The organism is Flavobacterium fluviatile (assembly GCF_010645065.1).
GTDB lineage: Bacteria > Bacteroidota > Bacteroidia > Flavobacteriales > Flavobacteriaceae > Flavobacterium > Flavobacterium fluviatile.
The window spans coordinates 115,343-173,013 of sequence record NZ_JAADZW010000008.1 but is presented as its reverse complement, the minus strand read 5'-3'; the positions used below and the strand labels follow the sequence as shown (position 1 = coordinate 173,013).

General features: G+C 34.4%; 56 protein-coding genes (2 of these 56 running past the window's edge). 19 read left to right on the top strand and 37 right to left on the bottom strand.

The window, feature by feature from the left end; translation table 11 throughout:
* Positions 1-1,692 carry the 3' portion of a GAF domain-containing protein gene (locus GXM17_RS11000; RefSeq protein ID WP_163399385.1) on the top strand. It extends 678 nt beyond the left edge of the window, so 1,692 of the gene's 2,370 nt are visible here — the last part of the coding sequence; its start codon lies off the left edge, out of view; its stop codon occupies positions 1,690-1,692.
* Positions 1,693-1,698: 6 nt separating this feature from the next.
* Here the strand turns inward: GXM17_RS11000 and GXM17_RS10995 are convergent, their stop codons facing one another.
* Entirely contained in the window at positions 1,699-2,877 is a 1,179-nt protein-coding gene (locus GXM17_RS10995) for a Pycsar system effector family protein (RefSeq protein ID WP_163399384.1), read from the bottom strand.
* 26 nt (positions 2,878-2,903) lie between these two features.
* Here GXM17_RS10995 and GXM17_RS10990 point away from each other — a divergent pair, with 26 nt between their 5' ends.
* Complete coding sequence (locus GXM17_RS10990; protein WP_163399383.1) at positions 2,904-6,638, top strand: metallophosphoesterase; 3,735 nt, start codon at positions 2,904-2,906, stop codon at positions 6,636-6,638.
* Between the two features lies 1 nt (position 6,639).
* Here the strand turns inward: GXM17_RS10990 and GXM17_RS10985 are convergent, their stop codons facing one another.
* On the bottom strand, positions 6,640-7,500 hold the full coding sequence (locus GXM17_RS10985) for an SdiA-regulated/phytase-like domain-containing protein (RefSeq protein WP_163399382.1): 861 nt from the start codon (positions 7,498-7,500) through the stop codon (positions 6,640-6,642).
* Between the two features lie 9 nt (positions 7,501-7,509).
* Entirely contained in the window at positions 7,510-8,562 is a 1,053-nt protein-coding gene (locus tag GXM17_RS10980) for a hypothetical protein (protein WP_163399381.1), read from the bottom strand.
* Between the two features lie 96 nt (positions 8,563-8,658).
* Between GXM17_RS10980 and GXM17_RS10975 the strand changes: the two genes are divergently transcribed.
* The 3 genes from GXM17_RS10975 (at position 8,659) to GXM17_RS10965 (ending at position 15,055) form a co-directional block, all read left to right on the top strand.
* Positions 8,659-9,561 carry an ABC transporter ATP-binding protein gene (locus tag GXM17_RS10975; RefSeq protein WP_163399380.1) on the top strand — a complete coding sequence of 301 codons (903 nt, stop codon included), beginning with the start codon at positions 8,659-8,661 and terminating at the stop codon, positions 9,559-9,561.
* A 10-nt stretch (positions 9,562-9,571) separates the two neighbouring features.
* Positions 9,572-10,408, top strand: a complete 837-nt coding sequence (locus tag GXM17_RS10970; protein ID WP_163399379.1) for an ABC transporter permease — start codon at positions 9,572-9,574, stop codon at positions 10,406-10,408.
* Positions 10,409-10,528: 120 nt separating this feature from the next.
* Positions 10,529-15,055, top strand: coding sequence for a T9SS type B sorting domain-containing protein (locus GXM17_RS10965; protein ID WP_163399378.1), 4,527 nt, complete (start codon positions 10,529-10,531; stop codon positions 15,053-15,055).
* 109 nt (positions 15,056-15,164) lie between these two features.
* Here GXM17_RS10965 and typA read toward each other — a convergent pair whose 3' ends face one another.
* A complete protein-coding gene (gene typA / locus GXM17_RS10960; protein WP_163399377.1) occupies positions 15,165-16,961 on the bottom strand; it encodes a translational GTPase TypA in 1,797 nt (598 codons plus the stop codon).
* 167 nt (positions 16,962-17,128) lie between these two features.
* Here typA and GXM17_RS10955 point away from each other — a divergent pair, with 167 nt between their 5' ends.
* Together GXM17_RS10955 and GXM17_RS10950 are read left to right on the top strand one after the other, a co-directional pair.
* On the top strand, positions 17,129-18,838 hold the full coding sequence (locus GXM17_RS10955) for a PAS domain-containing sensor histidine kinase (RefSeq protein WP_163399376.1): 1,710 nt from the start codon (positions 17,129-17,131) through the stop codon (positions 18,836-18,838).
* A gap of 3 nt (positions 18,839-18,841) precedes the next feature.
* Positions 18,842-19,249 (top strand): response regulator, encoded by a 408-nt coding sequence (locus tag GXM17_RS10950; protein ID WP_163399375.1) that lies wholly within the window; start codon positions 18,842-18,844, stop codon positions 19,247-19,249.
* A 65-nt stretch (positions 19,250-19,314) separates the two neighbouring features.
* On the opposite strand, the gene GXM17_RS10945 is transcribed toward GXM17_RS10950, so the two are convergent.
* The 9 genes from GXM17_RS10945 to GXM17_RS10905 form a co-directional block, all read right to left on the bottom strand.
* Positions 19,315-20,373 carry a nucleoid-associated protein gene (locus GXM17_RS10945; RefSeq protein WP_163399374.1) on the bottom strand — a complete coding sequence of 353 codons (1,059 nt, stop codon included), beginning with the start codon at positions 20,371-20,373 and terminating at the stop codon, positions 19,315-19,317.
* Positions 20,374-20,415: 42 nt separating this feature from the next.
* On the bottom strand, positions 20,416-20,778 hold the full coding sequence (locus GXM17_RS10940; RefSeq protein WP_163399373.1) for a four helix bundle protein: 363 nt from the start codon (positions 20,776-20,778) through the stop codon (positions 20,416-20,418).
* Positions 20,779-20,890: 112 nt separating this feature from the next.
* Entirely contained in the window at positions 20,891-21,433 is a 543-nt protein-coding gene (locus GXM17_RS10935; protein WP_163399372.1) for a plasmid pRiA4b ORF-3 family protein, read from the bottom strand.
* A 190-nt stretch (positions 21,434-21,623) separates the two neighbouring features.
* Entirely contained in the window at positions 21,624-22,223 is a 600-nt protein-coding gene (locus GXM17_RS10930) for an HPP family protein (RefSeq protein WP_163399371.1), read from the bottom strand.
* Positions 22,224-22,335: 112 nt separating this feature from the next.
* Positions 22,336-23,613 carry a chloride channel protein gene (locus GXM17_RS10925; protein WP_163399370.1) on the bottom strand — a complete coding sequence of 426 codons (1,278 nt, stop codon included), beginning with the start codon at positions 23,611-23,613 and terminating at the stop codon, positions 22,336-22,338.
* A 182-nt stretch (positions 23,614-23,795) separates the two neighbouring features.
* Positions 23,796-24,185, bottom strand: a complete 390-nt coding sequence (gene gloA2, locus GXM17_RS10920; RefSeq protein ID WP_163399369.1) for an SMU1112c/YaeR family gloxylase I-like metalloprotein — start codon at positions 24,183-24,185, stop codon at positions 23,796-23,798.
* Complete coding sequence (locus GXM17_RS10915; RefSeq protein ID WP_163399368.1) at positions 24,185-24,760, bottom strand: sugar O-acetyltransferase; 576 nt, start codon at positions 24,758-24,760, stop codon at positions 24,185-24,187. Before GXM17_RS10915 ends, gloA2 begins: the two co-directional genes overlap by 1 nt.
* Positions 24,761-24,763: 3 nt before the next feature.
* Positions 24,764-25,222 (bottom strand): YciI family protein, encoded by a 459-nt coding sequence (locus tag GXM17_RS10910; RefSeq protein ID WP_163399367.1) that lies wholly within the window; start codon positions 25,220-25,222, stop codon positions 24,764-24,766.
* Positions 25,223-25,226: 4 nt separating this feature from the next.
* Positions 25,227-25,688, bottom strand: coding sequence for a DinB family protein (locus tag GXM17_RS10905; RefSeq protein WP_244307379.1), 462 nt, complete (start codon positions 25,686-25,688; stop codon positions 25,227-25,229).
* 139 nt (positions 25,689-25,827) lie between these two features.
* On the opposite strand from GXM17_RS10905, the gene GXM17_RS10900 reads away from it, so the two are divergent.
* The 8 genes from GXM17_RS10900 to GXM17_RS10865 all read left to right on the top strand — a co-directional run bounded on the left by GXM17_RS10900 (position 25,828) and on the right by GXM17_RS10865 (position 32,459).
* The gene (locus tag GXM17_RS10900) at positions 25,828-27,993 is read left to right on the top strand and encodes a TonB-dependent receptor (protein ID WP_163399366.1); all 2,166 of its coding nucleotides are present in this window, start codon (positions 25,828-25,830) and stop codon (positions 27,991-27,993) included.
* A gap of 201 nt (positions 27,994-28,194) precedes the next feature.
* On the top strand, positions 28,195-28,602 hold the full coding sequence (locus GXM17_RS10895) for a DUF2141 domain-containing protein (protein WP_163399365.1): 408 nt from the start codon (positions 28,195-28,197) through the stop codon (positions 28,600-28,602).
* A 30-nt stretch (positions 28,603-28,632) separates the two neighbouring features.
* The gene (locus tag GXM17_RS10890) at positions 28,633-29,256 is read left to right on the top strand and encodes a hypothetical protein (protein ID WP_163399364.1); all 624 of its coding nucleotides are present in this window, start codon (positions 28,633-28,635) and stop codon (positions 29,254-29,256) included.
* 23 nt (positions 29,257-29,279) lie between these two features.
* Positions 29,280-30,638: a 2TM domain-containing protein gene (locus tag GXM17_RS10885; protein ID WP_163399363.1), complete on the top strand. Its 1,359-nt coding sequence runs from the start codon at positions 29,280-29,282 to the stop codon at positions 30,636-30,638.
* 2 nt (positions 30,639-30,640) lie between these two features.
* The gene (locus GXM17_RS10880) at positions 30,641-30,943 is read left to right on the top strand and encodes a 2TM domain-containing protein (protein ID WP_163399362.1); all 303 of its coding nucleotides are present in this window, start codon (positions 30,641-30,643) and stop codon (positions 30,941-30,943) included.
* Complete coding sequence (locus GXM17_RS10875) at positions 30,934-31,251, top strand: 2TM domain-containing protein (protein WP_163399361.1); 318 nt, start codon at positions 30,934-30,936, stop codon at positions 31,249-31,251. The genes GXM17_RS10880 and GXM17_RS10875 overlap by 10 nt, the downstream gene beginning before the upstream one ends.
* Before the next feature lie 18 nt (positions 31,252-31,269).
* Positions 31,270-31,638 (top strand): 2TM domain-containing protein, encoded by a 369-nt coding sequence (locus GXM17_RS10870; protein WP_163399360.1) that lies wholly within the window; start codon positions 31,270-31,272, stop codon positions 31,636-31,638.
* Between the two features lie 53 nt (positions 31,639-31,691).
* A complete protein-coding gene (locus tag GXM17_RS10865; RefSeq protein WP_163399359.1) occupies positions 31,692-32,459 on the top strand; it encodes a LytR/AlgR family response regulator transcription factor in 768 nt (255 codons plus the stop codon).
* Positions 32,460-32,804: 345 nt separating this feature from the next.
* On the opposite strand, the gene GXM17_RS10860 is transcribed toward GXM17_RS10865, so the two are convergent.
* The 3 genes from GXM17_RS10860 to GXM17_RS10850 form a co-directional block, all read right to left on the bottom strand.
* Positions 32,805-33,830, bottom strand: coding sequence for a COX15/CtaA family protein (locus GXM17_RS10860; protein ID WP_163399358.1), 1,026 nt, complete (start codon positions 33,828-33,830; stop codon positions 32,805-32,807).
* A 14-nt stretch (positions 33,831-33,844) separates the two neighbouring features.
* Positions 33,845-35,266: a CCA tRNA nucleotidyltransferase gene (locus GXM17_RS10855; protein ID WP_163399357.1), complete on the bottom strand. Its 1,422-nt coding sequence runs from the start codon at positions 35,264-35,266 to the stop codon at positions 33,845-33,847.
* A 68-nt stretch (positions 35,267-35,334) separates the two neighbouring features.
* The gene (locus tag GXM17_RS10850) at positions 35,335-35,454 is read right to left on the bottom strand and encodes a GxxExxY protein (protein ID WP_163399356.1); all 120 of its coding nucleotides are present in this window, start codon (positions 35,452-35,454) and stop codon (positions 35,335-35,337) included.
* A 456-nt stretch (positions 35,455-35,910) separates the two neighbouring features.
* Here GXM17_RS10850 and yaaA point away from each other — a divergent pair, with 456 nt between their 5' ends.
* The 4 genes from yaaA (at position 35,911) to GXM17_RS10830 (ending at position 39,159) form a co-directional block, all read left to right on the top strand.
* Complete coding sequence (gene yaaA, locus GXM17_RS10845) at positions 35,911-36,669, top strand: peroxide stress protein YaaA (RefSeq protein WP_163399355.1); 759 nt, start codon at positions 35,911-35,913, stop codon at positions 36,667-36,669.
* A 411-nt stretch (positions 36,670-37,080) separates the two neighbouring features.
* On the top strand, positions 37,081-37,665 hold the full coding sequence (locus tag GXM17_RS10840; RefSeq protein ID WP_163399354.1) for a Crp/Fnr family transcriptional regulator: 585 nt from the start codon (positions 37,081-37,083) through the stop codon (positions 37,663-37,665).
* A 104-nt stretch (positions 37,666-37,769) separates the two neighbouring features.
* Entirely contained in the window at positions 37,770-38,318 is a 549-nt protein-coding gene (locus GXM17_RS10835; protein ID WP_163399353.1) for a carboxymuconolactone decarboxylase family protein, read from the top strand.
* 16 nt (positions 38,319-38,334) lie between these two features.
* Positions 38,335-39,159: an oxidoreductase gene (locus tag GXM17_RS10830; RefSeq protein WP_244307378.1), complete on the top strand. Its 825-nt coding sequence runs from the start codon at positions 38,335-38,337 to the stop codon at positions 39,157-39,159.
* Positions 39,160-39,425: 266 nt separating this feature from the next.
* Here the strand turns inward: GXM17_RS10830 and GXM17_RS10825 are convergent, their stop codons facing one another.
* The 21 genes from GXM17_RS10825 to GXM17_RS10725 form a co-directional block, all read right to left on the bottom strand.
* Positions 39,426-41,015: a DHA2 family efflux MFS transporter permease subunit gene (locus tag GXM17_RS10825; RefSeq protein ID WP_163399352.1), complete on the bottom strand. Its 1,590-nt coding sequence runs from the start codon at positions 41,013-41,015 to the stop codon at positions 39,426-39,428.
* A 5-nt stretch (positions 41,016-41,020) separates the two neighbouring features.
* Entirely contained in the window at positions 41,021-42,100 is a 1,080-nt protein-coding gene (locus tag GXM17_RS10820; RefSeq protein ID WP_163399351.1) for an HlyD family secretion protein, read from the bottom strand.
* Between the two features lie 12 nt (positions 42,101-42,112).
* Positions 42,113-43,435: a TolC family protein gene (locus GXM17_RS10815; RefSeq protein WP_163399350.1), complete on the bottom strand. Its 1,323-nt coding sequence runs from the start codon at positions 43,433-43,435 to the stop codon at positions 42,113-42,115.
* Positions 43,425-44,054: a TetR/AcrR family transcriptional regulator gene (locus GXM17_RS10810; protein WP_163399349.1), complete on the bottom strand. Its 630-nt coding sequence runs from the start codon at positions 44,052-44,054 to the stop codon at positions 43,425-43,427. Before GXM17_RS10810 ends, GXM17_RS10815 begins: the two co-directional genes overlap by 11 nt.
* Before the next feature lie 295 nt (positions 44,055-44,349).
* Entirely contained in the window at positions 44,350-44,652 is a 303-nt protein-coding gene (locus GXM17_RS10805) for a lipocalin family protein (protein ID WP_163399348.1), read from the bottom strand.
* Positions 44,653-44,715: 63 nt separating this feature from the next.
* Positions 44,716-45,477 (bottom strand): tryptophan synthase subunit alpha, encoded by a 762-nt coding sequence (trpA, locus tag GXM17_RS10800; protein ID WP_163399347.1) that lies wholly within the window; start codon positions 45,475-45,477, stop codon positions 44,716-44,718.
* 121 nt (positions 45,478-45,598) lie between these two features.
* A complete protein-coding gene (locus GXM17_RS10795) occupies positions 45,599-45,916 on the bottom strand; it encodes a gamma-glutamylcyclotransferase family protein (protein WP_163399346.1) in 318 nt (105 codons plus the stop codon).
* 131 nt (positions 45,917-46,047) lie between these two features.
* Complete coding sequence (gene trpB / locus GXM17_RS10790) at positions 46,048-47,229, bottom strand: tryptophan synthase subunit beta (RefSeq protein WP_163399345.1); 1,182 nt, start codon at positions 47,227-47,229, stop codon at positions 46,048-46,050.
* Between the two features lie 11 nt (positions 47,230-47,240).
* Positions 47,241-47,873 (bottom strand): phosphoribosylanthranilate isomerase, encoded by a 633-nt coding sequence (locus tag GXM17_RS10785; RefSeq protein WP_163399344.1) that lies wholly within the window; start codon positions 47,871-47,873, stop codon positions 47,241-47,243.
* A 163-nt stretch (positions 47,874-48,036) separates the two neighbouring features.
* The gene (gene trpC, locus GXM17_RS10780) at positions 48,037-48,816 is read right to left on the bottom strand and encodes an indole-3-glycerol phosphate synthase TrpC (protein ID WP_163399343.1); all 780 of its coding nucleotides are present in this window, start codon (positions 48,814-48,816) and stop codon (positions 48,037-48,039) included.
* Positions 48,817-48,903: 87 nt separating this feature from the next.
* A complete protein-coding gene (gene trpD, locus GXM17_RS10775; RefSeq protein ID WP_163399342.1) occupies positions 48,904-49,896 on the bottom strand; it encodes an anthranilate phosphoribosyltransferase in 993 nt (330 codons plus the stop codon).
* A gap of 80 nt (positions 49,897-49,976) precedes the next feature.
* The gene (locus tag GXM17_RS10770) at positions 49,977-50,384 is read right to left on the bottom strand and encodes a GNAT family N-acetyltransferase (RefSeq protein WP_163399341.1); all 408 of its coding nucleotides are present in this window, start codon (positions 50,382-50,384) and stop codon (positions 49,977-49,979) included.
* Between the two features lie 85 nt (positions 50,385-50,469).
* On the bottom strand, positions 50,470-51,036 hold the full coding sequence (locus tag GXM17_RS10765; protein WP_163399340.1) for an anthranilate synthase component II: 567 nt from the start codon (positions 51,034-51,036) through the stop codon (positions 50,470-50,472).
* Positions 51,037-51,123: 87 nt separating this feature from the next.
* The gene (locus GXM17_RS10760; protein WP_163399339.1) at positions 51,124-51,564 is read right to left on the bottom strand and encodes a hypothetical protein; all 441 of its coding nucleotides are present in this window, start codon (positions 51,562-51,564) and stop codon (positions 51,124-51,126) included.
* Positions 51,565-51,569: 5 nt separating this feature from the next.
* Positions 51,570-51,959 carry a tautomerase family protein gene (locus GXM17_RS10755; protein ID WP_163399338.1) on the bottom strand — a complete coding sequence of 130 codons (390 nt, stop codon included), beginning with the start codon at positions 51,957-51,959 and terminating at the stop codon, positions 51,570-51,572.
* A 3-nt stretch (positions 51,960-51,962) separates the two neighbouring features.
* On the bottom strand, positions 51,963-53,363 hold the full coding sequence (locus GXM17_RS10750; protein WP_163399337.1) for an anthranilate synthase component I family protein: 1,401 nt from the start codon (positions 53,361-53,363) through the stop codon (positions 51,963-51,965).
* A gap of 535 nt (positions 53,364-53,898) precedes the next feature.
* The gene (locus tag GXM17_RS10745; protein WP_163399336.1) at positions 53,899-55,176 is read right to left on the bottom strand and encodes a hypothetical protein; all 1,278 of its coding nucleotides are present in this window, start codon (positions 55,174-55,176) and stop codon (positions 53,899-53,901) included.
* A gap of 206 nt (positions 55,177-55,382) precedes the next feature.
* Positions 55,383-55,949, bottom strand: coding sequence for a YceI family protein (locus GXM17_RS10740; protein WP_163399335.1), 567 nt, complete (start codon positions 55,947-55,949; stop codon positions 55,383-55,385).
* Positions 55,950-55,982: 33 nt separating this feature from the next.
* Positions 55,983-56,615: an NAD(P)H-dependent oxidoreductase gene (locus GXM17_RS10735; protein WP_163399334.1), complete on the bottom strand. Its 633-nt coding sequence runs from the start codon at positions 56,613-56,615 to the stop codon at positions 55,983-55,985.
* Positions 56,616-56,619: 4 nt separating this feature from the next.
* Complete coding sequence (locus GXM17_RS10730) at positions 56,620-57,081, bottom strand: MarR family winged helix-turn-helix transcriptional regulator (RefSeq protein ID WP_163399333.1); 462 nt, start codon at positions 57,079-57,081, stop codon at positions 56,620-56,622.
* A 311-nt stretch (positions 57,082-57,392) separates the two neighbouring features.
* Positions 57,393-57,671, bottom strand: partial view of a glycerol-3-phosphate dehydrogenase/oxidase gene (locus GXM17_RS10725; protein ID WP_163399332.1) — the end only. It continues 1,299 nt past the right edge of the window; only the last 279 of its 1,578 coding nucleotides appear in the window; its start codon lies off the right edge, out of view — the gene reads right to left on this strand; its stop codon occupies positions 57,393-57,395.

Genomic DNA, 57,671 nt, shown 5'->3' with positions numbered 1-57,671 from the left:
GAAAATGCAATTTCCAACTTAAAAAGTAATTTATTAAAACCGGATGATACAATTACGCCAACTGAAATTATTGAATCGATTTTTATATCGTTATTTAAAATCCCGGGTTTAAGATTCGGTTTTATAATTTACAGCCCTGACGAGGAAAAATTCAACAGACCAATCAAGTTTGATTCCCAAATGCATAGTTTTTTGCTTTTGGACAATCAGGAAGTAGATTGTAAAAATGCCTTATTTGGATGTTCTTTTGAAAACTTGTTAGAAAAAAAGGAACCTTTTGTAATTTCGAACGCTGAAAAATTTTCTCAGAAACCTGGAAATGAAAGGCTTGGTCAGCATTTGCTTAGGCAGAATATAGGAAGCTGTATCTTTGCTCCAATCATTAAAGATGATCATTTTTTAGGGATATTAGAAATCGTATCTCAAAATCCAAGAGAGTTAAACAGTATAAATGCAACAAAACTTGAGTTGATTTTGCCTTACTTAACAGATACAATCGATCGTTATAATACTGATATGCAGCATCAGATAGAAGCTATCATTCAGCGTGAATATACTACGATTCACCCTAGCGTTTACTGGAAATTTAAAAAAGAGTCTCAGAATTATTTTCAAAACATAAATCATTCTAAAGATTATATTTTTAAAGAAATTGTTTTTAAAGATGTGTTTCCATTATACGGACAAATTGATATTAAAGGTTCATCTGAACATCGAAATGATACAGTAAAAAAAGACTTAAAAAACCAGTTAAATGCTCTTTTGGAAATTTTCGAAAATCAGTCTGATGCTAATTTGATGCTGTTGGAGCAGCGAAAGTTCGAGTTACAGTCGATGCTTCAGGAACTTGAACTCCCTTTGAAAGCTGATACGGAGCAACATGTTCAGCATTATATTGAAGAAGAAATTCATCCTATTCTTAAAAATACAAAAGACACTGCCAAAAGCGAAAAATTAGAAAAATTGTATTTTGAGAGTCTAGATGAAAAATCAGGCTTGTTTTATCATGAAAGAAAGAAATTTGATAATGCAATGTCTATTATTAATAAAAAACTGGCCACTATTTTAGATAAAAAGCAAATTGAAGCACAGCAAATTTATCCGCATTATTATGAACGTTTTAAAACGGATGGCGTAGAGCATAATTTATATATTGGCACTTCTATTACTCCTTCACAGCCTTTTGATATGATGTATCTTCATAATTTACGTTTGTGGCAATTGCAGACTTTATGCGAAATGGAATTAGAGCATCATCAGCTTAAAGCTTCTTTGCCATACGAATTAGATGTAACTTCACTGATTTTAGTGTTTAGTTCTCCTCTTTCAATTCGTTTTAGGATGGATGAAAAACGTTTTGATGTTGATGGAACCTATAACGCACGCTATGAAGTGGTAAAAAAACGAATTGACAAGTCAAATATCAAAGGGACAAACGACAGAATCACAGAAAAAGAAAAAATCACAATTGTATATACACAAAACAGCGAAGAAACGGAATATTTGAAATATATTAAATATCTGCAACACAAAAAAATACTGGAACCTGCCGTTGAACAATTTGAAGTTGAAGATTTGCAAGGTGTTTCGGGATTGCGGGCTATTCGTGTAAAAGTTATTAATAATATCGAGAATCAGATTTCTCAAAAAATCACGTATCAGGACCTATTGGATGAACTTAAATTGAAATAAGAACTTTTAAATTGATTTGAATGCGATTACAAAAGCAATTACTGTAATGATAATTCCAGTCATAAAAAAGTTATAGGCAATTCGGAGTAAATTATATTTTCGCTGCAAAACCAAACCTAAATAATATAAATCTTTTATCATTGTAGAATATAAATAATCGCGGTCTTTCAGCATTTCATTCATTGCCCAGTCATATTCGTGTAAGGGCATTTTATAAAAATTTCCAAAAAACATTAAATTTACTTTTTTGGCTTCAACATCCTCGCGAGTGAAAAAGCCTGAAGTTACTTTAGGCCGGGTCGATAAAATGGCGAAAATAATGGTAATTACGCTCGATATCAGCATTATAAAGGTAGGGAGTACCAAATGGGCATTTTTTGGACTGTCTAATTTTGGAATAATAGAAGAGAGTGCAATTGAAATAATAATAGCATTTACTGACAATAAAATATTGGCTTTGCTGTCTGCAATTCCGCTTAAACGTGTGTGATTGCCTAATGTAACACGAAATAAGGTGTCAACACCACGATCTGTTTTTTCTGATTTTTCCTTTTTTTTGTTTTCGTCTTCAACCGCAGCAGCACTTTTTATTTCCTGTTTGCTGATTTTTTTCTGAATTCTGACCAGGTTTTTTTCTTTTAAAGGCTGCCATTTTTTTTGAGCATAATCCGTATAAAAGCGGTGTTTTGTCATTAAAAATTTGAAGTTTTCTGTCGCCCATTCCAAATTAGAGAAATCAACAATGCCAGTATTTTTTAATTCAAGGCGCAATAACTCGCAGGTACTAACATATTCTGGGCTGATAATATGAATAAAATCAGCGTCTTTGATTATCTTTTCAAGGTGATTTTTTGGGATGTATTCTTTGGCTGTAGCCGAAATCAAATCTCCTACTTTTTTTATGAATTCATCGGATTGATTTCTTTCTTTTAAAAATCCGGAAGCAATTTTTACACTTTCAGTTTCATGGTTTTCATATCCGCTGATATATCCGGTATCATGAAACCAGGCGGCAATTAAAAGTAATTCTCTGTCACCAGAATCCACATTTTCTTTTTCACAAAGCTCTTTAGTTGCATTAACCACACTTTGAGTATGATTAAAATTGTGGTAAGAATATAAAGCAGATAGTTTATCTTTGAGTAAATTAGTAACAAAATCTTCGGATTGTTCTATTAGGTTCATAGAGAATATTTTTATACCACTAAATTATGAAATTGTTTCTGGATAATCATTTTAATGTCAGGATTAAAAACCAAATTGTATCATTTTTACTTTTGTGTTTAATATCATCATGTGCAACGCGTCATGCACAGTTTGGAAAAAATGTAAGCGCTAACGAAAACGAAAACGCAACTGATACCATAAAAATTGCACATACTTTTTATTTAGTTGGTGATGCAGGAAATGCTGACGAAGAAAAAGCCCAGCAAACACTTGAATTATTGCATAATAAATTAAAAAAATCAAATAAAAGAGCTACATTATTGTTTTTAGGAGATAATATTTATCCTAAAGGTTTTCCTTCTACCAAAAAGACGACAGAAGTAAAACTTGCAGAAACTAAACTGACCAATCAGCTCAAACTCACTAAAGGTTTTAAAGGAAAAACCATTTTTATTCCGGGAAACCACGATTGGTATAATGGTACAAAAGGACTTGAGCTTCAGGCTGATTTTGTAACGAAATATTTAAATGATAAAAAAACTTTTTTGCCAATAAAAAATTGCCCCATTGAAGAGGTAAAAATGGATAGTATTACTTCTTTGGTTACGATCGACAGCCAGTGGTTTTTAGAAGACTGGAACGATCATCCTACTATAAATGATAATTGTGACATCAAAACCAGGGAAGACTTTTTCGACGAACTTGAAAATGTTTTGAATAAAAATCAGGAAAAGACGATTGTTCTGGCTATGCATCATCCTTTGATGAGTAATGGTACGCATGGCGGGCAATTTTCATTAGAAAAACAATTGTTTCCTTTAGAGAATAAAATTCCGCTTCCTGTTATTGGTTCTATTATTAATTTAATTCGAAAAACGTCAGGCATTAGCCCGCAGGATCTTCAGAATAAGCAATATACTATTCTGTCTAAAAGAATAAAGGCCCTTGTTCAGGGGCAAAAAAATATCATTGTGGTTTCCGGCCATGATCATAATCTGCAGTTTATCAATAATGAGAATATCAATCAGATTATTAGCGGTGCCGGCTCTAAATCAGAAGCTGCAAGAGCAATAAACCCTAACGATTTCTCTTATGGCGGCAATGGTTATGCGACCTTGACTTTGTTTAAAAGCGGAGATGCAAAAGTGGCTTTTTTTGGGAATGAAAATAATAAAGAAAAACTGCTTTTTGAACGGGAAATTATAAAAGCGAAAGAACTTAACTGGGTAAAAAAATCTTCTAATGATTTTCCTAAAACGATTACTTCCTCAATTTACTCTGAAGAGATGACCAGAAAAAGTTTAGTGCATAAATTTCTTTTTGGGAAACATTATCGTAAATATTACAGTCTTCCAATAGAAGCGAGAACTGCAACTCTGGACACACTCAAAGGAGGTTTGAAACCGGTTAGGGAAGGTGGAGGACATCAGTCGGTATCATTGAGAATGGTCGATTCGAAAAAAAGGGAATATGTGATGAGAGCCTTAAAAAAGAGTGCTACACAGTTTCTTCAGTCTGTTGCGTTTAAGGATCAATATGTGGTAACAGATTTTCAGGATACTTATGCTGAGGATTTTCTACTCGATTTTTATACTACCGCACATCCGTACACACCTTTTTCAATTGGAAATATGGCTGATAAATTAGGATTGGCGCATTCTAATCCGGTTTTGTATTACATTCCGAAGCAAAATGGTTTAAAAGAATTTAATTCAAATTTTGGGGACGCACTGTATATGGTCGAAGAACGTGCGGCAGATAATCATAAAGATGCCCGTAGTTTTGGAAAACCTAACGATATTATCAGTACTGAGGATATGATGCAAAACCTTCATAAGGATGAAAAGTATAGTGTGGACGAAAAAGAATACATGAAAGCCCGTTTGTTTGATATGCTTATCGGTGATTGGGACAGGCATCAGGATCAATGGCGCTGGGGGGAATATAAGGAAGGAGATAAAATCGTGTACAGACCTATTCCGCGTGACCGTGACCAGGCTTTTACAAAATTTGACGGTGCCTTACTTTCTTTATTAATGAATATTCCGGCATTACGGCATATGCGAAGCTTTAAAGATAAAATTGATAATGTAAAATGGCTTAACAGGGAACCTTATCCGTTGGATTTGGCTTTTGTACGGATAGCAAATAAAAATGACTGGATTGCGCAGGCAAAATATATTCAGGAGCATCTTTCTGATGCTGATATTGACAACGCCTTTAAAAACCTGCCCAAAGAAGTTCAGGACGAAACTATTGAAGATATAAAGCGAAAACTAAAGAGCAGAAAAAAAGAACTTCAGAAATATGCAGCAGTTTATTCTGATGTTCTTTCACGTACAGTAATGGTGGCAGGAACAGATAAAAAGGACAAATTTGTTATAAGTCATATTTCTAAAAATAACCTTGAACTAAAAGTGTACCGTCTTAAAAAAGACAGTGAAGAATTGCAATATACTAAAGTTTATAATGATGAAACGACTAAAAATCTTTGGATTTACGGTTTAGATGATGACGATGTTTATGAGGTTACCGGAAAATACAATTCAAAAATTTTAATTCGTTTAATTGGAGGCCAGAACAATGATTTGTATGCAATTGATAATGGAAAAAGAGTAAAAATTTATGATTTTAAATCAAAAGACAATACTTATAATCTTGATAAAAAAGCACAAAAAGTACTTACAGATGATTACGATGTAAACTTATATAATTTTGAAAAGCCAAAATACAATGTTATTGCAGGTTTGCCAACTGCCGGCTTTAATCCAGATGATGGTGTGAAACTGGGTATAAATCTTAATTATACAGTTAATAATTTTAAGCAAAATCCCTACACTCAAAGGCATGTTTTAAACAGCTTCTATTATTTTGCTACTGGTGGTTTTGAATTAGATTATACGTCTCATTTTCCGGGATTGTTAGGGAACTGGGTTATTGATGTCGAGGCAAAATATACTTCTCCAAATTTTGCAATTAATTATTTTGGTTATGGAAATGAGACAGTGAATGACGATAAGGATTTAGGAATGGACTATAATCGTGTCCGTATCCGGAAATTAAGAGTGGCTCCTGCTATCAGACACGTTGGACGTTACGGAAGTGAGGTCAGTTTTCAGCCTGTTTTTGAAAAAATGAAGGTTGAGGATACAGAAGGACGTTATATTGGTATCCCGGGAATTGTAAGTCCTGACGTTTTTGAAGGTCAGCAATTTGCCGGAGCGACCATAAAATATAGTTTTAAAAATGCTGACTTTAAATCGAAACCTTCTTTAGGGATAGGTTTCATGATAGCAGGCAGCTGGCTGGCAAATCTGGATAATTCCAAACAAAACTTCCCTACTATTGAAAGTAATTTAAGCTTTGTGCATAAAATCGATTCACATGGCAAATTGGTTTTTGCCACTTTGTTTAAAACAAAAGCGATTTTAAATAATAATTACGAATTTTATCAGGGTGTAACCTTAGGAGGAGACAAGGATTTACGCGGATACAGAACTGAAAGGTTTTTAGGGAATGCTTCTTACTCGCAAAGTACAGATTTACGTTTAAGTCTTGGAAAAATTCGCAAAACAATTGCTCCTTTGACCTACGGAATTTTAGCAGGATTTGATTATGGCCGTATTTGGCTCGATGGTGAAGATTCAAAAAAATGGCATAATGATTTTGGCGGAGGAATCTGGCTTAACGGTATAAATCTCATTACAGCCAGAGTTTCCTATTTCAAATCACCGGATGAAAGAGGAAGGGTGGTTGTAGGAGCTGCTTATAGTTTTTAGGCTATTGTAATTTAAATTCATACACATTACCGCCAATATTATTTGTTTTTTCATCAGTAATTAATAAAGTGTCGTCGTCTTTAAAAACTATTGCTTCTTTTTGGGAAAAATGATTTAGGGCAATTTCAGTTTGAGAACCGTTGTTGAAAGAATCGTCTTTGAAATCTTTGAATAAAACAATTTTATCATGACTTAAGAGTGCTGCTTTTTTTCCATCCGGACTAATTGTAGCGCTTGTTATAGCACAATGATTATAATTGCTGCAGGTTTTAAATTCCCCTATTTTAACCGCTTTTTGAGTTCCGGGTGCATTTAATATTTTGTAGATAAAAGCAGTTCCGTCAAAGCCTTTGCTTCGGTTTTTAGTAAAGAGATAGAAGTAGTTCTGGTATTCAAAAAAGCCTTCAACATCATAGAATAATTCTTTTTTCTTAGGTGGAAATTCTGTCTGCTCAGGATACGAAAAAGAAACTTTATATTCAGAAACAGCTCTTTCTTTATTTAATTCACCTTTAGATACTTTATAAATACACAAATCCTGACGTTTGTTGTCATTATTGCCAAAGTCCCCAATGTAGATATTTCCTTTCTTATCCCTTGTAATGTCTTCCCAATCTGCATTTTGTGCGTTGGTAATTGTGATAGTTTTGTCTAATTTCCCTTCTGAATTTATAGCGTAAATTTCATTTTTATTTCCGCTGTCTTCCAAAGTGTAAATCAAATTGGTCTCAGGAAAATAAGTAATTCCTGAAACCTCCTTAAGCTTTTTCGGCAAAGCATACAGTGTTTTTAAATCACTGTCTGATTGCTGTTGGCAAGCCAGTAAAACCAGAGAAGTGGCTATTATGAAAGACTTTTTCATAGATAAATTTTAAATCAAATTCGTGTTTTTAAAATTACGGGTAATGAATTCAAAAGCAGCATGCATAATATGTCCCATTGATTTGGCATTTTTAAATTTCATGTCATTAGTATAACGGTACAATTCCATTTTTAGCTGATTCAAATGTCCCTCAGTAGATATGGTGTCGTGGCACATTATATTTAAAAGCTTTTTAATTCTGTTTTCGGCAGAGTGAATACGTTTTGCCAGAATGGCACGCTCTTCATCTTTGTATTGAAAAATAGAACGTTCTTCAAGTTTTTCCTTAATCAGTTTGATCATTGGATAATTTTCCTTGAAAAACTGAGGACGATACACTTTAAAATTACCCTCATAACATTGCTGGTCAAAATCTATCGGACGGATTTTATATACTACCTGGTCAAAATCATGGATTGGCACAATTACATAGTTATAAGCACGCATATCCCCTAAAAGCCTGATCATGCAGCGTTCATTGAATTTTACGAATTCTTTTGCGATTTGGGATTTTTCGGTTTCGGTACAGGAGTCCAATAAGGTGTCCATGAAAACATCACCCGGAATTCCGATAATATGTTCTTCTATCAGCGTATCATTATAAACCAGAAAATTGATTTTGTCCGGAGATAAAATATCTTCTAATTCCAGTCCGTAAATTCTCGAGGCATCAGCTTTTTTGATGTAAAAGTGAACATAATTATCGTTGAGAATGTTTCGGACTTTTATACGGAAAGGTTTTGAATTGCCAAATGTGCAGTAATCAATAGCATCAATATTAAGAAACTGGATAATTTCACTGTTTCCGTCAGAATGTAAGAGGGAATAAATTTTCTTTAGGTTCAGATCGATTTCATTTCTTTCAAATTCATTATAGTAAACCCTGATCCATAAGGTATCAGCATCGTTTTTATCATAAACATTTATGGAACCCGAAAAGCGCAGTAAGTCATCATAAAACACAGAAACTTTTGAAATTCGTTCATATCTTTCCAAATAGCTTAAAAGTTGTTGTGTTAAAGGGTAAGAAGGTTTTTTTAAAAGCATTAAAGGCTCGCTCATTTTCAATATCTTTAATGCAAATTTACGTCAATTTATATTTAGTAGTAACAAAATCTAAGTTGAAACGTCTTACTAAAAACTAAAAAACAAATAAATTTGGAAACCATACTAACAATTGAAAATCTTCATAAAAGATATGGGCGAATTCATGCCCTGAAAAATATATCTTTCGAAATACAAAAAGGACGCGTATATGGTATTTTAGGACCAAACGGAAGTGGAAAATCAACAACCCTGGGAATTGTTCTGAATGTTGTAAACAGAACATCGGGAAATTACACCTGGTTTGGAGGAAAAATAGAAACCCACGAAGCTTTAAAAAAAGTAGGTGCAATTATAGAACGTCCGAATTTTTATCCCTACATGACGGCGGAAGAAAACCTAAAGCTGGTTTGCAAAATAAAAGGGATTAATTATTCTAAGATAGATGAAAAGCTTGCTTTGGTAGGTTTGACAGAAAGAAAGAATAGTAAATTCAGTACTTTCTCACTCGGAATGAAGCAGCGTCTGGCAATTGCTTCAGCACTTTTAAATGATCCTGAAATCTTAATTTTGGATGAACCCACAAATGGACTAGATCCGCAGGGAATTCATCAGATTCGGGATATTATTAAAAAAATTGCTTCAGAGGGAACGACTATTTTACTGGCTTCACATTTACTGGATGAAGTTGAAAAAGTGTGTTCGCATGTAGTGGTTTTGCGAAAAGGGGAGATGCTGTATTCAGGATCTGTTGACGGAATGTCGGCTAATGAAGGTTTCTTTGAAGTTCAGTCTGAGGATAATGAAACCTTGAAATCTATTTTGAAAGAGCATCCTGCAATTGACAGCATTACAGAAGAGGATAGCAAAATTTTGGTTTACTTAAAATCGGAAATGTCAGCTGCTCAGCTAAATCAATTTTTATTCTCAAAAAATATTGCACTAAGTCATTTAGTGAAGCGTAAAAACAGTTTAGAGGCCCAATTTTTAGAATTAACCAAAAACGCCAGCGTATAGATAACTAACCATGAACAGACTTATCTCTATAGAATTACAAAAAATCTGGAAAAACAAAGCCAGCAAAGTATTGACACTAACGTATTTCATTTTACTTTCATTCATTGCCTTAATTGCCTCAATAAAATTCGATTTGGGAGTTTTTAAATTCCATTTAGCGGAAATGGGAATTTTTAACTTCCCTTTTATTTGGCACTTTAATACTTATATTGCTGCCTGGCTGAAATTTTTTCTGGCTATTGTTATTGTTTCTATGATGGCGAATGAATACAGTTACGGTACTTTAAAACAGAATTTGATTGATGGACTAAGCAAAAAAGAATTTGTGTTGTCTAAATTCTTTACGGTTGTTGTTTTTGCATTTTGCTCAACTATATTCATTTTTATATTGAGCATCATTTTAGGACTTTGCTTCTCATCTTATACAGAATTTGGAATTATCTTTACGGATTTGGATTACCTTTTGGCTTTTTTTATAAAACTGACAGGTTTCTTTTCTTTCTGTTTGTTTTTAGGAATTTTGGTAAAACGATCTGCTTTTGCGTTAGGTTTTCTTTTGGTCTGGAGTATCCTGGAAGGAATTGCAAAAGGTCTTTTACTATTTAAAATCTTTCCGGAGAGTACTATTGGATATACTATTATGAAGTTCTTTCCTTTAGAATCAATGTCAAATTTAATTATTGAGCCATTCACAAGATTGTCAGTAATTAAAACTATTGGTAATCAGATGGGAGTTGAAAATGTTAAAGATTATAGTGTTGACTATTTATCTGTTGTAATTGTCCTTGTCTGGACATTCCTGTTTGTTTATTTTTCATACAAACTATTGAAAAAAAGGGATTTATAGTCTTTTAGTAATGTAGTTTTTTTCAGATTATTTAAATATATTCCGAGAAAAAATTTAATGAAAAGAGGTAAAAAAAGCTTTGATTTTAAAAGTAAATGCAAAAATTATTACTTTTAAAATATGCTAAAAAATATACTTTTATATCTCTCAGTGCTGTTATTGCCTTTTTTGAGCTTTTCACAATTTAGCAAAACTCATTATATTCCTCCAGTTGTGGGTTCAGCCGGTGTGCCTGTAGGTGAGCAGTATATTTACATTTCTACTCCAAGTTTAGTTCCCGTTAGATTTAGCATAAACGAATTGGGAGGAGCAATTACCAACGGAACAGTTTCCAGGGATGTTCCTTATATATTTGATATCAATACTCATAATGCAAGTCAACTCGTTATGGAAGAATTTGAAGTGAGTACTGTTAAATCCAATCGTGGTTATATTATCGAAGCAGGAGATATTGTTTATGTTTCTGTCAGAGTTAGTGACGAAACAGACAATCAATCAAGTGAAATAGTTTCAAAAGGTTTAGCAGCATTAGGAACCCAGTTTAGAATTAGCGGACTTACCAATAAATTAAATGAGGGATATTCAGACAGGCATCTGACATTTGCATCTGTTTTAGCAACTGAAAATAATACAATAGTTAATTTTAATGATATCAGCGAAGGAGCGGTTTTAATTAATAATACCCTTACTTCAAGCTCCTTACCAAGCATTACCCTAAATAGTGGAGAAAGTTATACTATTGCTTTAAAAGGTCCGATGCCTGTTAATAATGATGCACTGATTGGGGCATTAATTACTTCAAATAAACCGATAGCTGTAAATTGTGGCTCCTTTGCGGGATCCAATGGCGAATTAAGAAATAATATAGATTTAGGAATAGACCAGATTGTTTCGGCAGAAAGAACAGGGACAGAGTATATATTTATTAAAAGTACAGGTTCGGACAATGTAGAAAAAGTTATTTTAATTGCACATCAAGATAATACCGAAATATTTTTAAATGGGTCTTTAACTCCAAATTATATTATTAATTCGGGAGAATATGTTTCTCTTTTAGGTTCGGATTATAATATTCAGGGTAATTTATATGTACGTTCCAGTAAAAATATTTTTGCCTATCAAAGCGTGGGGGATAATGCAAGGCTGGATGAAGCCAATCAGGAAATGTTTTTTGTGCCGCCTTTAAGCTGCCAGACTCCAAAGTCCATAGACAATATTCCTTATATTGAGTCGATAGGGAATCGATTTTTTACAGGCAGGGTTACAATTACAACAAAAAAAGGTTCAGATTTAAATTTTATAATTGATAAAATTCCATATACTTTAGCATCGCTCCTTCCGGAAGTAACGGTTTTTGGACCAGCTACAGTAACAGGAAACACAGAATATGAATGTTACGTGCTTACCGGATTAAAAGGTAATGTTTCAGTTTTTTCAAGTTCTCAATTGTACCTGGCAGCATATGGAAGTGACGGGGCAGCAACCTTTGGTGGTTATTATTCAGGTTTTACCTTTAAACCCGAAATTAATTTTCAACAATTAAGTGTAAGCCAGTCAGGCTGTATTCCTAATGTCAGACTTAATGTAAGTTCTGTTGCCGGATTTGATATTTTTCAATGGTATTTTAATAATGCAGAAATTTCAGGAGCTAATTCAAACAGCTATTCGCCAACACAGCCAGGATACTACAAAGTAAGAGCAACATTAACGGCCTGTGGAACAGAATTTTTTTCGGATGAAATTCCGGTTAGCGATTGTCCGGCGGATATGGATAATGACACAGTCAATGATAATATTGATCTGGATAATGATGCAGATGGGATAGCGAATTGCACTGAATCGTTAGGAAATCAGAATATCAATCTTTCTAATTTAAGTTCGAATGCTATTTCCATAGGAAGTAGTTACACCAATGCATTTTCAGGAGTTTTAACGACATCAATGACTGCGAGCAGCACACCCTTTTTAGGAAATACTGATGGAAGTTTTGTAAGTGAACTGCCACCCGGAAAAACGAATTGGGTAAAATATACGATAACTTTTAGTAAGCCTGCTTCAGTTGGTCTCGATTATATTTCAGCAGGAAATGCTGCTGATTTCCTTAATTCTACAGCCGAATATATTGTAAATTCAGAAATCAACAAAACTGTGACGGTTTTGAATCCAGACAACCAGCTATTAATTGATACCAATTATGACGGTTTTTATGAAAGTGGTGTAACAGAATTTTCATCCTTTGAAATTCGTTTCCGATTAAATGGTGCTGTTCCGTTAGCAGCTGGTACAGGAACTTTTAAATTTTTAACAAATCAGTCTAAAATGATAAGTTTTAAGCATCAAAACCTTTCTGACACGGCATTAAACAGAACAGCTTTAAAATTTTATCTGGTTTGTGTTCCTAAAGATTCAGATGAAGACGGAATTCCGGATCAGTTGGATTTGGATAGTGATAATGACGGAATTCCAGATTCGGTTGAAGCAAAAGGCGTAAATTTAAAAGTTCTTTCTAATACTGATACCAATCATGACGGAATTGATGATGCTTATGGAAACGGACTGATGCCTTCGGATTTTGACAGCGATACTATTCCTGATTATTTAGATCTGGATAGTGACAATGACGGAATTTATGACTTGATCGAATCCGGAAGTAATGCTGCAGATGTAAATCGTGATGGCATAATTGACGGGAATAATTTTGGTTCAAACGGCTTGGCAAATACTGTAGAAACTACTGCTGAAATCGGAAAACTAAATTATAGTATAGCAGATACGGATTCAGACGGTATTTATAATTTTGTTGAATGGGATAGTGATAATGATCTTTGTTCAGATGTGATAGAAGCTGGATTTATTGATGCTAATGATGATCGTTTTTTGGGAACGGTTTCTCCTCCAACCGTAAATAAAAAAGGAATAGTTACTAGTGGAAATGGTTATACCACTCCCAATTTAAATTATACGATTGCTGCACCGATTATTATTGATAAGCAACCGGAAAATAAATCGGTTTGTGAATTACAAAATGCAATTTTTACGGTCATAGCAACTTCAATTACTAACTATCAATGGCAGGTGTCTATTAATAATGGTGCAACATGGGCAGATTTGTCTAATAACGAAACATATTCAGGTGTAAATACATTATCATTGACAGTTTCAGGTGTTTTGAAGACTATGGATACTTATCAATACAGAGTATTTTTGAACCGGACTGGCAATTCATGCGGATTATATTCAGGCGCAGCGACTTTGACTATATTAGCATTACCTATTGTTAAATCGCCACTAACTTTAGTACAATGTGACGATGATACAGACGGTATTTCGATGTTTAATCTCACGCAGAAAAATAATGATATTTCGGCAAATTCTGCTTTAGAAAAATTTAGTTATTATACCACTTTTACAGCAGCAGAATTAAAAGACAATGCATCGTTAATTGCAAATCCATATGCTTACAGGGCTTCTGATAAAACGATTTATGTACGAATTGAAAACACAAACGGCTGTTTTACGATTTCGCAACTGAATCTTTTAGTTTCCGTAACTAAAATGCCAGCTGCTTTTAAAGTTGCAGATTATAATTTATGCGATGACTTTGTTGATGGAATAAGTACAAGTACAGATGGTATTTCTGGTTTTAACTTCACTAATGTTACACAGCAAATTATAAATGCACTTCCAGCATCTGGGACAAATTATACGATAAATTATTATAAAAATGAGACCGATTTTCTGGCTGAAACAGATGCTTTAGGAAATTCGTTAGCGATTACCAATATTTCAGATTACAGGAATACGGGATACCCAAACACTCAGAAGATATGGGCCAGAATAGAGAATTCTTTATCAAATGATTGCTTCGGATTCGTAAATTTCAATTTAATAGTAAATCCATTTCCCAGCATAGACTTAAATACTGATGGATTAGAAGACGAGGTCGTTTGTGTTAATTTACCTGAGTTTATGGTAAAGCTTGAAGCAGGTATTAATGATGATACATCAATTAATAATTACACTTATAAATGGTATTTAAATGGCAATATAATTCCGGGGGCAACAACTTATTCCATAGAAGTTAATAAGGAAGGGACTTATAGTGTTGAGGTGAAAAATGCAAGTAATTGTTCGAGAACCCGTATGATAAAGGTAGCGCCATCGGATATGGCTGAAATTAAAAATATTGAAATCAGGGATTTGAGTGCTAACAATTCGGTTAAGGTTGATGTAACAGGTCCCGGAAATTATGTTTATAGTATTACAGATTCAAATGGGCCTTATCAGGATTCAGGTTTGTTCGAAAATGTTACAGCCGGTTTCCATACAGTTTACATCAAAGATTTGAATGGATGCGGTATTGCTGAAAAAGCGATTGCAGTTCTTGGAGCGCCTAAATTTTTTACTCCAAATGGAGACGGTTATAATGATACCTGGAATGTACAGGGTGTAAGTCAGGAATTTTATTCGAAATCTATTATTTATATTTTTGACAGGTATGGAAAACTGATCAATCAGATTTCTCCTTTCGGTTCGGGTTGGGATGGTACATTTCAGGGAAGTCCGATGCCGGCTGACGATTACTGGTATTCAGCAAAATTTGAAGATGGGCGTGAGGCAAAAGGGCATTTTAGTCTGAAAAGATAACTGCTTAAAATTTGAAATTTTTAAATTCTAAATAAAAAGGTGGAAAAAAAATCCCAAACTCCAAAATAAATTGGAATTTGGGATTTTAATATTGAAAATTTAAATACAATTAGATTTTATATCTCTTTCTATCTGTTTCGCTTAAGTAGATTTTTCTTAGGCGTAGAGATTTTGGAGTAACTTCAACGTACTCATCTTTTTGGATGTATTCTAAAGCTTCCTCCAGAGAGAATTTGATAGCCGGAATAATTCTGGCTTTATCATCAGCCCCTGAAGAACGTACGTTTGAAAGTTTTTTCGTTTTAGTAACGTTAACAGTCATATCATCGCTACGAGTGTTTTCTCCAATAACCTGACCTTCATATATATCTTCATTTGGATCAACAAAGAATTTACCACGATCCTGTAACTTATCAATAGAGTAAGGAATTGCTTTTCCGTTTTCCATAGAGATTAACGAACCGTTGTTACGTCCGGGAATTTCTCCTTTATATGGCTCATATCCGATAAAACGATGTGCCATGATGGCCTCACCAGCTGTAGCAGTAAGTAATTGATTTCTTAAACCGATAATTCCACGAGATGGAATGTTGAATTTAATAATCATACGCTCACCTTTACCTTCCATAGAAAGCATCTCACCTTTACGAATCGTTACGAATTCAACCGCTCTTCCAGAAAGATTTTCAGGTAAATCAATAGTTAATTCCTCAATTGGCTCACATTTTACACCATCAATTTCTTTGATGATTACCTGTGGCTGACCAATTTGAAGCTCGTACCCTTCTCTTCTCATTGTTTCAATAAGAACAGATAAGTGAAGTACACCACGACCAAAAACCATGAATTTATCAGCAGAATCAGTTTCTCCAACTTTCATCGCCAGGTTTTTCTCAAGCTCTTTTGTTAATCTTTCACGAATATGTCTGGAAGTAACAAATTTACCTTCTTTACCAAAGAAAGGAGAGTCGTTAATTGTAAACAACATACTCATTGTTGGCTCGTCGATAGCGATAGTCTGTAAAGCTTCTGGATTTTCGAAGTCAGCTATTGTATCGCCAATTTCAAAACCTTCGATACCAACTACAGCACAAATATCACCGGCAATAACCTCTTCTACTTTTCTACGGCCTAAACCTTCGAAAGTATGTAATTCTTTAATTCTTGATTTTATGATTTTTCCATCTCTTTTAACTAAAGAAATTGGCATTCCTTCTTTCAAAGTACCTCTTTCAAGACGTCCGATAGCGATACGGCCTGTAAAAGAAGAGAAATCTAAAGAAGTAATCAGCATTTGTGGAGTTCCTTCAGAAACTTTAGGAGCTGGAACATTAGCAATAACCATATCTAATAATGGCTCAATGTTTTCTGTTTGGTTTTTCCAGTCATCAGACATCCAGTTGTTTTTAGCAGAACCGTAAACAGCCGGAAAATCTAATTGCTCTTCAGTAGCACCTAATTCAAACATTAGGTCAAAAACTTTCTCGTGAACTTCTTCCGGAGTACAGTTTTCCTTGTCAACTTTATTGATAACTACGCAGGGTTTCAATCCTAAATCGATCGCTTTTTGCAATACGAAACGTGTTTGCGGCATCGGACCTTCAAAAGCATCAACCAGTAAACATACACCATCAGCCATGTTCAATACACGTTCTACTTCACCTCCAAAATCGGCGTGGCCTGGAGTGTCGATAATATTGATTTTTGTTCCTTTATATTGAACAGAAACGTTTTTAGAAGTAATTGTAATACCTCTCTCACGCTCTAAATCGTTATTATCAAGAATTAAATCACCTGTGTTCTCGTTTTCACGAAATAGCTGACAGTGATACATAATTTTATCAACCAAAGTGGTTTTACCGTGATCGACGTGGGCAATAATTGCAATGTTTCTAATAGATTCCATCTGTGATTTTTAATGGGCGCAAAGGTACACTTTATTTTTTAATAAAAAACGTTTTGAAGATAGTTTACGTATTGCCAGTGAATTAGTTTAACGTAATGATAATAATTCTATTGATTTAAAAGCATTTCTATTTGGTTCAATCTGGTTTATTTATCTATATTTGAGTAATGAAAAGCAAACCCGGACAAATTACGCTGATATATATTATCATTTCGTTATTTATGGCTATCTTATGTCATAAATTTCTGATTTGTTACGCTTTAAATACAGAATTCTTTTATTTTAGTTTTGTAAAAGACATCTTTTTCATCTTATTCACAGGCTTAATCTTTAATTATATTTTATCTAAAAATGAAAGTAGGAATATTGCCATTTTAGAGAAAATGCAGCTCACTAACGAAGAAATTAAAGAGTCTAATGAAAAGTACGATATAGTTGCCAAAGCCACCAGTGACACTATCTGGGACTGGAGAATTCAGGAAGACTACATCACATGGAATAAAGGAATCGAAAATGTTTTTGGATACATGCCGGCAGAAGTAGGGGCAACTTCTAAATGGTGGTTTGATAAAATTCATCCCGAAGACAGTATCAGGATGTCGGTTAAATTATACTCTTTTATTGAACAGAAAACTGAAAAATGGCAGGATCAATACCGGTTTAGATGTGCTGATGGAAGCTATAAATATGTTTTGGACAGAGGTTTTCTTTTAAAAGATGAAAATGGCAAAGCTATCAGAATGATTGGAGCTATTCAGGATATTACAAAACAAAAAGAAGAAGAGCAGCGTCTTAAACTTTTAGAAACCGTAATTATACAGTCTAAGGATTCTATTTTAATTACTGAAGCCATTTCTACTGATGGGAAAATCCCGCGAATTGTTTACGTAAATCCTGCTTTTTCTAAAATGTCGGGGTATGAATCTGATGAGATACTGGGGCAGTCGCCAAATGTTTTTAAAGGGCCAAACTCAGATTCTGAAGCATTAAAAAAAGTATTAAAGGCAATCAAAGAAGAAAAGGAGTGCTTAATCGAAACGATAAGTTACAGCAAAGATAAAAAAGAATATTGGGTTCGTTTTTCCATGATCCCAATTTTTAATTCTGAAGGCATTTTGTCGCATTGGATATCGATTCAGCAGGATATTACTGAGGAAAGGAAACTGGAAACTGAAAGAGAGCATTTAATCCGTGAACTCACTCAGAACAATAAAGATTTAAAGCAGTTTTCTTACATAACTTCGCATAATCTGAGGGCTCCTTTGTCTAATTTAATGGGATTGCTGAACCTGATTGAATACATACCTATAGACAACCCGGAGTTACAAGAGATTCTGAATGGTTTTTATAAGTCTACGTATCTTCTCAATGAAACAATTAATGATCTTGTAAAAGTTATCGTTATAAAAGATAACCCATCGATGCAGAAAGAAATGGTTTCTCTGGCAGAAGTTTTTGAAAATGTATTTGGTCAGCTGTCTTTTCAAATTGAGGCACATAAGCCAATAATAAAACTTAAACTGGATGACGTTCCATTACTTAACACTAATAAAGCATATATTGAAAGTATATTACTAAATTTGCTAACCAATTCTATAAAATACAAATCTGAGAATAGAAAATTAAAAATTTCAATAACTGCTGAGCAGGTTGATCAGACAGTTTTTTTAACTTTTACTGATAATGGAATCGGTATTGATTTAGAAAGAAATGGTGATAAGGTTTTCGGATTATATCAAAGATTTCATAATTATCCTGATAGTAAAGGTCTTGGTTTGTACCTTGTGAAATCTCAGGTTGAAACTATGGGAGGAACAATTAGTATTGAAAGCGAGGTCAATAAAGGAACCTCATTTATCATAACATTTAAAAATTAAGTTATGCTGGAACAAATTTTATGTATTGATGACGATCCTATTACATTGATGCTGTCTAAAAAGGTGATTTCAAAGGCAGGTTTTTCTGAAGTAATCATTACAGCCCAAAACGGCGAAGAAGCTTTGTCGTATTTCAATGCCTTAAAATATAGTAAAGATCAGCCAATAAAAAAGCCACAATTGATTTTTCTGGATTTAAATATGCCGGTCATGGGAGGCTGGGAATTTTTAGATCATTTTACTACCCCTGATTATAATCAATTTAATTCTGTAAGTGTTATTGTTTTGTCATCTACAATTAATCCTGAAGATTTAGCCAAATCAAAAAAATATCCTATTATAATAGATTTCCTTTCCAAACCTATAACATTACAGATGCTTGAATATCTTAAGAATAAAATTCAACAATAAAAAAACGACAATTATGATTAATTGCCGTTTTTTTTGTTTAAGTAAGTAGAGAAATGAATGGCTTCTTAGCTTTTTTCTTCTTTATTGAAATACACTAAGTAATAATACATTTGTTTTTCTTCGTCCCAGCCTTTTTCAACAAATTTTTCTGCACTTTCAGGATTGATGAAATCCATTTTAATCTGAATGTGGGTATCCAGATTAATTACGTTTTTAATTGATTTTCTGGCGTCTGAAACTGCAGCATTTGCGATAGGGAATGAGGTAACATCTTCGATGCTGTATTTTTCTCCTTTATCAACCTTATAATTTTTAAATTCGGGAATTAAATCGGGATTGTCTAATACTTCATTCAGGAAATTCTGTTCTTCAAACTGATCATTTTTAGCGAAATAATTCACTGATCTGTTCATAAACATGACTTCTTCTTTTTTGTCTTCTGCAGGCAAAACTACATCTTTAGCGAAGTTTTGACAGAATTTCAGGTATTTTTTGGTAATGAAGTTTTCATCTTCAAAAGCATCAACAGAAAGAAAGTTCTCTAACCAGTAACGCGCATCATAGCGGTTGCTATCAACGGTTAAGATCTTATATCCTTCTTCTCTTTTGTAATTGAAAATTAGACATCCCTTGTCTAATTTACTCAGATTGATTCCCTGCTGCAAAATCATTTCAAGATTACTGTCTTTTTCTTCAAATTGTAAAAAATCAGATTGCAGCTCACTTTTAAAAATTCCAATCGCATCAACGACATTGTTGTCAATACTTAAATTAGTCAGATATGTCACATAAACCTCTCCGTTTTTAATGTGAGGATGATTTGACTGTTCGTATAAATGCTTTGTGATTTTTTTTGATACTTCCTGAACACTGGATGGATTTGCAAAAATTTCAGTTGCAAATTTAAACATGTCGTTGTAGTCCAGATCCACTTCGTGCGCAAACTGATAATAATTTTCTTCTTTTTCTCTAAAAGGTTTAAAAAAAAACTCTTTAATTAATGGTAGAATTTCATCATTTAAATTAAAGGGCTGCTCCGATAAAAAAATCGCTTCGTTTCGGCTTTTGTTTCCTACGCGGTGTATCGCCAGAGTCTCGATGTGGGTATTGAATAGGTTTATCATTTTTTATAGGTTCAGAGGTGCAAAGGTTCAGAGAAACAAAGGCTACTTGCGATCTTTTATTTTTCGTATAAAGGAACTCAACATTCGTTCTATTTCCCTGCTGTCACCATATATTTTATTAAATTGATTTTCAGTTATAAATTTTAAATTGAAAGAAATTTCGAGTTGTGTTTGTATTTCAAACAGGGACGACATAGAAATATTCAAAAATCGCAAATTATCACTGTCTCCATCTCTTCCGTAACCTTCAGCAATATTGCTGGGAATTGAAACTGAACTTCTTCTAATTTGTGAAGTTAATCCGTAAATTTCTTCTTTAGGAAATAATGCTGTTAATTGGTAAATTTCTGTAACAAAAGCCATAGATTTTTGCCAGACAAAAAGGCTTCTAAAAGTATTATTCATAATTTTATATTTAAAAATAGATTAAACACAAAAGTAGAAAAATACTTGTTTTTAGTCATAAGATTAGAAATGCCTCTGAGCCTTTGTTACTATGAACCTTTGCCCCTTTTTACTAGTTCCAATTCTCCTCAAAACCATAGTCTTCAAAACTATCATCACCTTCAAACATGTCAAGATCGTCTTCATCTAAGTCATCTTCAAATTCACCATAGATATCATTGTGCATGTCATCTGCTTCGAAGTTTTTTTCGATGGCTTCTGCTGGCATTTCACCGTGAGAAAATAAAGTTTCTGGGTAGGTAGCTCCAACTTGTTCGTCTTCTATGGCAGCCAACTCCACTAAAAATGTCCACATACTGATGAAATCATAAACATAGATAATCTTTGTATTTTGTTTGTCTAAAATACTAGATAAAGGATAATCGTTCATGGTTCTGATTTCGCCGGGAACATCCCCTGTATCAAAAAGCGGAATTTCATCTTCCTGATTCCATGTGTCATCACAAGTGTAAAATGAAGCCACTTCTGAGCCATCAAAACCAAAAGCGTTAAAGATTGCATTGTGTAAATCCTCAAGCGTATCGTCTTCAAGAATTGCAATGTCTCTGAAAATATCTTCTTCGGCATCCAGAATTACTCTAAATTTATAAACCATAATCTTTGTTTTTATTGAGAAGTCAAAGGTAAATTATAAAAAACGAAATACGAATTGCGAATCGTGTTTTGTTGAAAAGATTTTAGAAAATTGATTATCAATTAGTTTGTCTGGCTGAGAGGAGTCGAAGCTTTTTCCAATAGTAATGCCCATCGACTCGCTCAGGGTGACAAACGAGACTTGAAAACTTTTACTTTCTAGCCAGTCTTTTTCGAATCTTATGATAATGTTTATGATACGTGCTGTGGCTAGGGTAGCTTCTGCCTGAAGTCATATTGTTAAAAATCAAAGCCGTCAATAACAAAATTAGAACTCCTGTAAAAACCGGAGACAGAACATACAGATAACCCAACGCTTTTACTTTTTCTGTTCCAATAACTGCAATTAAAGCCGTTGCACCTCCAGGCGGGTGAAGTGTTTTGGTAATCTGCATTAAAATAATAGCTATAGAAACCGCCAGGGGTGCCGCTACATACATAACGTCCGGAATCAATTTATTGACTGTAACACCAACTAATGCTGAAATTAAATGACCACCAACCAAATTTCGGGGCTGAGAAAAAGGGCTTTGTATAGTGCCGTAAACCAGAACACTGGAAGCTCCGAAAGAGCCAATTAAATATACAGCATCAGAACCCGAAAAATGAAGCGACTGAACATATGCCAAAATTCCAATTCCGACAAAAGAACCTAAAAAAGACCAAAAGTGTTCTTTGTAATCAACTAAAGTCTCTTTGTAAAGAATGTAGCGCGTTTTACGATATCCTCTTTTTATTTTCTGAACAGGCATTGTATAATATTGTTTTGCTTATAATTGATTTTTTTTTGTTATGCTTTAAAATACACTTTGCTTTGGGTTGCTAATCCTGAAGATTTCTAATCGACGGTTTATTAAGCTGAAATTATTTTATTAAACCTGGAGAATAACTATACACTGTATATGGATAAATCATTTTTGCTGTGTATTTCGAAATTAAACAAACCACAAGAATCGGGAAAAATAAAGTATAATCGTTTGTGAGTCCGCATACCAAGAATATAGCTGTAAAAGGGGCGTGGATACTGGCACTCAGAACTGCAGCCATACCGATAATCATGAAGTTAACCGGAATTACATTTACATGGAAAAAGCTGTTTAAGACAGAAGCCAGTAATAATCCCAGAAAAGCTCCGATAAAAAGACTTGGTGCGAAAACACCACCATCACCTCCAGAAGCTAATGTTATGGAAGTAACAATTGGTTTAAGAAGCAATATGCCAATGAAAGTTAAGGCTAAAGTAAACGTCATTATTTGGTTTGAAGAAACGAAACTGGTCTTAATTGCATGATATCCTTCGCCATATAACTGCGGAAAAATAAAGAGCGAAATACTTAAAACCGCTGAGCCGATTATAATTTTGTAATAATGTGTATCGATTTTTCCGAATTGAGATTTAAAAAACAAAACACAACGAGTCAGGTAAACAGAATTCATTCCTGCCAAAATTCCTAAAAGGATAAAATACGGAATCGCTTTTAAATGCCAGGTTGTGATTGAAACTGCAAACAATGGTTCTTCTTTTAAAATGGTTAATAAACCAAAAGCGATAGAGACTGCAATTAAATTTGAAATAACAAAAGCCCGGGTTACTTTTCTTGAAATAACTTCAAAGGCAAATAAAACTCCTGCAATCGGACTGCTGAAAAGTGCCGTAACGCCTGCCGCAACTCCGGCACAGATTAATTCTGTCTTGTATTGGCGGAAGACATTCTCTTTTTCGTGAGCTACAGAGCCAATTGTTGCAGTGGCCACAACGGTAGAAACTTCGATTCCGGTTGAGCCCCCAAAAATAACAGTTAACAATCCGTTGATGAAGTGAGAAGGAATTTTATAAGAAGGTAAGTTTTTAGATTTGGAACCGGTACTTTCAAAAACTTCTTTAATTCCTTTGTTTTCTTTTTTCTTAAAAAGATATTGTCTCAGAAAATAAATTACAGATAGTCCAAATACGGGAAAAACGATGTAAAAAATAGGATTTACCGATACTTCATGAAAGAATATTTCTTCGTAGTATTCGGTTATTTTTTTTAGTGAAATGCCGAGAAAAGCAGAAAGGAAGCCAATTAAAACAGAAACAATAACTAATTTTCGAAACTTAATAAATTGATGATTTTTTTTGATTTGCGCCGTTTTGTTCATCAGACTATAAAATTTGTAAATCGCATTTTTTTATGCGGATTACAAAATTAGAGAATCAAATTGGGTTTTGATTAAAAAATACTCATTATATTGTGTTAAAATTAGCAATATAAGAAAAATCTTTCAGTATGTTTTTGCAAGCATAGCGATGAAATATCTCACAGAATAATATCATAAAAACATTATCTTTCATAAAATTCTATTGGTAATAAATCCGGATCGGCGATAAAAGTATATCGTTTTTCGGTGTTTTCATCAATACGGATAGGTTCTGATTCGATATTTTCAGAATTCAAAAAAGCAACTGTTTCTTCCAGATTAATAACTTCAAAAGCTAAATGACGTAAACCTGCAGCCTCAGGTCTTGAAGGACGTTGTGGCGGATTAGGGAATGAGAATAATTCAACAACATAAGAACCATTCAAAGCCAAATCTAATTTGTAAGACTGGCGTTCTTCGCGATAGATTTCACGAATAATAGTTAAACCTAAAATCTGTGTATAGAAATATTTCGATTTTTCGTAATCTGAACACAAGATGGCAATATGATGTACTTTATTGAGAGTAAGCATTAGTTTTGAGATTCAGATTCCTGATTTAATTTTCGAATTACTTTAGCAGGATTTCCAACAGCCAATGAATTGTCCGGAATGTTTTTGGTAACAACTGATCCGGCACCGATAACACAGCCTTTGCCAATTGTTACGCCTGGACAAATCACAGAGTTTCCTCCAATCCAGCAATCATCTCCAATGGTAACGGGATAAGCATTTTCCAATGTTTTTCTCAATTCAGCGTCAAGCGGATGAGATGCAGTATAAATCTGAACATTCGGTGCAATAAATACATTTGAGCCAATAGTTACAGGAGCGCAGTCCAAAACAACACAATTTACATTAAAATAGACATTGTCGCCGGCAATAATATTATATCCGTAATCACAATGAAAAGGTGGTTCAATATACAATGCAGCTCCGGCATTTGGAATCAATTCTTTTAAAATTTCTCTTGCTTTTTTGGTAACCCGGTATTCTTTTACATTTAAGCTATGCAAAAGATTTTTTGCAGTTCGGCGGCCTTTTACTAATTCGGGGTCAAAAGCGTTGTAGTATTCGCCAGAGATCATTTTTTCTTTTTCTGTTTTCATAAATTACATTTTCGTCCTGGCAATTTTGTCGTGTATTTTTAGAGTTTCCTGTAATGCTGCAGTTGCATACCAAGGCGTTAATTCGGCTTCAAGTAATTTTGCCCCAATTGCCGGATCAGTCTCTACAAGAGCTTTTGCTTCTTCAATAGTTGTCACATTAAAAATATAAATGCCTCTGTAGTTTTTGTCATTTTTCATAAAAGGTCCCGCAACAACCAGCTTTCCTTCTTTTGCTAATTTATTGATGTTTGCCATGTGGCCTTCAAACAATTTTTTGCTTTCTTCTTTGGAAACCGTGGTGTTGGTTCCTGATTTTAAAAGGCAGAAAACATATTTTTTCATACCATATTCATCGGCATTCAATGATTTTGCTAATTTTTCATCAAATTTGATTTCGGTTTCCTGAGAAATTCCAATCGCATTTATGAATAAAAAAGCGATTAAAAAGAAAGTTTTTTTCATAGTATTAAAGAAGTTTTTTCAAAATAACAATCTGACCCAAATGATAAACATCATGCTGAATGATTCCGTGAATGTGTTCATAATATGTATGATTATTGTTAGCATATATCTTGGCTAAATCAGCATCATCAAAATCTTCAAAAAAAGCATTCCAGGCTTCTTGTGATTTGGCTAAAGTTTGAAGTGATTGTTCCCAGGCTGCTTCAGATGGATCCATTACGGGTACAAAATAATTATGGTCGGGTGTTATAATCGTTTCTCCCTGCATACGATGCAAAATATTCCTTCTCCATTGGATGAGATGATTGACAATTTCCCAAATCGTGTTGAGATTAGGATTTGCTTTTCTGTAAGCCTGCTCTGCGGTAATATCTCTTAAAGTATCTGCCAGAGTGACTTCCAGCCACGGATTTCCATTATAAACGGACTGATACAGATTTGAAATTCTTTTGCTTTCTGACATCATTACTGTTTTTTTCAATTAATAGCTAAAGATACAAATTAGTATTTTACAACTCATCCCCAAAAATCTACAATTGGGTTATTTAATCTTTTTTAACAAGAATAGTTAAAATACATTTGCTTTATCAAAAACCAAAGAAGACATGAAAACCAAATTACTTTTTACAATATCTTTTTTATTTATTACCGCATTAAGTTTTGCTCAAAATACGATTTCAGGAAAAGTTCTGGATCAAAAAGGAAAACCGGTTGCCGGTGCTAATATTTATTTAGACGGTACTTATGATGGAGCAACAAGCTCTGAAACCGGAGAGTTTTCTTTTGAAACTACTGAAACAGGAAATAAGTTCCTTGTGGTAAGCATTTTACTTTTCGAAACTTTCAAAACAGAAATTGATGTTGCCAATTATAAAGATCAGACAATTAAATTAAGAGAAAATATAAATGCCCTTGACGCTGTTGTTATTACTGCCGGTACTTTAGAATCGGGTGAGAAGGCAAGGGTTTCTGTTTTAAAACCTTTAGACATTGTTACTACAGCCGGTTCTGCCGGAAATATTGTTGCTGCTTTGCAGACTTTACCAGGAACACAAACGGTTGGTGAAGACGGACGTTTGTTTGTGCGTGGTGGAGAAGCAAGCGAAACGCAGACTTTTGTTGACGGAATTCGAGTGGCACAACCGTACGGGGCAACCACAAATAATTTACCTACAAGAAGCCGTTTTTCTCCTTTCTTATTCAGCGGAATCGCTTTTTCTACCGGAGGTTACTCTGCAGAATACGGGGAAGCTCTTTCAAGTGTTTTGCTTCTGAATACTCAGGATGAAGCCGACCATGAAAAAACAGATATCGGATTAATGACGGTGGGCCTAAGTTTAGGGAATACACAAAAATGGAGCAAAAGTTCTTTAAGCGTAAATATGATGTATGTGAACTTAGCTCCATATCAGGCGGTAATTCCTCAAAATGTTGACTGGAACAGTCCTTACCAGTCACTTGGCGGCGAAACGGTTTACAGATATAATTTTACAAACGGAATTTTCAAATTGTACGCATCTTTTGATGGAGAAAAATTCGATTTGAACCAGAAAAATATCAATTTTGAGAATCCAGTCAGGACTGACATGAATAATAATAACTTTTATTTAAATTCTTCTTATAAAGGTAGTTTTGGAACTGGCTGGCAGATAACTTCGGGAATTAGTTATGGCTACAGTAAAAACAAACTGAAATATAATATCACCGGAATTGAGAATCAGGAAAATGCGGCACAGCTGAAATTGAAATTGTCAAAAAAAGTTTCAAGCCATTTTAAAATTTCTTTTGGGACAGATTATTTCATTACAAAATATAATGAAGATATTACAGACAATATTTCTATCGATGTTGCAAATGGTTACGATTCTGATATTTTTGCAGCTTATACAGAAGGAGATGTCTCATTTTCTAAAAATTTAGCATTAAAAATTGGTCTCAGATATTCCAATAATAGTTTGTTAAACGAAAATAATATTGCACCCAGAGCTTCATTAGGGTACAAGGTTTCAAAAAGCAGTCAGTTTTCTTTTGCTTACGGAGATTTTTCCCAGACGCCGGTTGTAGATTATATCAAATATTCAAAATACCATCAGTTCGAAAGCGAAAAAGCAAGTCATTATATTTTGAATTATCAGTTTACAAAACCGGGTCAGACTTTTAGGGCCGAAGCGTATTACAAAGATTATAGTAATTTGGTTCAGTATAATACGAGAGATATTCAATACAATTCGGTTTTCAATAATAAAGGTTCAGGATATGCAAAAGGGCTTGATTTATTTTGGAGAGACAGTAATTTGTATGAGAACTTAGAATACTGGATATCATATTCTTATATCGATTCAGAAAGACAGTATAAAAACTTTCCGAACATGGCGACTCCCGGTTTTATTGCCAATCATAATTTGTCTGTAGTAACAAAATATTTTATTACAGACTGGAAATCACAGGTAGGCTTTACAAATAGTTTTAGTACAGGTCGTCCTTACAATGACCCAAACCAAACGCAGTTTATGAATGGTAAAACAAAATCATACAACAGTCTGAGTTTCAACTGGGCGTATTTATTAACGACACAAAAAATCCTTTATTTCTCTGTTTCAAATATATTAGGGACACAAAATATTTTTGGCTACGATTATGCCAGAACGCCTGATGCATCAGGTGTTTACCAAAGACAAGCGATTGTGCCTACTGCAGACCGATTTTTCTTCTTGGGTTTTTTCTGGACGATAAGCGATAATAAAAATGAAAATCAATTGAAGAATTTATAGTTGCTAAGCTGCTCAGAAAAAAACTTAATACATCAGATGGTGGAAGCTCAAAAAAACAATTCAGTCGCAAAATTCGACAACTCGGTATTATTTAATTTTAAAACAGTAAAATCTGACATACTTTTGAAGTATAATCATAAAGAAAAATAAATCAGAGTTTTAATCATCGATTCAATCTATTAACTAAAAAAAAATAAAATTATGGCCAAAATTATCACCCTAGTTGCACTTTTTATCTGTAGTCTGTTGTCAGCACAAAATGTAAATCTTACAATCTCTGTTTCAGGTGTCAAAAATAATACAGGAGTGGTAAGAGTAGGTTTGTACAACTCACAAAGCACCTTTCTTAAAACGGCTTTCAAAGGCTCAAGTTCAGAAATTAAGAACAACCAGGTAACCGTAACATTTGCTAATCTTCCTGCAGGAGAGTATGCAGTTTCAGTGTTTCATGATGAAAACAACAACGCAAAACTGGATAAAAATATAATGGGAATACCTTCTGAAGATTATGCGTCCTCAAACAACGCCAAAGGATTTATGGGGCCGCCTTCGTATAAAGATGCTAAATTTAGCATAGAAAAAGACACTAAAATTAAAATTGAATTATAAGAGTAACCAGAAAATTAAATAACATATAAAATGAAAAAAATAATCACAACAATCGTATTCTTTACAGTAGTATTATGTTCAGCTCAGACACAGTTTGAAAAAGGAATGGAGAAAGCTTTCGGACTTTGGAAAGAGGGAAAAAATGCAGAAGCTTCTGCAATGTTTGAAAGAATTGCTGCCGCTGAAAAAAACAGCTATCTGCCAAATTATTACGTAGCCTTAATCAATACAACATCAGTTTTTATGGAAAAAGATAAAACAAAAATCGATTTGTTGTTGACAAAAGCTCAGGATGCATTAGATATAGAATTGATAAAAGATCAGGCAAATGCAGAATTATATGTCCTGCAGGCTTTGATTTATACAGGATACGTTGTTGCAGACCCCATGACAAACGGTATGAAATATTCGGCAAAAGTGATGGAAGCTTACGCCAAAGCAAAAGCCATTGATCCAAATAACCCGAGAGCTGTTTTTGGAGAGGCTGATTACCAGTTAGGCGGGGCAAAATGGACAGGAGTTGATACAAAACCGCTTTGTGTGCAGGTTGATACAGCTATTGAACTTTTTGCTACTTTTAAACCAGAAACACCTTTTTCTCCAAAATGGGGATTAGACAGAGCTTTGGAAGCACAAAAAAACTGCAAAAAATAAAAAAATAATTTAAGCTGATTATAATGAAAGATAATGGAAATACATTTTCTGATTTGAGAAATGGAACAATTGTATGTTTCCGGATTTCTATGGTCTTTACAGTTATTTTTTCAGCCTTTTTAGGTGCAGATTTAACTCTGAGAAATGTCTTAATTACGTTCTTGTTAAGCTGTCTTTATTCTTTCGGATTGGGTTTCGGAAACGGTTTTATCAATATTTTTTTAGATAGAAAATGGGACTGGCTGGAGCAAACAAATCTAAGGGTATATTTTGGGATTTTAGTTACTGTTTTATATACTGTTCCAGCTGTTTTAGCAGTTAACTATGTTGTTTTTGTGATAATACAAGATTCGCCTATTGATAATTTTTTTAGTGAAAGAATGATCTGGGTTCATTTGTTTTATATCATCTTGTCTTTAGGAGTTTCTACTTTCATGCAGGCAAGAAGTTTTATGGTAAAATGGAAACAGGCATCAAAATTTGAAATCACTCAGCAAAAGATCATCGCAGGAACCGCAAATGCAAAATTCGAAAGTTTAAAAAATCAGATCGATCCGCATTTTCTTTTTAACAGCCTTAATGTACTAAGTTCTTTGATTGAAGAAAATCCGGACAATGCTCAGCGATTCACCACTTCATTATCTAAAATTTACAGATATGTTTTAGAACAGAAAGATAAAGAACTGGTTTCTGTAGAAGATGAATTGTCGTTTGCAAAAACATATATGAACCTGCTGAAAATGCGTTTCGAGAACAGTTTGTTTTATGAATTGCCAACAGAAAATATCAATCCTGAGGCAAAAGTGGTACCGCTGTCATTACAGCTTTTACTCGAAAATACAGTAAAACATAATGTAGTAAGTGAACAGAAACCATTGCATATACGAATTTTTATTGATGGGGATTGTTTAGCAATTCAAAATGATTTTCAGAAGAAAGAAGTTTTACAGGACAGACAGGGAGTTGGTCTGCAAAATATCGTAAACCGATACGGAATTGTAACCAACAGAAAAGTATTGATTGAACAAAATGAAAAAACATTCACGGTTAAGATTCCTATTTTAACGAAACAAATAGCAGTTATGGAAACAAATGCAGACTATAGCGATGAAAGCAAAGCTTATTTCAGAGCAAAAAAAAGAGTAGAAGAATTAAAGGGATTTTACTCAAATGTAATTTCATATTGCTGTGTGATTCCGTTTTTAATCTTTATAAATTTGAGGTATTCTCCCGGATTTCAATGGTTTTGGTTTTCGGCTTTGGGCTGGGGATTTGGAGTAGTAATGCATGCTTTTAAAGTTTTTGGTTACAGCTCAGACTGGGAAGAACGAAAAATCAGAGAGATACTGGAAAAAGAAAATAATAAACAAACCTGGAAATAATTATGGAAACGAACTATGCTGAAGCTGAACGTTACTATCAGGCTCAGGAAAAAGTGAAAAACATCAGGAAATTTTACGAACATTTGACTGTATATCTGCTTTGTAATCCAATTATAATAGCTGGAAACCTTTTGTTTTCTCCGGGATATTTATATTTCTGGTATTCTTTGTTAGGCTGGGGAGTGGCGGTTGTTTTGCATGGATTGAAAACCTTTGACCGTTTTCCTTTTTTTAGTAAGAAATGGGAAAAAAGAAAGATTGATGAGATTTTGGAAAAAGAAAAAAACAAACAAAAATGGGAGTAATCATGGATGCAAATTATAGCGAAGAAGACAAGTACAATCAGGCAAAAAAGAAAGTCGAGAATATAAAAGGATTTTATGGTAATTTAGTTTCCTATATAGCAGTCAATATTTTTTTGATATTTATTAATTTATACACAACGCCAAATCATTTATGGTTTTACTGGCCTTTGATATGGTGGGGAGTTGGAGTTGTTTTTCATGGTCTAAAAGTATTTGAGGTATTTCCGGTATTGGGAAAAGGCTGGGAAGAGCGAAAAATCAAAGAACTTATGGATAAAGAAAAAGAGAACCGAAATAAATGGCAATAACCTTTAAACAGAACAAGGATGGGAAGTTGTAGAAAACGCTTTTACGAAGAGTACAGGCAACAGTTTGAAAATGATGAAAGTTTTGAAATAGCATACAAAAAAGTAAAAAGAATCAAAGACTTTTATTCACACTTAAAAGTATATTTAATAGTAAATGCAGTCATCATTATTTCAAATATAAACAGAGATTTTATTGGAAACAGATTTGATGAAAGCGGATTGTTTGACTGGCATACGTATTCGACATCATTCTTTTGGGGAATTGGTTTATTGATTCATGCATTTACTGTTTTCGGAACTGATTTCCTCTTTGGATCGGCTTGGGAACAGAAAAAAATCCAGAAGTATATGAACAAAGAATCTCAGAACACCAATAAATGGGAATAATTTTACCAGACCATAACCAAAAAAAACAGACTTTAATTTTTCAAAGATAATAAATGACCACCTTAATTATAGAAGACGAAAAACCGGCAGCAAGATTACTACAGCGAAAGCTTGAAAAACTGGAAATTACCGTAGAAACAATGCTGCATTCTGTTGAAGAATCCATCGATTGGTTTGGCAATAACCAACATCCGGATTTAATTTTTCTGGATATACAGCTGTCTGATGGTTTATCGTTTGAAATTTTTGAAAAAATCCACATTAATAGCGCCATTATTTTTACAACTGCTTATGATGAATATGCTCTAAAAGCATTTAAGCTAAACAGTATTGATTATCTTTTAAAACCAATTGATGAAGATGAATTAGAAGTGGCAGTTTCCAAATTTAAAACACGTCTTCCAAAATCAAATGCTGATAATCAAAATCTTCAGCGTGATTTTGAGCAAATACGACAAATGCTTTCCAATCCTTTTGAAAAGAGTTACAAAAAGCGTTTTACGGTTAAAATAGGCCAGCATCTGAAAGTTATTACTACTGATGAAATTGAGTGTTTTTTTAGTGAAAACAAAGGAACTTATATTCATACTTTCGACAATCGAAATTATTTAATCGATTCGACTTTAGAAATTTTAGAACAGGAATTAGATATGAAAGATTTCTTTCGCGTAAGCAGAAAATTTATTGTTCCATTAAAAGCGATTAAGGAAATTCAGGTATATACCAATTCCCGTTTAAAAGTGATTTTGCCTACTTACAAAGATGATGAGGTAATTGTAAGCCGTGAAAAGGTTCAGGATTTCAAAGGCTGGTTGGGATAGATTTTTTAAGGTTGTATGATGTATGATGTAAAATATGTTGTTCCTAGAGAACTCTAAAAAATGCAAATTTTTATAAATTCAACGGATTAAAATCAGTCGCTACAATATATTTCATTCCTGCGGAATTTTTTTGTTTGAAGAACTTTGCAGATAAACAAGAGCCATCGGCCCGGCCGATATTGTAGGGTCGGATTTCAATCCGACCAAAAAAATTCCGTTCAGAATAGAGCCATCGGCTCGATACATATTATAAGACCTGATTTTAACCCGGTCTTAATTATATAAAACGCACCAAATAAAAAAGAGCCAAATATTCGGCTCTTTTCTGTTTATAAAAATGGTTTTTTATTTGCTTAATCTATGCAATGTAAACGTCATCGCACTCAAAAGGAAAAACGCCATAATCTGGTGTATTAACCCTAAAGCCAAAGGCACACTGTACAATAAAGTGAAGACACCAAGGGCAAACTGGATAAAAACAAAAATCACTAAAATGTTAATTCCTTTTGACTGTGTATTGGTAAGAGAATATTTTTTGCTTTTGAAATACAGAAAAAGAATAATAGCCACAACTACATACGCAAAAGTTCTGTGTACAAACTGAACTCCGCTTTTACCTTCTATTAAATTTTTTACTAAAGAAGACTGCTCAATGAAAACCGATTCATGAATAAATTCTCCGTCGCTCATCAACGGCCAGTGATTGTGAATCAATCCGGCGTTCAGTCCGGCTACAAATCCACCATAAATGATCTGGATTAATAAAGCAACTAATGCATATCTGGCGATAGTGCGAAGCGGAAGAATTTTATTGATGTTTCTTTCCGGATAAATCAAATCAAGCGCAACCCAAAGTGTGTAAGCGAATGTAATAAAAGCAAAAGTCAGGTGTAGTGAAAGTCTGAAGTGGCTTACATCCGGATTGTCTATTAATCCGCTTCTTACCATAAACCAGCCCAGGAATCCCTGAAAACCACCCATTGCCAAAAGAACAATACATTTTTTTATTGTTGGAGTGTCTAATTTCTTTTTGATTAAAAAGTAAACGAAAGGCACCAGGAAAACCAGTCCAATAATACGCCCAATAAAACGGTGAAACCACTCCCAGAAATAAATGAATTTATAATCAGCTAATTGAAAATCATTGTGAACGTTGATTTTTTGGTATTCAGGGAATTTTTTGTATTCGTCAAAAGCAGCCTGCCATTTTGCTTCCGTTAAAGGAGGAAAAGTGTCTGTTACCAAATGCCAGTCGGTCATAGATAAACCTGAGTTGGTTAAACGCGTGATACCGCCCACGACCACCATTAAAAATAATAAAACACAGCCCGATAGTAACCAGATGATTACTGATTTATTCTCTTTTTTCATTCTATTAAAAATACTTATTTCTCAACTCTCTTTAAGCCTAATTTTTCAGCTCTTTTAATCACAAAATCATAAGCAGCCTGATATTCATTTGGAATAACGCCTTCTAAAATGGCTTCTTTTACCGCTTCTTTCAAAACGCCAATTTCACGTGAAGGTTTTAAATCAAACATTTCCATAATTTCTTCACCTGTAATTGGCGGCTGAAAATTGCGTACCTGATCGCGTTCTTCTACTTCTACAATTTTCTTGCGTACAATTTCAAAGTTTTTGTGATACTTTTTAAATTTTGCCGGATTTTTGGTTGTGATATCGGCTTCGCACAAAGTCATCAAATTTTCAACATCTTCACCGGCATCAAAAACCAAACGACGAACAGCGCTGTCAGTCACAACATCCTGTGCCAGAACAATCGGACGCGAACTCATTATGACCATTTTCTGAACGAATTTCATTTTGTGATTCAATGGCATGTGCAAACGCTCGAAGATTTTCTTAGCCATTTTTCCGCCCAGAAATTCATGTCCGTGAAAAGTCCAGCCTTGTTTTTTATTGAAACGTTTTGTTGGCGCTTTTCCAATATCATGTAATAATGCAGCCCATCTTAACCAGACATCATCCGTATTTGGACAAATATTATCCACAACTTCTAACGTGTGATAGAAATTGTTTTTATGTGTATGACCTTCAATTTCTTCCACCTGATTTAATGCTGTTAATTCAGGCAAAATTAAGTCTAAAAGTCCGGTTTTATATAAAAGTAAAAATCCGGTTGAAGGTTTGTCTGTAGAAAGAATTTTGTTTAATTCATCAACGATTCTTTCGCCAGAAATAATTTTGATACGATCTGCATTTTTTGTAATCGCATTCAGTGAATTTTCCTCAATTTCAAAATTCAGTTGAGTTGCGAAACGAATCGCGCGAAGCATTCTCAAAGGATCATCAGAATACGTAATATCCGGATCCAATGGTGTTTTGATTATTTTGCTTTCTAAATCGGCTAAGCCATCAAACGGATCTAGCAGCTCTCCAAAATCATTTTCATTGAGTGACAAAGCCAGTGCATTGATCGTAAAATCACGACGGTTTTGATCGTCCTGCAAAGTCCCGTTTTCGACAATCGGATTTCTGCTGTCACGGGTATAAGATTCCTTTCGCGCTCCTACAAATTCAATATCAGTATCTCCAAAACGAAGCATTGCTGTCCCGTACGTTTTAAATACCTGAACTTTTGGTTTGTTCGGAAGCAAATCAGAAACCTTAAGAGCTAATTCAATCCCGCTTCCAACAGCCACTACATCAATGTCTTTTTTTGAACCCCGGTTTAAAAGCAAATCACGAACAAATCCGCCGATTACATATGAGTCAACTTTTAATTCCTGAGAAGCTTTCGAAATGATATCGAAAATTTTATTATTTAAAGCTTTTGTATAATTCATTTTTCAACCGCAAATTCGCAAATTAATTTTTTGATTTTACTATTCGTTTATATTCTAATGATTTCAGGTTAAAATGGGCAAGCATTTTTATAAACAATTTCAGAAAAACCTTTTCCCAGATTTTTATGAACTTCATAAAGAATCCCGACAATAGAATAACTTTCATCTTTTTGTAAGTAGTCTTCCATAAATTTTAAAATAATTTGCGAATCTGCGGTGATTTTATTTATGAATCATTTTATCTGATAATCATCCAATAATTTGATGATGATTGTTGTCTTGAGTTTTTCGGTGCAAATTTACAACATAGAAAATGCCTTTTATAATCTAGAGACCACTTTTTTGAACAATTTCACATTTTGTGGTATTGAATTTTATTAAAATGGGAATGGTTGCCACGAATTGCACTAATTTCCACGAATTTATTTTTTGAATAGATTTTTTTCTCCACATATTAAAAAAAAGATTTTCACAGATTTTTTAATCATTTTAATCCTGTAATCTGTGGCTGTAAAAAATAGATTATTCGTGGAAATTAGAGCAATTCGTGGCAGAAAAAAAATACAGCGATAGAACAAATCAATTGCAAACGATTATTTTTTAGAATTTCAATTTGTATTTTTGAATCATACAAAAACAAACAAATGAAAATTGTTATATCTCCTGCGAAATCATTGAATTTCGAAAAAGAATTACCAACATCTCAATATACCGAACCTTCATTTTTGAAAGAAGCCAGAGTGGTTCATAAAGTGGTTAAGCAAAAAAAGCCAGCTGAATTATCAGAGTTAATGTCGATCTCAGACAAACTTGCCGATTTAAACTGGAAACGTAACCAGGATTGGAAAACACCTTTTACACCAGAAAATGCACGTCCGGCGGTTTATACTTTTGATGGTGATGTTTATGCCGGATTAGATGCTTATACAATTCCGTTAAATAAATTAGATGCGCTGCAGGATAAATTAAGAATCTTATCAGGGCTTTACGGTCTTTTGAAACCTCTTGATCTAATGCAGGCATATCGTCTGGAAATGGGAACTAAAATGCCGGTTGGTGAATCTAAAAACCTGCATGAATTTTGGAAACCAACAGTAACAAAAGCTTTAAATAAAGAATTAAAAAAAGATGAACTTTTCGTGAATTTAGCAAGTAATGAATATTTCTCTGCAGTTGATGAAAAAGCATTGAAAGTCCCCGTAATTACTCCTGATTTTAAAGATTATAAAGATGGAAAACTAAAAATAATCAGTTTTTTTGCGAAAAAGGCGAGAGGTATGATGGTTCGCTACATTATTGATACTAATGCAGAAACAATTGAGGATCTGAAAGGTTTTAATTATGATGGGTATCAGTTTGATGCTAATCTTTCAAAAGGAAATCATCTGGTTTTTACAAGGTAGTTTTTTTGAGGTTAAAATGACAAAGTTATATAGTGAAAAGTTGGCAGTAATGTTGCTCAAAAAACGAAATAATGAATAAGGGAAATTAAATTTGAAGTAAAATAATTTCTCCGTTTTAAAGCTTTTCTGCCAACGAAAAGAATCTGAAGAATTTTGGCGAAAAATGGAATTCAGAAAAATTCCTGACATTCAATATTCTATTCCTAAACGGACATATTATAGAAAAAACACTACTGCAAATATACACCTTGCTCCATTTGTGAATTTAGTGGAATTACCGTTTTTATTCGTATTTTCGTTTAGTGGAAAACACTTGTTCTCGTAAGTCGCAAAGAGCACAAGGGGCGCAAGGAGCCCGACGGTTAGGCGTAATACTGCCAGAGACCATTCAAGGCATCATCAGACTAATAAATGACAGAAAAAATAATTGAATATGTGGAAAAGTTTGTAAAACTGACTGACGATGAAAGACAGCAGATTGGTCATTGCTTTAAAGAAGTAAAAATCAAAAAGCGACAATTCATTGTTCAGCCAAACTTTACAACAAAACACAGAAACTATGTTTACAAAGGTGCATTTAGAGCTTTTGTTGTGGGAGACGGAGGACAAGATCACACCATTAATTTTGCTATAGACGATTGGTGGATTACAGACTACAACAGTTACATTTTTCAACAGCCAGCGACAATGTTTGTAGTAGCACTCGAAGACAGTGTCATTTTGCAAATTGACTACGAAACAGAACAAGAACTTAAAAGACAAAATCACAAGTTTGAAACCTTTTTTAGGATAATTGCAGAACGCGGGCTTGCTTTTCAGCAACGTAGAATAATATCAAATCTTATCCATACCGCGGAAGAACGATACGAAAATTATGTTTCAAAATATCCGCAAATCGTTCAGAGAGTTCCTCAATATGCTTTGGCTTCCTTTTTAGGAATGACAACCGAATTCCTGTCCCGAATACGAAACAAAAGGGTTACAAAAAAAAGTTGAACTACATCAACCGAATTTCTTAAACTACTTCATTTTTAATAGTTGTATGCTGCATCATTTTTGCATCGTCAATAATGACAAACAACAATTTAAAATAAAGTAAAATGTCAACATTGGAAAAAAGAACTTTTTCAGTTCCAACAAGAGCAGAAGTATCTGCAAACAATCAAGGTATTTTTGATAACCTGCAAAAAGGTTTGGGTTTTATTCCAAATCTTTATGCCTACTATGCAAAAAATGAAACTGCATTAGGCGACTATCTGACTTTGCAAAATCGCAAAAGCACTTTGAAAACAAAAGAAAGGGAAGTAATTAACTTAGTAACCAGTCAAATTAACGGCTGCCACTATTGCCAGTCTGCACATACAGCATTAGGCAAAATGAATGGATTTACAGACGAGCAAATCATAGAAATCCGCAAAGGTTCGGCATCATTTGACAGCAAGTTAGACGCATTGGCAAAATTCACAGCATCGACAGTTGAAAACCGTGGCAGAGCAACCGAAGAAAGCAAAGCAGCATTTTTTACAGCAGGATATGACGAAGCAAATATGATTGACGTGGTAGTGGTAATAGGCGATAAAATAATAAGCAATTACCTCCACAACCTGACCCGTTTTGAGATTGATTTTCCTTTGGCTCCAGAACTTTAATTAAAAAGACATTTTAATGAAAATTTGGTTTATTACAGGAATTTCAAGCGGTTTTGGCAAAGCACTTGCTCAAACCGTTATTGAACAAGGGGATTTTGTCATTGGCACATTTCGCAATCAATCGCAAACAGACACTTATAATATCAAATACAAAGACAAAGCATTTGCCTTGACTTTAGATATTAGCAAACCCAACGAAATTAGAAGAGCAGTAAAACTTGTTACCGACAAATTTGGACAAATTGATGTCCTTGTAAACAATGCAGGTTACGGACTTGCGGGTGCTATTGAAGAAATAAGCGCCGAAGAAACAAAAGCTATTTTTGAAGCCAACTTTTTTGGGACTTTGAATTTAACTCAATCTTTTTTGCCAATTTTCAGACAACAAAAAAGCGGACACATTATTCAAATTTCTTCTCACGGTGGCTTTAAGGCCTTTGCAGGTTTTGGTATTTACAACGCAAGCAAGTTTGCATTAGAAGGTTTTAGTGAAGCATTGGCAGAAGAAGTTGCTCCGTTAGGAATTAAGTTAACAATTGTAGAACCGGGACCTTTCCGAACCAGCTTTGCAGGTAGCAGTTTCAAACTTACAAAATACACTATTGCTGATTACAATACGACAGCAGGAATTTTCAGAGAGAAAATTAAAGCTATCGACGGCAAACAAGAAGGAGACCCCATAAAAGCATCACAAGCAATTATTGGTATTACAAGACTTGACACGCCACCATTGCGACTTCCGTTAGGAAAAATTGCAATTGCTTCCTTAACTGCAAAGGTGGAGAGCGTTCAAAAAGACCTCAACTCATACAAAGACATTGCTGAAAGTGTAGTATATTAACAGTGAACAAGAATGCACTACACCTAACCAAGGTACAAGCAATTTGGTTTAAATATGATTTTATATTTAATGATTTGGCTAATTCCAGGATTAGGTTTAACTGCTTGTAGTGCGAGAACGGTTAAAAAAGAGTCGGAGACTTGGAATATATTGTAGGCATGGATTTCAATCCCTGTTTTTTTAGCATAATAAATGCAAGTAAAAAACAACGCCGAATTCAATTAAGAATTCGGCGTTTCTGTATTATAAAATTATTATTATTAGCATTAATGCATTGCGTCGGCTGCATTAATTTTGTTCTTCCCTTTTTTGATAAAGAGAATAATCGGTATGCAACATAAAAACATAACTCCTAAATAAAGAAAAATATCCATATAAGACATTACAGTACTTTGCTTCATTACTGAAAGATCTATAGCCTGATAGGCTTTTTTTAAGGCTTCGTCTGCTGTAAATCCTTTTGCCATAAATGCGTGCTGCATCCCTGTAAGGCGTTGTTGAACATCATATTTTGCCGGATCTAAGTTTGTAAGCAAATTAACCCTGTGTTCCTGACTTAATCTTGTTATGAACGTTGTAATGATGGCAATTCCAAATGAACCTCCCAACTGACGCATCATTCCGGTAAAAGCTGCTCCTTCACCTATTTGTTTGCCTTTTAAGGTCGAAAGCGAAAGCGTGGTAATTGGAACGAAAAGCAATCCTAATCCGATTCCCCTTAAAATCAACGGCCAGAATAAATGTTCTGCTCCCGTATCAGGCGTCATTCGGTTATGCATTAAGAGCGTAAAGAAAAAGAAAATTAAAAATCCAACTCCAACCATATACCCCTGAGGGACTCCTTTCTGAATCATATTACCAACAAAGGGCATCATAATCGCTGTTGTAATCGATCCCGGAATCAATAATAATCCGGCATCCATCGCTGTCCATCCTAGAATTGACTGAGTATAAATCGGAATAATTAATGTCGATCCGTACAAACCAAAACCAAGAATAAAACACATTACGGTTCCGATTCTTAAATTTCCATCTTTTAAAACACTTAAGTTTACAATTGGATGTTCGTATGTCAGCTCTCTCCAGATGAATAATATTAAGCCGAGAACTGAAACAACGCTCAAAGTAATAATTAGAGAGTCGTTAAACCAGTCGTCCTGCTGACCGTGCTCTAATACGAATTGTAACGATCCGATAAATGCGGTTAGTAATATAATTCCCCACCAGTCCACCTGATTGGCTTTTAATTTTTCGCCGTATTTTGGACTTCTCACAAAACTAATCGCCAAAATGGTAGCAATAATTCCCAGAGGAATATTAATATAAAAAATATAAGGCCAGGAATAAGTATCTACTAAATATCCTCCCAAAGGCGGTCCCAGGGTTGGTCCAACAATTACGCCCATTCCGTAAATAGCCTGTGCCATTCCGCGTTTTGCAACCGGATAACTTTCGGTAATAATGGTTTGTGCCGTTACCAGCAAAGCGCCTCCACCCATACCCTGTACGAAACGGAAAGCAACAAGTTCCCATATATTGGTGGCATTTCCGCATAAAAAAGAACAAACAGTAAATATTATAATGGAGGCCACAAAATAATTACGCCTGCCAAATTGCTGTGAAAGCCAGCTCGTCATCGGAATTACAATCACATTCGCAATTGCGTATGCTGTAATTACCCACGCCACATCGGTTAAGGTAGCACCAAGGCTTCCCCGCATGTGCGTTAATGCTACGTTTACAATCGTGGTATCTACGATTTCCAGCAATGCACAAAGTACTGCCGTAATCGTAATGATGACACGTCTGTAGCCATATTCTACTAAATCGTCGTCTGCTTGTACTGCTGCTGCCATTTATTTTATTTCAAATGTACATCTACATCAACATTCATTCCCGGTCTCAATAATTTTACTTTTTCCGGATCGTTTGAAGGATCTAAACTAATTTTTACCGGTAATCTCTGAATCGTTTTTACGAAGTTTCCTGTTGCATTGTCAGGTGGTAATAAAGAAAAGCGGGATCCTGTAGCAGGAGAGAAAGAAGTTATAGTACCTTTAAATTCATAGTTTGGATAAGCATCAACTTTTAAGCTTACTTTCTGACCCACAACCATTTTATTCAATTGCGTTTCTTTGAAGTTTGCAACAACCCAGGCTTCGTTGTTATTGATAATATAAAATAAGGACTGACCAGGCTGAACCAGTTGTCCCGGCTGAATATCAACTTTAGAAACCTGACCGTCAATTGCAGCAGTTACCACGGTGTAAGTAAGGTTCAGTTTAGCTACCTCAAGCATGGTTTGTGCTTTTTTGATATTGGCAGCAGCAACTTCTGTTTGTTTGTCAGAAACTTTAGATTTTGACTGGATAACCGATTTTTGGTAAGAACTTGCTTTTTGCTGCTGCTCTAAAACGCGAACCTGATTTTCGGCTTCTTCTTTTGCTGTTAATGCCTGCTCGTATTGTTGTTTCGTAATAGTATGAGTTTTATATAAATTATTGTAACGGTTGTAATCGTTTGTCAATTGTCTGAGTCTGATTTTTGCACTTTCGATAGAACCGCTGGCAGATTTCATATTTGCATCAGAAACACTGATGCTTGCGTATGCACTTCCAATATCCGCTTTTGCAGCTTCGTACTGACCTTCAGCTCCTAACAAAGCGGCTTGTGCTTCATCAATTTTCAACTGATAATCTCTTTTGTCAATTGTAAATAAAGTATCTCCTTTTTTTACAAAATCATTATCTTTTACATACACTTTACTAATGTATCCTGATACTCGCGGAATAATCGGATTCATTTTTTTCTCTATCTGTGCATCATCTGTTTCTTCATGAGCCTGTGAATGTAAGTATTTTGAAATTCCGTAAGTTCCCCCTACCAGAATCAAAACAGTTAGTATGATGATGAATTTTTTATTTGTCTTTTTCTTTTCCATGAGAGCGAGCGATTATATTTTAGAAAGATTGAATGATTGAGATAATTGTCCTGATACTGAAAGCAGTTCGTAATATTTTTGAATAATAGTTGCTTTTGATAAAGCAGTATTGATTTTAGCACTAAGATTTTCAACATCTGCCTCTACCAAATCATTAGTGTCGGATAAACCATTATCAAATTTATCTTTTACTAGCCGGTAGTTTTCAGTTGCCTGCTGTAAAGCTTCATCATAAACCACACTTTGGTTGATGGCTAAGTCATAATCTTCAATAGATTTTTGAACTTCAACTTTGATGCGATCAGTCAAAAGTGCTTCAGAATTTTTTACTTCAAGTGCCTTGCTTTCAGCTTCTTTTACGTGAGAGTTGTTTTTTAGAATTCCCGATAAATCATAAGACAGGCCAACGCCAAAATTCATGGCATATTTTACAGTAATGAAATCTTTAAGATCAAAAGCTGTGTAACCTCCCAATAAGGCTAAAGAAGGATAATAACCCGCTTTTGCAACTCTAATGTTTGCCTCACTTGCCTTTGACTGCATACGAATTGCTTCTAAGTCTTTTCTGTTTTCTAAAGCCAATGCGTCAGATGTTGGGGCATTGCTTGTTTTTAAATTAAAGAAATCCTCCTCATTGACCTCAAGTTTTACCGAGGGGTCTAATTTAAGCAATGTCGTTAAATAGAAATTGATGTTATTGATGTTGTTATTCGCTTCATCAATAGATAATTGCGTTTTTGAAACTAATAATTGCGCTTTCAATAAATCATTTCTCGGAATGATTCCGTTTTTTTCTAATTCTGTAAAATCTGTTACACGCTGTTTCGCCTGTTTCTGGTTTTCGTTTAAGAGATCTAATGTTTTTTGTGCTTTGTATAATGCAGTATAATAGTTAATTACACGAAGTGCAACATCTTCTTTCGTTTTAGCTGCATTTGCAGTTTCTGCTTCGTATAAACTTTCGTAAGTATCAATACTGCTTTGAATTTTAAATCCGGAGAAAATTGGCAGACTAAGATTTGCCATTCCTAACAAAGCGCGGTCTGGAGAAGCCATTGACTCAGAGCTTGCCTGATGATTATGAAGGTCGATCGAAGCTTTTCCTAAACGCTGGTATTGCCCGGAAACTTTCAGGTCCGGATATTGGTTATTCTTAACCGACTGCAATTCGTATTTTTTTGTGTTTACCTTAGTGTTGGCAAGCGTAACTTCGTTACTTTTTTCCCAAGCCATTTTCACGGCTTCATCCAAGGTTAAACTTGTTTTTTGTTGTGCTTCTGTTGAAGATATTCCGATAAAGAAAACTCCAAAGAGCATTAATTGACTAATTTTCATAAACAAGTAGTGCTTTTATAGTTTGTTGAATGTGCTTTTTAAGAGTTGTTGTGATGTAATTATCATATAATTCTTCGGTATTTAAATTCAGTAATTCAACGAAGAAAGGTTTGTTCATATGAAAATGAAAAAAAGTTCCGATTATTGTAGGGGTGATAAGCGGAATGATAACGTCTTTTCGAAAAACGCCTTTTGCCTGACCCTGGGAAATAATACTTTCAACAGATTTTAAATTTCCCTTTTTTAGCTCTGTAAAGGCGGTCATGCTTTTCTCTCTCTCTTTTGAATTGAGTTCAAAATGTAACACCCTGAAAATTCCTTTGTTACAATTAATTCGGGTAATGTAAATTTCAATTAATTTATTGATTTTCTCGAGGGGATCGATATTTTCTTGTAGTAAATTTTCAAGTTTTAATTTTAAATCAGAAGTTTTGTAAATAATCAGTGCTTCCAGAAGACGGTCTTTTGAGCCAAAATAATACGAAATCATTGCCACATTAATTTTTGCGATCTTGGAGATATCCCGAATTGAGGTGCCTTCAAATCCTTTTTCAGAAAATAGCTTTTCAGCCACTTCCAGAATCTGAATTTTTTTATCGTTTAATTGGATGTTCGACATGGAATTTGTTTTGTAATCGAATGCAAAATTAAACACTTGTTTAATTTAAACACTTGTTTGATTTTGTTTTAACTTAATATTAACATAAAACGGTTTCGATAATTTATGTTAATAGTGCTTTAATTAGTTAAAATAAAAAAGCCTGAAAACTCTATTTTCAGGCTCTTTTCGCAATCTTGTCATTTCGACGAAGGAGAAATCTCCACAAGTAGCTCCGTAAAGTGAAATCCAATCTTTGTCGATTTTGCAACGAAGATTTCTCCTTCGTCGAAATGACAAATTAGATTTCTAATATCTATTTTACATACCTAAAAGCTCTTTTTTCTTTTATATTTAATAATTCCATTTCTGAATTATTCAGTTTTAAGACCTTAAAATCGTATGGATTTTGATTCTTAAATTTTACAGTAATTGTATTGTTTTTTAAACTATAATTAGCAACTTCTTTATCAATAATTTTTCCATTCGATATTAATTCAAAAATCAATAAACTATCTTTTGTAAAAGTCGTTTTGTCTTCTATAGTTTTCCAGTCGTATTTACTAAATCCTTCATCTTCCAACTTCCGATAAGTTTTTCGGTTTGGATTTTTTGACATGAAATTATTGAAATAAGAAGAATTATTGCTGCTGAATATTTTGCAACTTTCATTTAAATCTATTTATCGAATTCCTCCAATAAATTCTTCAATTTTCCCGCTTCCGCTTTCGCTTAAATGTTTAATAAAAGCACTTCCAATAATCGCTCCTTTTGCATATTTGGTAGCCTGGCTGAAAGTTTCTTTGTTTGAAATTCCGAAGCCAACGATTTGAGGGTTTTTCAGATTTAAGTTTGCAATTCTTTCGAAATACGTTTCCTGAGTATTTCCAAAACCAGCCTGAGAACCTGTAACACTTGCTGAACTTACCATATAAATAAATCCGTTAGAAACACTGTCGATAAAACGGATACGTTCGTCTGAGGTTTGTGGTGTAATTAAAAACACATTGATCAAACCGTATTTTTCGAAAATGGCTTTGTATTTTTCGGCATAAACATCAACCGGAAGATCCGGAATAATTAAACCGTCTATACCAATTTCTGCACATTTCTGGCAAAAAGCTTCTACACCGTATTGCAACATCGGGTTGAAATAGCCCATAATAATCAACGGAATTGATACGCTTTCGCGGATGTTGCCCAGTTGATTAAATAAAATCTCTGTAGTCATTCCGTTGTGAAGTGCCTGAGTGGAACTTCCCTGAATCGTTGGTCCGTCTGCCAGAGGATCACTGAAAGGCAAACCAATTTCGATTAAATCAACACCGTTTTTTTCTAAATCCTGAATAATCTGAACGGTATCGTTTAAGTTAGGATATCCTGCAGAAAAATAAATAGAAAGGATCTTTTTATCTTCTTGTAATTTTTGAGTTATTCTGTTCATTTTAGTATTTTTATTTGCTTCTGCAAGGTTTTTTAAACCCTTGTAGGTATTGTCTTTTATTAATATAAACCTACAAGGTTTTTAAAACCTTGCAGGACTAAAATTAATCTGTTTTTCCAGATTAATTTTCAATGTAAATCCATGCAACAGTTCCTGACTTCAGTGTTATTTGGACTCTTTTGTACGCATTAGATTCAAATTGATCCGCTTTTGCCAAATCAGCACTGGAAATACTGTAAACGATACCGTCAACTTCATCTGATGGATTATCACTTGGCGTTGCTACAAAATAGTCTTCAATTCCAAATTCTTCTTCTATCTGAAGGTCTTTTAGCTTATAACCTGTTAATTGGTCCGGTGTTCCGGTTAACAGCTTATTGAAAACCTGCATCTGAATTTCTTTTGACTGTAATGTTCCGTAGGAGAATATCTGTTCCATAAATCTTAATTTTTCTCGTTATTTTGTTAGCGTTAGGGATGGGAGCGGCATCCTTTTTTATGGCTTTTTCTGCCATAAAAAAGATATAGCAGACAGCCCGACCGTAGGGAACGCCCAAATTACGATTTTTATTACAATTTAAAATAATCAATGTAATTATCTAAATCTTTATCACCACGGCCCGAAAGGCTGATTACGACAACATCTGTTGGTTTGAATTTCTTTTGATCTAAAACCGCAAATGCGTGAGCGCTTTCTATAGCCGGAATAATTCCTTCCAATTTAGTAAGCTGTAAACCGGCATTCATCGCATCATCATCGGTAACCGAGAAAAATTCGCCTCGCCCTGATTGTGCCAAATGTGCGTGCATAGGGCCAACGCCAGGATAATCCAATCCTGCAGAAATCGAGTACGGTTCTGTAATTTGTCCGTCAACGGTTTGCATCAAAAGGGTTTTACAACCGTGAATAACCCCCACTTTTCCTAATTTACTGGTTGCAGCACTATGTCCGCTGTCAACACCTTTTCCGGCAGCTTCAACAGCGATGATTCCAACTTCTGGCTCGTGCAGGAAGTGATAATAGGTTCCGGCAGCATTACTTCCTCCACCGATACAAGCCACTACATAATCCGGATTTTCACGGCCTTCTTTTTCTTTTAACTGCCATTTGATTTCTTCAGAAATGATGCTCTGGAAACGGGTTACCATATCCGGATAAGGATGAGGTCCAATTGCCGAACCGATGATATAATGGGTGTCAACCGGATTGTTGATCCAGTCACGGATGGCCTCGTTTGTAGCGTCTTTTAGTGTTCTGGAACCTGAAAGTGCCGGACGGACTTCTGCACCCAGCATTTTCATACGGGCTACGTTTGGAGCCTGACGTGCAATGTCAATTTCGCCCATATAAACAATACATTCTATTCCCATCAAAGCGCAGACTGTTGCTGTCGCCACACCGTGCTGACCCGCTCCGGTTTCGGCAATGATTCTTTTTTTGCCTAAGCGTTTCGCAAGTAAAATTTGTCCGATTGTGTTATTTACTTTGTGTGCCCCTGTATGATTTAAATCTTCTCTTTTTAGATAAACTTTGGTATTGTATTTTTCAGACAAACGTTTTGCAAAATACAACGGACTAGGTCGTCCTACATAATCTTTTAGTAATTGGTTGAACTCTGCCTTAAAATCAGGTTCGTCCATGATACTTAAATACTTTTGGCGTAATTCTTCTACATTTGGATACAGCATTTCAGGGATGTAAGCTCCTCCAAATTCTCCGTAATATCCTTTTTCGTCAACGTTAAAATTCATTTTTTTAAATTTTAGATGTTTACAATTTCAAATTTGCTTTTAAAATTGCTTAATAGATTTTTATTTTTCAGCCCCGGTTCAATCTCAAATTTACTATTTACATCGACTGCATAAATAGGTAATTTGGTTTTTGAGATCTCTTCAATGGCTTTTAATTCATTCATTCCGATGCCACCGCTTAAAAAGAAAGGCTTTTTCGAATTGTATTTTTTTAAGATATTCCAGTCGAAAGTAGTTCCGTTTCCACCCGGTAATTTTCCTTTGGTATCAAACAGGAAGTAATCGCACACATCTTCAAAAGGGTTAATGATTTCAAAATCAAAATTTTCGTCAGCCGAAAATACTTTAATAATTTCGATTTTCTCTGGCAATTGTTTTTTTAATTCTGAACAAAATTCAACCGATTCATTTCCGTGTAACTGAATGGCTTGTAAATCGTGTTTTTCGACTTTCTCCAGAATTTCTTCCTGACTCTGATTAACGAAAACGCCCGTTTTTTTGATGGTTTTGACCAATTCGGGTACATTTTCGTTGCAATATCTCGCGGACTTTTCCCAGAAAATAAATCCCATATAATCGGGCAGGAGTGCACCTACTTCGAGGATATTTTCAGGATATTTCATGCCGCATATTTTGAGTTTCATTTCGTTGTATGTTTTACCGCAAAGTGCGCTAAGGTTTTTTGCTTTTGAGTGTGCTTAAAAACGCTAAGTTCGCAAAGCTTTGTTTTAATTTTTTTGCCACGAATTACTCGAATTATACTAAATTAATTCGCGGAAATTTGTGTAATTAGTGGCAAACTTAAATTTATAGTTTATTAATAAATTCTGTTGCTGCCTGTCCGGCATTATCAGTTTTCATGAAGTTTTCTCCAATTAAGAAGCCTTTGTAACCGTAAGGCTTTAATTCCTGAATTGCTTCTAAGGATGAAATCCCGCTTTCAGAAACTTTTACAAATTCATCCGGAATTTGAGAAGCCAGCTGTTTGCTGAAATCCAGGCTTACTTCGAATGTTTTCAGGTTTCTGTTGTTCACCCCGATCATGTCTAAACTCGGCATAATCGATTTTTGCAGTTCTTCCAAATTGTGCACTTCAAGTAAAACTTCTAACCCTAATTTTTTTGCAAATTCAGATAGGGATTTGATTTCTTCACGCGTTAAAACCGCTGCGATTAACAGAATCAAATCGGCTCCATGGGATTTTGCTTCCAGAATTTGATATTCGTCAACAATAAATTCTTTTCGCAAAAGCGGAATATTTACTGAAGCTCTTGCCAGAAGTAAATCGTCCAGTGAACCTCCAAAATATTTTCCGTCAGTTAGAACTGAAATTCCGCAGGCTCCGGCATCTTCGTAGCCTTTAACTACTTCTTCAACCGTGAAATTGTTATTGATGATTGATTTAGAAGGTGAACGGCGTTTGTGTTCTGCGATAATTCCGGAGTTGCTTTCTCTTAATTTCTGACTAAGAGAAATAGTATGTTTTGGAAAGAATACTGAAGCTTCTAATTGCGAAACCGGAATAATTGATTTCTTTAGAATTACTTCTCTTTTTTTGTCTATTATGATTTTATCTAAGATGTTCATTATTTTTATTTGTTTCAAGTTTCAAGTTTTTTTAGTTTCACGTTCCAACAACTTGAAACCTGAAACCTGAAACTTGAAACTAAAAAATTATTTACTTAATTCTTGTAATTTATTCAAAGCTACTAATCCTTTTCCGGATAATAAACTTTCTTTTGCCAGTTCAAATCCTTCCAGTGGAGGACATTTTGTAACCGTTGCAATCGCCATTCCGGCATTAGCACAAACAACATTATTTTGTGCTTCGGTTCCGTTTCCTGAAATGATTTTTGTGAAAATTTCTGCCGATTCCGCAACAGTTTCACCTCCTTTGATGTCGCTTTGTTTAATTAATTGAACACCAAAATCTTCCGGATTCAGCATACCTTCTGTGCTATGTGTAATTATTTTGGTCGGTCCTGTCAAGGAGATTTCATCATAACCATCCAATGCGTGTACAATTGTAAAATTACTATCCGTATTTTGATAGAGATAAGCATACATTCTCGCCAATTCCAGATTGAAAACTCCCAGTAATTGATTTTTCGGAAAAGAAGGATTTATTAGCGGACCAAGGATGTTAAAAATGGTTCTGACTGCCAGTTCTTTACGAAGTGGTCCAACATGTTTCATAGCAGGGTGGAATAGGGGTGCGTGCAGAATACAAATACCCGCCTTATCTACACATTTTTCAAGGAAACTGGGATCGTTGCTAAATTTAACTCCCAGTGCTTCCATAACATTACTTGAACCTGTAATGGATGAAACCCCGTAATTACCATGCTTTGTGACTTTTATTCCGGCTCCGGCTGTTACAAATGATGCCAGAGTCGAAATGTTGAAAGTATCTTTTCCATCCCCGCCGGTACCCACCAAATCTATAGTGTTATAATCGGATAGGTCAATACGGATACACAATTCAGAAAGTGCTTCCCTGAAACCGATTAATTCTTCAATCGTAATGCTTCGCATCATAAATACGGTCAAAAAAGCCGAAATCTGACCTGGATTGTATTGACCGCTTGAAATATTAATCAATACGTTTTTTGCCTCTTCTTTTGTAAGCACTTCGTGATTGATTAATTTGTTTAATATTGTTTTCATTTTTTTATTTTAGTTTTTTTTGTTTCAAGTTTCAGGTTCGGTGCGAACTTGAAACTTATAAATTGAAACCTGAAACTTTTTTAATGTTCATTACCCTGATAAATCCACATGGGTTCTGTTTTTCCGGCTCTTTCAAAACCGTTTTTTCTGTAGAAATCAACTGCTCTTCCGTCGGCCGTTAACATCTGCATGTGAAAGTGACTGTATTTCTCCTGCATTTTATCCATAATCAATTTGCCGATTCCTTTTCCCTGATATTCCGGAAGCACTAATAAATGCGGATAATAAACGGTTAAGAATCCATCTGAAATAGCGTTCCCTAATCCAACCAGCTTTTTCCCTTCCCAGGCAGTCACTAAAGTTTCAGAATTTAAAAGGCCATTGTACAGTTCATTTGGTTTGCTGGCTGAACTCCATTCATTGGCTTTGTATAAAATCAAGATATCTTCGATGTTGATTTGTCTGGTTTCTGATATAGTTATTTTCATTGTTTCGTTTGTTTCAGGTTTCAGGTTTCAAGTTTCAAGTTTCACGTTAAAGCAACCTGAAACCTGAAACTTGAGACAAAAATAATTAACCCTTAATCCAGTTCTCTAAAATCCTTTTTCCGTTAGGTGTTAAAACACTTTCCGGGTGAAATTGCACGCCTCGGACATCGTATGTTTTATGGCGTAGGGACATCACCTGGCCATTTTCTTCAAATGAAGTTGCTTCTAAAACCTCAGGCAAGTCGGCATTCACCACCCAGGAGTGATAACGGCCTACTTCGAATTCATCTTCAAGACCTTCAAATAATGATTCGTCTGTAACTGCTTTTTTTACATTTGTAGCAACACCGTGGTAAACTTTATCAAGATTTGAAAGTGTTCCTCCAAAAACTTCTCCAATAGCCTGCTGTCCTAAGCAAACACCTAAAATGCTTTTTGTTGGGGCATATTTACGAATTACATCTTTCAGTAAACCTGCTTCATCCGGGATTCCTGGTCCTGGAGAAAGTAATATTTTATCGAAAGAAGCAATTTCGTCAATATCAAATTCATCGTTTCTGTAAACGGTTACTTCACATTTTAAATCTTCCAGATAGTGTACTAAGTTGTAAGTGAAACTATCATAATTGTCTATAACTAAAATCTTTTTCATAATCTTATTTGTTTCAGGTTTCAGGTTTTCTTTGTTTCACGTTTCAAACTTGAAGCCTGAAACTTGAAAACTGAAACTAATTTTTATTTATTTTTCCCGAACGTATTTTTCAGTGATAATCCGGTTTATTCCTAATTTTTCTAATTTTTCGATTCCTTCCTGAATTAAGGTGTCATTTTGGATTTTTACCACAAATTCAAACTGGTTGTTCTCCCATTGGCGGTTATTGAAATATTCAAGGTTTTCGGTGTAAATACTGTCTTTTAATGTGTATTTTCCACCTCCGCCAAAGAATACAGCATTTGTTGAATCTTTACCATTCTTTAAATCATGATTGAAAAAAGCAAAATGCGTTTCATTTATAATTTTAATCATTTTTGTCTTTGGATTGAAAGTCGAAAAAGTGGAATCATTTTCGGTTGTTTCTGCTGATATAAGGCGCCAGGTTCCTGTTAACGGAATTGTTTTTGAATTTTCGCAAGAAACAGAAAGCAACATGACAGCCAAAAAGTAAATGTATTTTTTCATTTTATTTATACGTTAATTTTATAATTTAAAATAAGTTCATCAGCACTTTTACCGCGAATTCCCCAGTTATGCATTGGAGTTTCAAATAGTGTAATCTCCACATCCATGGGAGTAATATTTAACAGCGTTTCAAATTTTTCAAAAATCAACTGATATAATTTCTTTTTTGATTCGATACTCCTTCCTTCAAAACAACTAATTTCTATAATGGTATGTTTGCTTGTTCTTCCTTCAAAATAAAAAAAGCTGTCTTCTTCAATATAAATAAAACGATGTGCCTTTTTTTCTTTTGGAAACTGAAATGCTTCAAACATACATTCGCTTAAAATTTCTGATACTTTCTCCCTTATCGGATGAAGTTCCTTTCGGATACCAAATATTTTAATTTGTCCCATTTTTTAAATTCTTTCAGCCATTTCCAAAGCTGTATTCAATGCCCTTAATTTATTGTAAACTTCCTGCATCTCACTTTCTTCATCAGAACTTGCTACAATGCCTGCTCCGGCCTGACAATGCAACTGATGGTTTTTTGAAAGAAAAGTACGAATCATAATCGCATGGTTGAAATTGCCTTCAAAATCCATAAAGCCAATTGCACCGCCGTAGAAATTACGATTTGTTTTTTCGTAGTCTTCAATCAGTTGCATCGCTCTGTGTTTTGGGGCGCCGCTTAAAGTTCCTGCCGGAAAAGTGTCGGCAACTACCTGCATTGTTGTAGCTTTATCGTGTAAGTGCCCCGTAACTTTTGAAACAAGGTGTATAACGTGTGAGAAAAACTGAACTTCTCTGTATCTTTCTACGTTAACATCATGACCATTTCGGCTTAGATCGTTTCTCGCCAGATCAACCAGCATTACGTGTTCGCTGTTTTCTTTTTTATCTTCGGATAATTTTTTTGCCAGTTCAGCATCTTTTTCATCATTTCCTGTTCTTCTGAAAGTTCCGGCTATAGGGTGAATTTCGGCTTTTCTGTTTTTTACAATAATTTGGGCTTCAGGCGAAGAACCAAATATTTTGAAATCCCCATAATCAAAAAAGAATAAATACGGAGATGGGTTGATGCTTCTTAAAGCACGGTACACATTAAATTCATCGCCTTTGAAGCCTTGCGTAAAACGACGCGAAAGAACCAATTGAAAAACGTCTCCACGGAAACAGTGTTTTTTGGCTAAGGCTACATTGTGTTTAAATTCATCATCGGTTAAGTTCGAGAAACCTTCGCCTTCTTTAGTAAATTTATAAGAAGCAATATTTCGGGATTGCAATAGCTGTTCGATTTCTGAAATATTGTTTCTTCCGTCAACACTATGGCAAAAAATATACGCTTCGTTTTTGAAATGATTGATGGCAATAATGTTTTGGTAAACCGCATAAAAAACATCCGGAATTAAGGTTGCTGAATCCTTTTTTGCAATTTCTACCTTTTCGAAATAACGGACAGCATCGTAAGAAATATATCCGAACAAACCATTGTTAATAAACTTAAAATCGTTTTTCTCGGATTTAAACTGACTCGAAAATTGCTGTATTACTTTCGGAATATTGGTTGATGCATCAATTGAAATTTGTTCCGCTGCTCCGTCAGGGAAAGTTTTCGTAATAATTTCGTTTTCAATTTTAATAGTGGCGATCGGGTTGCAGCAGATGTATGAGAAGCTATTGTCATTTCCGTGATAGTCACTACTTTCCAGTAAAAGGCTATTAGGGAATTTGTCCCTGATTTTAAAATAAATGCTCACCGGCGTAATAGTGTCTGCCAGAATTTGTTTATAGTGCGTATTAAGAGTGAAATTTTTCATTTTTTTCATTTTTTTATTTTTTGTTAATGGTAGGTACAGACGGGTTTCAAACCCGTCTGTACGAAATTCCCGTCTGTATGAAATTCCCGTCTGTATGAAATTCCCGTCTGTATGAAATTCCCGTCTGTACGAAATCCCGTCTGTACGAAATTCCCCGTCTGTACGAAATTCCAAGTCTGTACGAAATTTTCCGTCTGTACGAAATTTTCCGTCTGTACGAAATTTTTCGTCTGTATGAAATTTTTCCGTCTGTATTTTGAAATTCCTGGTTTTTTTAAAATAAAAAAAAAGGCCTGTCGTGATGACAAGCCTTTTATATTTATAGTTTTACAATACCATAGGAAGCTTTGTTCACGACGTCTGACGTAAATTCTTCCACCACCAAGTATTGTTCATTGTAATTTTCATAATCTTATTTTGATAAGGCAAATATATAAATGTAATTTGAATTAGAATGCATTCAAATCAAAAAAAAAACTTTTCTTAATTTATAAATTTGTTAAATATCTAAAAACAACAAATAGATTTTAATTGCTTATTTCCCGCTTGCAACAGCATTGTTTATTTTTGTTCTAAAGTCGGGATTTCCTTTAATATTTGGCATTATGAATAATTCGTTGCTTTTTATTTTTGTAGATTCTATTGCAAATTCATGATTGCTGTACCAGTTTTTAATTCCGGCATCATTGCTTGAAGATTCGCTTAGGATTGCACCATTACAGTTGTTGGACATGATGTTTTTTAATGTAATTTTTGATAAATTCTCATTCCCGTTTCCAATATTTCCATTTAAAAGCACAAAAGGGCTAAAACCTGAAACAACGCTGTTGGTTAAGCTGAAAAAAGTATTTTCTCCAATGTAAGCAGATTCACGAACCAATCCCTGATTGTTTTCTTCAAGGTTCACCAGTGTGATGTTGGCGGCATTAATTTTAGTCATTTTTTTAGTCATGTCCGTGTTTTCAATTTTGTCGTATGAATCAACTTCAAAACATCTTGAACCTGAAATATCAGACGAGAAAGGATGACGGATAGCGATACTGTTGCTGATATTGATTTGTGCTCCCTGGGTAAAATCAAAATCATCATCTGTAGTTCGGTACGAAATCAAGTTATTCATATTAAGATCGCCTCCGTAGCATTCAAAAGAATCGTCATTAGAATAGCTGATCTGGATATTGCTTAAAACTGTTTTTCTTCCAACCCCGGCTAATGAGAGTCCGTTAAGTTCTTTTAAAGCACTTAATTTTCTGCCTGAATATTCAATGCGTACATATTTTAATATTCCTGAATTATCTTCTGCATCCTGTCCTCCATAATGGTTTAATATCGGATCTAAGTTGAAAGGCAATGTACTTATTCCGCCTAATTTATTGATAGGAGCCTTTCCCAGAACAATAATTCCGCCCCAGTCACCAGGTCTTCTCTCTGTAATTTCTTTGTTTGAAGTAAAAATAATAGGATCCGTTTCTAAACCTTCTGCCATAATTTTTGCACCATTTGTAATTACTAATGTTCCGCAGGTTTTGTCATCGCCTCTGATAACTGTTCCGGGTTCGATGGTAAGGACAGCATTATTGGTTACGTAAACAATGCCAACAAGCTGATAAGTATTGCGTTTGGTTAGTTTGGTGTCTTTGTCAATTGTTCCTGCAATTATATTTGTAGCTTCGTTATATTCTGTATTGACTGGTTTAAAATTGGTCCAGTTATTCATCCAGTTTGATGTTCCTGTAATTCCTTTTTGCTGTTGTGCCTCAAGAGAAAATGTGCTGATAAGTGTTATAATGGCAATGAGTAATTTAGTTTTCATAACTACAATTTTTGATTTCTAGTTTTTGACTTTTAATGTTTTTTAATACGGCCAAAATTAGAGGCTGAATGTTAATCAAAATGCAGTGCTTTGTTACGAAAGGGTTACCTGAGTATTAAGAACATTATTATTATGTTGTAAAAAAAGAACCCCGGCAGTTAAATTGCCGGGGTTTCCTGAATTTCTACGTTAGTAAGCCTGAAATATTAGAATTTTAAGGTTACATCCAGTTCGAAATCGTCATTGATAGTTTTGTCTCCTAAATTTTCGAAGAAGTTACCAGAGTTGTATTTGATATCGTATTTAGTTCTGTCAACTTTGAAAGCAGTTGTAGCGGTATTTCCTTTTACAGTCATATCAAAAGTTACAGGTTTTGTAATTCCTTTGATCGTTAAATCTGCAGTTACTGTATAAACATCAGTTGCTTTAGCTCCTATAGTTTTGAAAACTAATTTTGCCGTAGGATATTTATCTGTTCCAAAGAAATCTTCATTTTTTAAATGCCCGTTTAATTTTTGCTGGTATTCTCCAGTTAAATCAGTAGCGTTTATAGAAGTCATATCTACTGTAAAACTTCCTCCTTTTAATTTATTTCCTTTAAGTACTACAGCACCATCCTTGAAGTTTACAGTTCCAGAGTGCTCTCCTGTTACTTTTTTACCTACCCATTTGATAGTAGATGCTTTTACATCGATTTTTTTTGTTTGTGCGTTTACTGAAACTGACGCTACTGCTACAAATAATGCTATTGCAATTGTTTTTAAATTTTTCATGTTGTTAAAATTGATTTTGATTGTTATTAATAATTATAATGTAATAAATAATTCTTCCTGAGATTTTCTGACTTTTTTATAATGCTGAGCATCGTCCTCTTCATGTCTGTAACCAAGAGTTGCTATTACCGAAGCATTTAATCCAAGTTTGTCAAAACCTAATATTTCATTAAAAGCAGGGGCACTAAAACCCTCCATAGGTGTAGCATCTATTCTTAGTTCTGCGGCAGCACTTAATAATGTTCCTAATGCAATGTAAGTTTGTTTTGCTGTCCAGATATTTTTGTCTTCACTTGACAGATTTGAAATAACATTATTCATCATTCCGCTGAATCCTTCCAGAGCCTCTACCGGTACACTTCTGGTTTCGCTGATGTTTTTAATGTATGCTTCAACTGATTTTGAATCAAGATTTAAGTCATTGGCAAAGATAAGCAGGTGAGAAGCTTCTGTAATCTGAGTTTGTCCCCACGCTTCAGCTTTTAATTTTTCTCGTAATTCCGGGTTTTCTACAATAACCACTTTGAATGGCTGTAACCCGTATGAAGAAGCGCTTAATCTTACAGCTTCTTTCAAAGTATTTAAATCTGCTTCAGAGATTTTTTTGGTTGCATCAAATTTTTTGGTAGCATATCTCCAGTTAAGATTGTCTAATAGTGTACTCATGATATTAATTTTTTTGGGTTCGGTACTTTTCTAATAATTGGTTTAATAATTCTAATTCTTCAGGGCTTATGTTGTCAGCAAATAAACGCTCGTGTTCATCTACCTTCGGGTCTAATTCTTTTAAAACGTCCAATCCTTTCTGGGTAATGAGAACCTCGATTTTTCTTCTGTTTCCCGGACATACATTTCGGGTTACATACTCTTTTAATAGCAGTTTGTCAACCAGTCTCGTTGTATTGCTGGTTTTGGCCAGCATACGTTCCTGTATTACACACATATTGGCAGGATTTCCTTTTTGTCCTCTTAATATTCGAAGTACATTATATTGTTCTCCGGACAGATCATACGGTTTTATCAACTCGTTGAAATGATCCAGAATCACATTTTGCGTGTACATGATATTCAGAATAACTTTTTTCGCATTATCCATCTTAACAGTGCTTTTTATAACCTCTTCAATTGTCATAGTTGTAAGCGTATAATTTGTATATACAAATGTATAACTTTTAATTGTTGTATATACAAATGTTTTATTAATTTTTTGTTAAGATTTAAAAATGCAGTTAGAACACTATGAAATAAATGCATTTTCGTACGGTTAAAATTAAAATATTTTTAGGTGTAACTACTTGATAATTTAATATTTAACTATAAATTAATGTGAATGAGTGTTACTTTTCTCTTTAAACTGAAATCTCGTTTTTTTGTAAGTCAATTTTTGTGTATAAATAAAACAAAACTTGAAAAATCTACTGTTTTGAGTTGCTTAGAAAATTTTTACCGGAATTCTGAAAGGAAAAATCCTTTAGAAATCGATTTGAAATCTGCAATCTCTTTAGAAATCCAATTTTCGTCGTGACCTAATTCTTTTGCAATTACCCTTGCTGTTTTTTCAGAAGATTCAATTGCGGCAGTCGCATCTAAGAATAATAAGCGTACGCGTCTTGCTAAAACATCATCAACGGTTCTTGCCATTTCATAGCGAACAGCCCAGACTACTTCAGCCATTGTAAATTCGTGATCAGGATGCAATTTTTCGTTTAATTCAGGTTCGTT

What these genes read in the sequence shown, in the direction of transcription:
- trpD (WP_163399342.1), bottom strand. Translation starts at nt 49,896, where the DNA reads ATGAAAACAATATTAAACAAATTAATCAATCACGAAGTGCTTACAAAA.
- GXM17_RS10980 (WP_163399381.1), bottom strand. Translation starts at nt 8,562, where the DNA reads ATGAGCGAGCCTTTAATGCTTTTAAAAAAACCTTCTTACCCTTTAACA.
- GXM17_RS10990 (WP_163399383.1), top strand. Translation starts at nt 2,904, where the DNA reads ATGAAATTGTTTCTGGATAATCATTTTAATGTCAGGATTAAAAACCAA.
- gloA2 (WP_163399369.1), bottom strand. Translation starts at nt 24,185, where the DNA reads ATGCTTACTCTCAATAAAGTACATCATATTGCCATCTTGTGTTCAGAT.
- GXM17_RS10785 (WP_163399344.1), bottom strand. Translation starts at nt 47,873, where the DNA reads ATGAAACTCAAAATATGCGGCATGAAATATCCTGAAAATATCCTCGAA.
- GXM17_RS10770 (WP_163399341.1), bottom strand. Translation starts at nt 50,384, where the DNA reads ATGAAAATAACTATATCAGAAACCAGACAAATCAACATCGAAGATATC.
- GXM17_RS10965 (WP_163399378.1), top strand. Translation starts at nt 10,529, where the DNA reads ATGCTAAAAAATATACTTTTATATCTCTCAGTGCTGTTATTGCCTTTT.
- GXM17_RS10750 (WP_163399337.1), bottom strand. Translation starts at nt 53,363, where the DNA reads ATGAAAAATTTCACTCTTAATACGCACTATAAACAAATTCTGGCAGAC.
- GXM17_RS10905 (WP_244307379.1), bottom strand. Translation starts at nt 25,688, where the DNA reads ATGATGTCAGAAAGCAAAAGAATTTCAAATCTGTATCAGTCCGTTTAT.
- typA (WP_163399377.1), bottom strand. Translation starts at nt 16,961, where the DNA reads ATGGAATCTATTAGAAACATTGCAATTATTGCCCACGTCGATCACGGT.
- trpB (WP_163399345.1), bottom strand. Translation starts at nt 47,229, where the DNA reads ATGAATTTTAACGTTGACGAAAAAGGATATTACGGAGAATTTGGAGGA.
- GXM17_RS10815 (WP_163399350.1), bottom strand. Translation starts at nt 43,435, where the DNA reads ATGAAAATTAGTCAATTAATGCTCTTTGGAGTTTTCTTTATCGGAATA.
- GXM17_RS10910 (WP_163399367.1), bottom strand. Translation starts at nt 25,222, where the DNA reads ATGAAAAAAACTTTCTTTTTAATCGCTTTTTTATTCATAAATGCGATT.
- GXM17_RS10955 (WP_163399376.1), top strand. Translation starts at nt 17,129, where the DNA reads ATGAAAAGCAAACCCGGACAAATTACGCTGATATATATTATCATTTCG.
- GXM17_RS10765 (WP_163399340.1), bottom strand. Translation starts at nt 51,036, where the DNA reads ATGAAAAAGATTTTAGTTATAGACAATTATGATAGTTTCACTTACAAC.
- GXM17_RS10755 (WP_163399338.1), bottom strand. Translation starts at nt 51,959, where the DNA reads ATGGGACAAATTAAAATATTTGGTATCCGAAAGGAACTTCATCCGATA.
- GXM17_RS10950 (WP_163399375.1), top strand. Translation starts at nt 18,842, where the DNA reads ATGCTGGAACAAATTTTATGTATTGATGACGATCCTATTACATTGATG.
- GXM17_RS10925 (WP_163399370.1), bottom strand. Translation starts at nt 23,613, where the DNA reads ATGAACAAAACGGCGCAAATCAAAAAAAATCATCAATTTATTAAGTTT.
- GXM17_RS10900 (WP_163399366.1), top strand. Translation starts at nt 25,828, where the DNA reads ATGAAAACCAAATTACTTTTTACAATATCTTTTTTATTTATTACCGCA.
- GXM17_RS10760 (WP_163399339.1), bottom strand. Translation starts at nt 51,564, where the DNA reads ATGAAAAAATACATTTACTTTTTGGCTGTCATGTTGCTTTCTGTTTCT.
- GXM17_RS10865 (WP_163399359.1), top strand. Translation starts at nt 31,692, where the DNA reads ATGACCACCTTAATTATAGAAGACGAAAAACCGGCAGCAAGATTACTA.
- GXM17_RS10875 (WP_163399361.1), top strand. Translation starts at nt 30,934, where the DNA reads ATGGGAGTAATCATGGATGCAAATTATAGCGAAGAAGACAAGTACAAT.
- GXM17_RS10830 (WP_244307378.1), top strand. Translation starts at nt 38,335, where the DNA reads ATGAAAATTTGGTTTATTACAGGAATTTCAAGCGGTTTTGGCAAAGCA.
- GXM17_RS10940 (WP_163399373.1), bottom strand. Translation starts at nt 20,778, where the DNA reads ATGAATAATACTTTTAGAAGCCTTTTTGTCTGGCAAAAATCTATGGCT.
- GXM17_RS10930 (WP_163399371.1), bottom strand. Translation starts at nt 22,223, where the DNA reads ATGCCTGTTCAGAAAATAAAAAGAGGATATCGTAAAACGCGCTACATT.
- GXM17_RS10885 (WP_163399363.1), top strand. Translation starts at nt 29,280, where the DNA reads ATGAAAGATAATGGAAATACATTTTCTGATTTGAGAAATGGAACAATT.
- GXM17_RS10970 (WP_163399379.1), top strand. Translation starts at nt 9,572, where the DNA reads ATGAACAGACTTATCTCTATAGAATTACAAAAAATCTGGAAAAACAAA.
- GXM17_RS10895 (WP_163399365.1), top strand. Translation starts at nt 28,195, where the DNA reads ATGGCCAAAATTATCACCCTAGTTGCACTTTTTATCTGTAGTCTGTTG.
- GXM17_RS10835 (WP_163399353.1), top strand. Translation starts at nt 37,770, where the DNA reads ATGTCAACATTGGAAAAAAGAACTTTTTCAGTTCCAACAAGAGCAGAA.
- GXM17_RS10840 (WP_163399354.1), top strand. Translation starts at nt 37,081, where the DNA reads ATGACAGAAAAAATAATTGAATATGTGGAAAAGTTTGTAAAACTGACT.
- GXM17_RS10810 (WP_163399349.1), bottom strand. Translation starts at nt 44,054, where the DNA reads ATGTCGAACATCCAATTAAACGATAAAAAAATTCAGATTCTGGAAGTG.
- GXM17_RS10995 (WP_163399384.1), bottom strand. Translation starts at nt 2,877, where the DNA reads ATGAACCTAATAGAACAATCCGAAGATTTTGTTACTAATTTACTCAAA.
- GXM17_RS10915 (WP_163399368.1), bottom strand. Translation starts at nt 24,760, where the DNA reads ATGAAAACAGAAAAAGAAAAAATGATCTCTGGCGAATACTACAACGCT.
- GXM17_RS10730 (WP_163399333.1), bottom strand. Translation starts at nt 57,081, where the DNA reads ATGACAATTGAAGAGGTTATAAAAAGCACTGTTAAGATGGATAATGCG.
- GXM17_RS10870 (WP_163399360.1), top strand. Translation starts at nt 31,270, where the DNA reads ATGGGAAGTTGTAGAAAACGCTTTTACGAAGAGTACAGGCAACAGTTT.
- trpA (WP_163399347.1), bottom strand. Translation starts at nt 45,477, where the DNA reads ATGAACAGAATAACTCAAAAATTACAAGAAGATAAAAAGATCCTTTCT.
- GXM17_RS10935 (WP_163399372.1), bottom strand. Translation starts at nt 21,433, where the DNA reads ATGGTTTATAAATTTAGAGTAATTCTGGATGCCGAAGAAGATATTTTC.
- GXM17_RS10740 (WP_163399335.1), bottom strand. Translation starts at nt 55,949, where the DNA reads ATGAAAAATTTAAAAACAATTGCAATAGCATTATTTGTAGCAGTAGCG.
- GXM17_RS10855 (WP_163399357.1), bottom strand. Translation starts at nt 35,266, where the DNA reads ATGAATTATACAAAAGCTTTAAATAATAAAATTTTCGATATCATTTCG.
- GXM17_RS10735 (WP_163399334.1), bottom strand. Translation starts at nt 56,615, where the DNA reads ATGAGTACACTATTAGACAATCTTAACTGGAGATATGCTACCAAAAAA.
- GXM17_RS10945 (WP_163399374.1), bottom strand. Translation starts at nt 20,373, where the DNA reads ATGATAAACCTATTCAATACCCACATCGAGACTCTGGCGATACACCGC.
- GXM17_RS10880 (WP_163399362.1), top strand. Translation starts at nt 30,641, where the DNA reads ATGGAAACGAACTATGCTGAAGCTGAACGTTACTATCAGGCTCAGGAA.
- GXM17_RS10805 (WP_163399348.1), bottom strand. Translation starts at nt 44,652, where the DNA reads ATGTCAAAAAATCCAAACCGAAAAACTTATCGGAAGTTGGAAGATGAA.
- GXM17_RS10850 (WP_163399356.1), bottom strand. Translation starts at nt 35,454, where the DNA reads ATGGAAGACTACTTACAAAAAGATGAAAGTTATTCTATTGTCGGGATT.
- GXM17_RS10745 (WP_163399336.1), bottom strand. Translation starts at nt 55,176, where the DNA reads ATGAAAACTAAATTACTCATTGCCATTATAACACTTATCAGCACATTT.
- GXM17_RS10985 (WP_163399382.1), bottom strand. Translation starts at nt 7,500, where the DNA reads ATGAAAAAGTCTTTCATAATAGCCACTTCTCTGGTTTTACTGGCTTGC.
- GXM17_RS10825 (WP_163399352.1), bottom strand. Translation starts at nt 41,015, where the DNA reads ATGGCAGCAGCAGTACAAGCAGACGACGATTTAGTAGAATATGGCTAC.
- yaaA (WP_163399355.1), top strand. Translation starts at nt 35,911, where the DNA reads ATGAAAATTGTTATATCTCCTGCGAAATCATTGAATTTCGAAAAAGAA.
- GXM17_RS10820 (WP_163399351.1), bottom strand. Translation starts at nt 42,100, where the DNA reads ATGGAAAAGAAAAAGACAAATAAAAAATTCATCATCATACTAACTGTT.
- trpC (WP_163399343.1), bottom strand. Translation starts at nt 48,816, where the DNA reads ATGAACATCTTAGATAAAATCATAATAGACAAAAAAAGAGAAGTAATT.
- GXM17_RS10860 (WP_163399358.1), bottom strand. Translation starts at nt 33,830, where the DNA reads ATGAAAAAAGAGAATAAATCAGTAATCATCTGGTTACTATCGGGCTGT.
- GXM17_RS10795 (WP_163399346.1), bottom strand. Translation starts at nt 45,916, where the DNA reads ATGGAACAGATATTCTCCTACGGAACATTACAGTCAAAAGAAATTCAG.
- GXM17_RS10890 (WP_163399364.1), top strand. Translation starts at nt 28,633, where the DNA reads ATGAAAAAAATAATCACAACAATCGTATTCTTTACAGTAGTATTATGT.